The organism is Echinicola marina (assembly GCF_020463795.1).
Classification (GTDB): Bacteria; Bacteroidota; Bacteroidia; order Cytophagales; family Cyclobacteriaceae; genus Echinicola; species Echinicola marina.
This window is the reverse complement of sequence record NZ_CP080025.1, coordinates 4,474,357-4,532,027: the sequence shown is the minus strand read 5'-3', so window position 1 is coordinate 4,532,027 and position 57,671 is coordinate 4,474,357. Positions and strand designations below refer to the sequence as shown.

54 protein-coding genes and 3 tRNA genes (2 of these 57 only partly in view) are annotated in these 57,671 nt (G+C 38.9%); 32 read left to right on the top strand and 25 right to left on the bottom strand.

All coding sequences use genetic code 11. The features are described 5' to 3' along the window. Positions 1-143, top strand: the 3' end of a protein-coding gene (locus KZP23_RS18310) for a tetratricopeptide repeat protein (RefSeq protein ID WP_226333229.1). The gene continues 460 nt to the left of window position 1, outside the view; only the last 143 of its 603 coding nucleotides appear in the window; the start codon falls outside the window, past its left edge; the stop codon is at positions 141-143. An 89-nt stretch (positions 144-232) separates the two neighbouring features. On the opposite strand, the gene KZP23_RS18305 is transcribed toward KZP23_RS18310, so the two are convergent. Further along, on the bottom strand, positions 233-892 hold the full coding sequence (locus KZP23_RS18305) for a molecular chaperone DnaJ (RefSeq protein ID WP_226333228.1): 660 nt from the start codon (positions 890-892) through the stop codon (positions 233-235). Between the two features lie 344 nt (positions 893-1,236). On the opposite strand from KZP23_RS18305, the gene KZP23_RS18300 reads away from it, so the two are divergent. The 7 genes from KZP23_RS18300 to KZP23_RS18270 all read left to right on the top strand — a co-directional run bounded on the left by KZP23_RS18300 (position 1,237) and on the right by KZP23_RS18270 (position 8,106). After that, positions 1,237-1,689 carry a DUF937 domain-containing protein gene (locus tag KZP23_RS18300; RefSeq protein ID WP_226333227.1) on the top strand — a complete coding sequence of 151 codons (453 nt, stop codon included), beginning with the start codon at positions 1,237-1,239 and terminating at the stop codon, positions 1,687-1,689. A gap of 28 nt (positions 1,690-1,717) precedes the next feature. Next, complete coding sequence (locus KZP23_RS18295) at positions 1,718-2,125, top strand: DUF4332 domain-containing protein (protein ID WP_226333226.1); 408 nt, start codon at positions 1,718-1,720, stop codon at positions 2,123-2,125. Positions 2,126-2,215: 90 nt separating this feature from the next. Continuing rightward, positions 2,216-3,757: a helicase HerA-like domain-containing protein gene (locus tag KZP23_RS18290; protein ID WP_226333225.1), complete on the top strand. Its 1,542-nt coding sequence runs from the start codon at positions 2,216-2,218 to the stop codon at positions 3,755-3,757. Between the two features lie 104 nt (positions 3,758-3,861). Beyond that, entirely contained in the window at positions 3,862-5,070 is a 1,209-nt protein-coding gene (locus tag KZP23_RS18285; RefSeq protein WP_226333224.1) for a BaiN/RdsA family NAD(P)/FAD-dependent oxidoreductase, read from the top strand. Between the two features lie 2 nt (positions 5,071-5,072). After that, on the top strand, positions 5,073-5,441 hold the full coding sequence (locus KZP23_RS18280; RefSeq protein WP_226333223.1) for a hypothetical protein: 369 nt from the start codon (positions 5,073-5,075) through the stop codon (positions 5,439-5,441). Between the two features lie 82 nt (positions 5,442-5,523). After that, positions 5,524-6,492: a YheT family hydrolase gene (locus KZP23_RS18275; protein ID WP_226333222.1), complete on the top strand. Its 969-nt coding sequence runs from the start codon at positions 5,524-5,526 to the stop codon at positions 6,490-6,492. A gap of 105 nt (positions 6,493-6,597) precedes the next feature. Next, the gene (locus KZP23_RS18270; protein WP_226333221.1) at positions 6,598-8,106 is read left to right on the top strand and encodes an FMN-binding glutamate synthase family protein; all 1,509 of its coding nucleotides are present in this window, start codon (positions 6,598-6,600) and stop codon (positions 8,104-8,106) included. Positions 8,107-8,214: 108 nt separating this feature from the next. On the opposite strand, the gene lhgO is transcribed toward KZP23_RS18270, so the two are convergent. Further along, a complete protein-coding gene (lhgO, locus tag KZP23_RS18265; RefSeq protein ID WP_226333220.1) occupies positions 8,215-9,417 on the bottom strand; it encodes an L-2-hydroxyglutarate oxidase in 1,203 nt (400 codons plus the stop codon). A gap of 357 nt (positions 9,418-9,774) precedes the next feature. Here lhgO and KZP23_RS18260 point away from each other — a divergent pair, with 357 nt between their 5' ends. Next, positions 9,775-10,632 (top strand): formate/nitrite transporter family protein, encoded by an 858-nt coding sequence (locus KZP23_RS18260; protein WP_226333219.1) that lies wholly within the window; start codon positions 9,775-9,777, stop codon positions 10,630-10,632. Positions 10,633-10,824: 192 nt separating this feature from the next. On the opposite strand, the gene KZP23_RS18255 is transcribed toward KZP23_RS18260, so the two are convergent. The 3 genes from KZP23_RS18255 to KZP23_RS18245 all read right to left on the bottom strand — a co-directional run bounded on the left by KZP23_RS18255 (position 10,825) and on the right by KZP23_RS18245 (position 15,195). Beyond that, the gene (locus KZP23_RS18255) at positions 10,825-12,009 is read right to left on the bottom strand and encodes a class I SAM-dependent rRNA methyltransferase (RefSeq protein WP_226333218.1); all 1,185 of its coding nucleotides are present in this window, start codon (positions 12,007-12,009) and stop codon (positions 10,825-10,827) included. Between the two features lie 85 nt (positions 12,010-12,094). Continuing rightward, positions 12,095-13,714 carry an ABC-F family ATP-binding cassette domain-containing protein gene (locus KZP23_RS18250; protein ID WP_226333217.1) on the bottom strand — a complete coding sequence of 540 codons (1,620 nt, stop codon included), beginning with the start codon at positions 13,712-13,714 and terminating at the stop codon, positions 12,095-12,097. Positions 13,715-13,959: 245 nt separating this feature from the next. Next, positions 13,960-15,195: a Bcr/CflA family multidrug efflux MFS transporter gene (locus tag KZP23_RS18245; protein WP_226333216.1), complete on the bottom strand. Its 1,236-nt coding sequence runs from the start codon at positions 15,193-15,195 to the stop codon at positions 13,960-13,962. Between the two features lie 572 nt (positions 15,196-15,767). Here KZP23_RS18245 and KZP23_RS18240 point away from each other — a divergent pair. Further along, on the top strand, positions 15,768-18,857 hold the full coding sequence (locus KZP23_RS18240; RefSeq protein ID WP_226333215.1) for a PKD domain-containing protein: 3,090 nt from the start codon (positions 15,768-15,770) through the stop codon (positions 18,855-18,857). A gap of 254 nt (positions 18,858-19,111) precedes the next feature. After that, positions 19,112-22,207 (top strand): PKD domain-containing protein, encoded by a 3,096-nt coding sequence (locus tag KZP23_RS18235; RefSeq protein ID WP_226333214.1) that lies wholly within the window; start codon positions 19,112-19,114, stop codon positions 22,205-22,207. Positions 22,208-22,290: 83 nt separating this feature from the next. Here KZP23_RS18235 and ilvA read toward each other — a convergent pair whose 3' ends face one another. The 4 genes from ilvA to KZP23_RS18215 all read right to left on the bottom strand — a co-directional run bounded on the left by ilvA (position 22,291) and on the right by KZP23_RS18215 (position 23,975). Then, positions 22,291-23,544 (bottom strand): threonine ammonia-lyase IlvA, encoded by a 1,254-nt coding sequence (gene ilvA / locus KZP23_RS18230; RefSeq protein WP_226333213.1) that lies wholly within the window; start codon positions 23,542-23,544, stop codon positions 22,291-22,293. Between the two features lie 122 nt (positions 23,545-23,666). After that, a tRNA-Asp gene (locus KZP23_RS18225) sits at positions 23,667-23,740 on the bottom strand. Between the two features lie 49 nt (positions 23,741-23,789). Then, positions 23,790-23,863 (bottom strand) — tRNA-Asp (locus KZP23_RS18220). A gap of 38 nt (positions 23,864-23,901) precedes the next feature. Further along, a tRNA-Asp gene (locus KZP23_RS18215) sits at positions 23,902-23,975 on the bottom strand. A gap of 651 nt (positions 23,976-24,626) precedes the next feature. Between KZP23_RS18215 and KZP23_RS18210 the strand changes: the two genes are divergently transcribed. The 5 genes from KZP23_RS18210 (at position 24,627) to KZP23_RS18190 (ending at position 28,893) form a co-directional block, all read left to right on the top strand. Next, positions 24,627-25,574, top strand: coding sequence for an acetyl-CoA carboxylase carboxyltransferase subunit alpha (locus KZP23_RS18210; RefSeq protein WP_226333212.1), 948 nt, complete (start codon positions 24,627-24,629; stop codon positions 25,572-25,574). 124 nt (positions 25,575-25,698) lie between these two features. After that, positions 25,699-26,541: an MBL fold metallo-hydrolase gene (locus tag KZP23_RS18205; protein ID WP_226333211.1), complete on the top strand. Its 843-nt coding sequence runs from the start codon at positions 25,699-25,701 to the stop codon at positions 26,539-26,541. After that, positions 26,531-27,334 (top strand): patatin-like phospholipase family protein, encoded by an 804-nt coding sequence (locus KZP23_RS18200; protein WP_226333210.1) that lies wholly within the window; start codon positions 26,531-26,533, stop codon positions 27,332-27,334. The genes KZP23_RS18205 and KZP23_RS18200 overlap by 11 nt, the downstream gene beginning before the upstream one ends. Then, the gene (locus KZP23_RS18195) at positions 27,331-27,891 is read left to right on the top strand and encodes a 1-acyl-sn-glycerol-3-phosphate acyltransferase (RefSeq protein WP_226333209.1); all 561 of its coding nucleotides are present in this window, start codon (positions 27,331-27,333) and stop codon (positions 27,889-27,891) included. The genes KZP23_RS18200 and KZP23_RS18195 overlap by 4 nt, the downstream gene beginning before the upstream one ends. Before the next feature lie 81 nt (positions 27,892-27,972). After that, on the top strand, positions 27,973-28,893 hold the full coding sequence (locus KZP23_RS18190) for a YihY/virulence factor BrkB family protein (RefSeq protein ID WP_226333208.1): 921 nt from the start codon (positions 27,973-27,975) through the stop codon (positions 28,891-28,893). A 2-nt stretch (positions 28,894-28,895) separates the two neighbouring features. Here the strand turns inward: KZP23_RS18190 and KZP23_RS18185 are convergent, their stop codons facing one another. From KZP23_RS18185 to KZP23_RS18170, 4 genes are all read right to left on the bottom strand, one after another. Further along, a complete protein-coding gene (locus KZP23_RS18185) occupies positions 28,896-29,663 on the bottom strand; it encodes an SDR family NAD(P)-dependent oxidoreductase (RefSeq protein WP_226333207.1) in 768 nt (255 codons plus the stop codon). 225 nt (positions 29,664-29,888) lie between these two features. Next, entirely contained in the window at positions 29,889-30,590 is a 702-nt protein-coding gene (locus KZP23_RS18180; RefSeq protein ID WP_226333206.1) for a TetR/AcrR family transcriptional regulator, read from the bottom strand. 239 nt (positions 30,591-30,829) lie between these two features. After that, on the bottom strand, positions 30,830-32,128 hold the full coding sequence (gene tyrS / locus KZP23_RS18175; protein WP_226333205.1) for a tyrosine--tRNA ligase: 1,299 nt from the start codon (positions 32,126-32,128) through the stop codon (positions 30,830-30,832). Positions 32,129-32,259: 131 nt separating this feature from the next. Further along, positions 32,260-33,171, bottom strand: a complete 912-nt coding sequence (locus KZP23_RS18170; protein WP_226333204.1) for a TolB-like translocation protein — start codon at positions 33,169-33,171, stop codon at positions 32,260-32,262. Positions 33,172-33,410: 239 nt separating this feature from the next. Here KZP23_RS18170 and KZP23_RS18165 point away from each other — a divergent pair, with 239 nt between their 5' ends. Genes KZP23_RS18165 through KZP23_RS18155 form a run of 3 tightly spaced genes read left to right on the top strand, consistent with a single transcriptional unit; the run spans position 33,411 to position 35,047 of the window. After that, positions 33,411-33,716 carry a DUF2752 domain-containing protein gene (locus KZP23_RS18165; protein WP_226333203.1) on the top strand — a complete coding sequence of 102 codons (306 nt, stop codon included), beginning with the start codon at positions 33,411-33,413 and terminating at the stop codon, positions 33,714-33,716. Then, positions 33,709-34,113 (top strand): TM2 domain-containing protein, encoded by a 405-nt coding sequence (locus KZP23_RS18160; protein ID WP_226333202.1) that lies wholly within the window; start codon positions 33,709-33,711, stop codon positions 34,111-34,113. Before KZP23_RS18165 ends, KZP23_RS18160 begins: the two co-directional genes overlap by 8 nt. Continuing rightward, the gene (locus tag KZP23_RS18155; protein ID WP_226333201.1) at positions 34,100-35,047 is read left to right on the top strand and encodes a DUF4097 family beta strand repeat-containing protein; all 948 of its coding nucleotides are present in this window, start codon (positions 34,100-34,102) and stop codon (positions 35,045-35,047) included. Before KZP23_RS18160 ends, KZP23_RS18155 begins: the two co-directional genes overlap by 14 nt. Before the next feature lie 207 nt (positions 35,048-35,254). Here KZP23_RS18155 and KZP23_RS18150 read toward each other — a convergent pair whose 3' ends face one another. Continuing rightward, positions 35,255-36,004: a hypothetical protein gene (locus KZP23_RS18150; RefSeq protein WP_226333200.1), complete on the bottom strand. Its 750-nt coding sequence runs from the start codon at positions 36,002-36,004 to the stop codon at positions 35,255-35,257. Between the two features lie 553 nt (positions 36,005-36,557). Between KZP23_RS18150 and KZP23_RS18145 the strand changes: the two genes are divergently transcribed. Next, positions 36,558-36,830, top strand: a complete 273-nt coding sequence (locus KZP23_RS18145) for a GlsB/YeaQ/YmgE family stress response membrane protein (RefSeq protein ID WP_226333199.1) — start codon at positions 36,558-36,560, stop codon at positions 36,828-36,830. 82 nt (positions 36,831-36,912) lie between these two features. Here the strand turns inward: KZP23_RS18145 and KZP23_RS18140 are convergent, their stop codons facing one another. Further along, positions 36,913-38,403, bottom strand: a complete 1,491-nt coding sequence (locus KZP23_RS18140) for a M28 family peptidase (protein WP_226333198.1) — start codon at positions 38,401-38,403, stop codon at positions 36,913-36,915. Positions 38,404-38,617: 214 nt separating this feature from the next. On the opposite strand from KZP23_RS18140, the gene KZP23_RS18135 reads away from it, so the two are divergent. From KZP23_RS18135 to KZP23_RS18120, 4 genes are all read left to right on the top strand, one after another. Then, positions 38,618-40,849 carry a TonB-dependent receptor gene (locus KZP23_RS18135; RefSeq protein WP_226333197.1) on the top strand — a complete coding sequence of 744 codons (2,232 nt, stop codon included), beginning with the start codon at positions 38,618-38,620 and terminating at the stop codon, positions 40,847-40,849. 7 nt (positions 40,850-40,856) lie between these two features. After that, a complete protein-coding gene (locus KZP23_RS18130) occupies positions 40,857-41,285 on the top strand; it encodes a DUF4625 domain-containing protein (protein WP_226333196.1) in 429 nt (142 codons plus the stop codon). Positions 41,286-41,293: 8 nt separating this feature from the next. Further along, on the top strand, positions 41,294-41,782 hold the full coding sequence (locus tag KZP23_RS18125) for a DUF4625 domain-containing protein (protein ID WP_226333195.1): 489 nt from the start codon (positions 41,294-41,296) through the stop codon (positions 41,780-41,782). Positions 41,783-41,933: 151 nt separating this feature from the next. Continuing rightward, on the top strand, positions 41,934-42,656 hold the full coding sequence (locus KZP23_RS18120; RefSeq protein WP_226333194.1) for a hypothetical protein: 723 nt from the start codon (positions 41,934-41,936) through the stop codon (positions 42,654-42,656). Positions 42,657-42,885: 229 nt separating this feature from the next. Here KZP23_RS18120 and KZP23_RS18115 read toward each other — a convergent pair whose 3' ends face one another. The 3 genes from KZP23_RS18115 to KZP23_RS18105 all read right to left on the bottom strand — a co-directional run bounded on the left by KZP23_RS18115 (position 42,886) and on the right by KZP23_RS18105 (position 45,432). Next, positions 42,886-43,593, bottom strand: a complete 708-nt coding sequence (locus KZP23_RS18115; RefSeq protein ID WP_226333193.1) for a pseudouridine synthase — start codon at positions 43,591-43,593, stop codon at positions 42,886-42,888. A gap of 73 nt (positions 43,594-43,666) precedes the next feature. Beyond that, positions 43,667-44,815: a Gfo/Idh/MocA family protein gene (locus KZP23_RS18110; protein ID WP_215226161.1), complete on the bottom strand. Its 1,149-nt coding sequence runs from the start codon at positions 44,813-44,815 to the stop codon at positions 43,667-43,669. A gap of 266 nt (positions 44,816-45,081) precedes the next feature. After that, complete coding sequence (locus KZP23_RS18105; protein ID WP_226333192.1) at positions 45,082-45,432, bottom strand: hypothetical protein; 351 nt, start codon at positions 45,430-45,432, stop codon at positions 45,082-45,084. A 347-nt stretch (positions 45,433-45,779) separates the two neighbouring features. On the opposite strand from KZP23_RS18105, the gene tnpA reads away from it, so the two are divergent. Next, positions 45,780-46,241, top strand: coding sequence for an IS200/IS605 family transposase (gene tnpA, locus KZP23_RS18100; RefSeq protein WP_226332430.1), 462 nt, complete (start codon positions 45,780-45,782; stop codon positions 46,239-46,241). A 382-nt stretch (positions 46,242-46,623) separates the two neighbouring features. Further along, entirely contained in the window at positions 46,624-47,109 is a 486-nt protein-coding gene (locus KZP23_RS18095) for a hypothetical protein (protein ID WP_226333191.1), read from the top strand. A 23-nt stretch (positions 47,110-47,132) separates the two neighbouring features. Here KZP23_RS18095 and KZP23_RS18090 read toward each other — a convergent pair whose 3' ends face one another. The 5 genes from KZP23_RS18090 to KZP23_RS18070 all read right to left on the bottom strand — a co-directional run bounded on the left by KZP23_RS18090 (position 47,133) and on the right by KZP23_RS18070 (position 50,923). After that, a complete protein-coding gene (locus tag KZP23_RS18090) occupies positions 47,133-47,819 on the bottom strand; it encodes a LytR/AlgR family response regulator transcription factor (RefSeq protein ID WP_226333190.1) in 687 nt (228 codons plus the stop codon). Beyond that, entirely contained in the window at positions 47,816-48,904 is a 1,089-nt protein-coding gene (locus KZP23_RS18085) for a sensor histidine kinase (RefSeq protein WP_226333189.1), read from the bottom strand. The genes KZP23_RS18090 and KZP23_RS18085 overlap by 4 nt, the downstream gene beginning before the upstream one ends. Positions 48,905-48,916: 12 nt before the next feature. Beyond that, positions 48,917-49,597: a pirin family protein gene (locus KZP23_RS18080; protein WP_226333188.1), complete on the bottom strand. Its 681-nt coding sequence runs from the start codon at positions 49,595-49,597 to the stop codon at positions 48,917-48,919. Between the two features lie 30 nt (positions 49,598-49,627). After that, entirely contained in the window at positions 49,628-50,350 is a 723-nt protein-coding gene (locus KZP23_RS18075; RefSeq protein WP_226333187.1) for a dioxygenase family protein, read from the bottom strand. A gap of 234 nt (positions 50,351-50,584) precedes the next feature. Continuing rightward, positions 50,585-50,923 (bottom strand): zinc ribbon domain-containing protein YjdM, encoded by a 339-nt coding sequence (locus KZP23_RS18070; RefSeq protein WP_226333186.1) that lies wholly within the window; start codon positions 50,921-50,923, stop codon positions 50,585-50,587. 166 nt (positions 50,924-51,089) lie between these two features. Between KZP23_RS18070 and KZP23_RS18065 the strand changes: the two genes are divergently transcribed. Both KZP23_RS18065 and KZP23_RS18060 read left to right on the top strand, forming a co-directional pair. Further along, positions 51,090-51,353: a hypothetical protein gene (locus KZP23_RS18065; RefSeq protein WP_226333185.1), complete on the top strand. Its 264-nt coding sequence runs from the start codon at positions 51,090-51,092 to the stop codon at positions 51,351-51,353. Between the two features lie 554 nt (positions 51,354-51,907). Further along, complete coding sequence (locus KZP23_RS18060) at positions 51,908-53,329, top strand: hypothetical protein (RefSeq protein WP_226333184.1); 1,422 nt, start codon at positions 51,908-51,910, stop codon at positions 53,327-53,329. A 153-nt stretch (positions 53,330-53,482) separates the two neighbouring features. On the opposite strand, the gene KZP23_RS18055 is transcribed toward KZP23_RS18060, so the two are convergent. After that, positions 53,483-54,325, bottom strand: a complete 843-nt coding sequence (locus KZP23_RS18055; RefSeq protein ID WP_226333183.1) for a helix-turn-helix domain-containing protein — start codon at positions 54,323-54,325, stop codon at positions 53,483-53,485. Between the two features lie 194 nt (positions 54,326-54,519). On the opposite strand from KZP23_RS18055, the gene hxlB reads away from it, so the two are divergent. The 4 genes from hxlB (at position 54,520) to KZP23_RS18035 (ending at position 57,186) form a co-directional block, all read left to right on the top strand. Continuing rightward, positions 54,520-55,095, top strand: a complete 576-nt coding sequence (gene hxlB, locus KZP23_RS18050; protein ID WP_226333182.1) for a 6-phospho-3-hexuloisomerase — start codon at positions 54,520-54,522, stop codon at positions 55,093-55,095. 52 nt (positions 55,096-55,147) lie between these two features. Next, complete coding sequence (hxlA, locus tag KZP23_RS18045; RefSeq protein ID WP_226333181.1) at positions 55,148-55,774, top strand: 3-hexulose-6-phosphate synthase; 627 nt, start codon at positions 55,148-55,150, stop codon at positions 55,772-55,774. A gap of 291 nt (positions 55,775-56,065) precedes the next feature. Next, positions 56,066-56,662 carry a Crp/Fnr family transcriptional regulator gene (locus tag KZP23_RS18040; protein ID WP_226333180.1) on the top strand — a complete coding sequence of 199 codons (597 nt, stop codon included), beginning with the start codon at positions 56,066-56,068 and terminating at the stop codon, positions 56,660-56,662. A gap of 65 nt (positions 56,663-56,727) precedes the next feature. Continuing rightward, on the top strand, positions 56,728-57,186 hold the full coding sequence (locus KZP23_RS18035; RefSeq protein WP_226333179.1) for a carboxymuconolactone decarboxylase family protein: 459 nt from the start codon (positions 56,728-56,730) through the stop codon (positions 57,184-57,186). Positions 57,187-57,269: 83 nt separating this feature from the next. On the opposite strand, the gene KZP23_RS18030 is transcribed toward KZP23_RS18035, so the two are convergent. Beyond that, a protein-coding gene (locus tag KZP23_RS18030; RefSeq protein ID WP_226333178.1) for a sulfite exporter TauE/SafE family protein crosses the window boundary here: on the bottom strand, positions 57,270-57,671 show its 3' portion. Its footprint extends 354 nt past the window's final position; the window shows 402 of its 756 coding nt (coding positions 355-756); its start codon lies off the right edge, out of view; its stop codon occupies positions 57,270-57,272.

The window sequence follows — 57,671 nt, the reverse complement described above, 5'->3', positions numbered from 1 at the left end:
ACCAATATGGACAGGCTTATTACTACAGAGGTGTTTTGAAGTATGCCACTAAGAAAACCCGCAGTGCATGCGAAGACTTTAGGTTGGCCTCGGGACATAATTATAAGCAGGCTGATGAAGCACTGGAGAAATATTGTAAATGATTCTTTTCAATGGGAATCTAGAAATAAAAGCCGGGAATTTCCCGGCTTTTATGCTTTATACAGTTCTCAGTTACTTGTAGTGAGAGAGTTTAGATATTTTCTTTTGTTTCCTGATGGTTACAAATTTCATCTGAATGTATTTTTCCAAAACCATCACAGTTATTGCAATCACTATTTTCCTTTAGTGCTCCTTTACAGAATGGACAAACTAGCCTGCCTTTTCCATCGCATCGTTCACATTTAAAATATTCCGTTTGATCAAAGATGTTTTTCTTTGTGACCAGACCAGTGGCTTTGCATCTACTACATCCAACGATTCCTTTGGCCTTACAATAATGGCAATCCTGTTCTATGACCTTTTTACCTTCACAAGTGGGACAGGTATGATAGCGGTAGCCTTTGACATCACATAGTGAACAATCCCTTATTTCATTTAACGGAGCGACCAGCCTTTTTTGGAGCCCTTTTGCTTCATCATAATGGTCAGCTTTGAAACCATTCAACTGTAAATATTTATTCAAGAAATTGGCGCTATTATCAAATTGTTTAAGAGCGAAAAGGGTTTCTGCAAAGAAATAAGGCATTTCTGATGGTATGGGCACGCCACTTTCGATAATCTCTCTGAAGTAATAATTGGCTTTATCATATTCTTTACCTTGAAGGGCCTGCCTACCCAATTCCATCAGTTTATCTGTTTGGCCCAAATTGGGTTGAACTTGAGCAGTAGACTCAAATGCGGTAAGGTTCATTAAGCTGAAGAATATTGTGAACAGCAGGTATTGCAAATAGCTGTTAATGCATCGTCTCTTGAGGCTATTATAGGTAATAAGCGGCATTGTTTTTAATTATTGGATTGTTTTCTAGTGCCTAAAGAAGCTAAAATTGATTCAAATGTCCATGCACTTTTGGAAATATTTAAGGATAATTAACTTCAATAATATCGTTGTAATGGCAGATAATGTAAAGGATCGGAAAAATTAATTGTATTTTTTAATTCATAGTTAATCATAATATTGTTTAGTATTCATTATATTATGATGTAAATCTTGCTAAGTAATGATTAAAGATGATAAATTAACTAAAGCCCATTAATATGATAGACTCCATTATAAAAGGCCTAGGGCCAGAATTATTGTCTAATCTAACAGACAAGTTCGGTCTTAGTCAGGATCAGGCAAGCACCGCATTGGACACCACAAAGGATTCACTTTCAAAAAGTGTAACAAAAGAGGTAAGTGATGGTAATTTTGATAGTTTGTTGGAATTGGTCAATAAAGGTAGCAGCGCCAGTGGCAATAGTAGCTTCAACCATATAGCATCAAATTTGGCGGCTGATTTTATTTCCAAGTTAGGTGTTTCTGAAGGCATAGCCAAGCAAATTAGCTCCTTCGTCCTACCAATGATCTTGGACAAAATTGCAGACCGAACAGGAGGTAATGCCGGTAAATCCGACTTGATAAAACTTTTTGGAGGCAGTTTGGGCAATATGATCAAAGGAAAAGCAGGAGGGGATATTTTAGGTGGATTAGGAAATTTATTTAAATAAACTTTAATACCAATAACCAATTACAATTATGTCTAAACCAATTACAAGCATTGAAGGAATAGGTCCAGTCAATGAAGAAAAACTCAACAAGGCCGGTATAAAAACAGTGGAAGCCTTACTTGAAAAGGGAGCTTCCAAAAAAGGCAGAAAGGAAATTGCCGAAGTATCAGGGATTGATGAGCACAAAGTTCTTGATTTCGTGAATATGGCAGATTTATTCAGGATAAATGGAGTGGCCAGTCAGTTTGCCGAGTTGTTAAAGGCAACAGGAGTGGATACAGTGAAGGAATTGAGAAATAGAAATGCTGAAAATCTTCATAAGGCCTTAACCAGCACCAATGAAGAAAAAAAATTGACCAGGGCGGTTCCTGCACTTAGTCAAGTGGAAAAGTTCATTGAGGAAGCCAAAGCATTGGACCCCTTGGTTACCTATTAGATAGAATTAGGCATTTCCAATACCTCAATTATGCTAATTGATTGAGGTATTTTTCATTTTTTCAATATGTATCATCATTCCGAAAAGTCTATGAGCCCAAACCCAAAATTTATAGAAGAAATTCAAAACGGATATAAAACCAAGAAAGATTTTTTTGTCTTGGGAACTGGTATTTTAGCTGATGTTCCCATTACTGAGGCAACAGTTAAAATCCCTTTAAAAACCCTTAATAGACATGGACTGATAGCTGGAGCCACAGGCACTGGCAAAACTAAAACCCTGCAGGTAATGGCAGAGCAACTATCTCTGAAGGGAATCCCAAGTGTACTGATGGATTTAAAGGGTGATATTTCGGGGCTTGCCCAGGCAGGAACTTTAAATGAACATATTAGCTGGAGAAGCGAAGCAATTGGTGTTGATTTCAAGCCTGAAGGTTTGCCCTGTGAGTTTTTGACCATAAGTCAGGAGAAAGGTACCAGAATGAAGGCCACGGTTACGGAATTTGGACCGGTACTGATGTCTCAGATTTTAGAGCTTAACAGTACCCAGCAAGGCATTATGGCATTGGTATTTAGGTATTGTGACCTGCAGCATTTACCCCTGCTTGATCTTGAAGATCTAAGAAAAGTACTACAATACATCATCAATGAAGGTAAGGAAGAAATCAAGCAAGAGTATGGAGCTGTATCGACGAGCTCAGTAAATACCATTTTGCGAAAAATCATCGAATTGGAACAGCAAGGTGCAGGTGAATTCTTTGGGGAGACCTCATTTGATGTAGAAGATTTTGTGAGGACAGAAAATGGAAAGGGGATCATCTCCATTATCCGTTTGACCGATATTCAAAACAGGCCAAAACTGTTTTCGACTTTTATGCTCAGTTTATTATCTGAAATCTATGAAAGTTTTCCCGAACAAGGAGATCAGGATAAGCCAAAACTATGCCTTTTCATAGATGAAGCCCATTTGGTCTTTGACAATGCTTCAAAAGACTTGATTGATAAAATTGAAGCGATTGTAAAATTGATCCGATCGAAGGGAGTGGGTGTTTATTTTTGTACACAAAGTCCCACCGATATTCCAGAAAGTGTTTTGGGGCAACTGGGTCTAAAAATACAGCATTCCTTACGGGCTTTTACTGCCAAGGATAGAAAGTCGATCAGTAAAACAGCTGAAAATTACCCCATTTCTGAGTTTTATGATACCAAGGAAGTTTTGACCATGATGGGGATAGGTGAAGCTTTAGTAACGGCATTAAGTGAAAAGGGGATGCCTACTCCATTGGTGAGGACTTTGATGCGGGCACCTATTTCCAGAATGGATGTATTGACCCATGAAGAAATTCAGGAAATCGTGCAAGCATCCAAAATCGCTAGTAAATACAATGAGGAAATCGATAGGGAAAGTGCCATGGAAATGCTGGAAAAGAAGATTTTAAAGGCAGATTTGGCCGTTCAGAACATGGAGCGAGAAGCAGCATCAGAGAAAGGTAATTCCCGAAGCAGGCACCAGAAAGAAGAAAATATTTTTGAAGAGATCAGTAAAAACACCATGGTGAGGCAGATTGGCAGGACCATTTTTAGGGAATTAGCAAGGAGCATTTTGGGGACATTGTCTGGTAAAAGACGATGATATACTATCGGTAATTTGATAGATCAGCAAACAATAGTGTTTGCTTAGTGGAGTCTATTCATCAATTTTTTTCATTTTTGCCCTTATAAATTGTTTCAATAGATATGATTAAAATAGGTATTATAGGTGGCGGTGCAGCAGGTTTTTTTGCAGCGATACACGCAGCAGAAAATGGGGCAGAAGTGATCATTTATGAAAAGACATCCAAAACTCTATCGAAGGTAAAAGTTTCGGGGGGGGGCCGATGTAATGTAACACATGCTGCTTTTCAAACTTCCCATTTATTGAAAAACTATCCGCGTGGGGTTAATTTCTTGAAGAAGGCATTCCGGGAGTTTCAAGTAAGAGATACTGTTGAGTGGTTTGAATCAAAGGGAGTGAAGCTGAAAACCGAAGAAGACGGAAGGATGTTTCCGGTCAGTAATGATTCCCAAACGATTGTCGATGTGCTTAGAAGTGAAGCGGATAAAAAAGGAGTGAGGATTGAACTAAAGTCAGCGGTAAAAAAAATTGAGCCTAAAGATGATGGTTTTTTACTTTTTGTTGGACAAAAGGCTGAGAAAGTAGATAGAGTGATCATTACCTCGGGAGGAAGCCCAAAGCAGGAAGGCTATACCATGTACCAAGATCTGGGGCATGATATAGCAGCTCCTATTCCTTCACTGTTTACTTTTAACACGCCTGGAGAAAGTTTGAAAAACTTACCGGGAATAACCGTTCCCAATGCCCATGTAAGATTAGAGGGAACAAAACTTTCCTATGAAGGGCCTTTATTGATTACCCATTGGGGAGTGAGCGGACCGGCAGTATTGAAGCTTTCGGCCTTTGGGGCACAATGGTTACATGATCATAATTATAATGCCAATGCTCATATCAGGTGGGTGTCGGAATTAAAAGAAGAGGAAATTAGAAATACACTACTCAAGTATAAGTCCAATCATCCTAAAAGAAAAGTAGGCGGATATCCGCTTTTTGAGTTGCCAAAAAGGCTTTGGGAGCATTTGATAGAAAAATCTGGTATGAATAGTGATTTAGTATGGATGAATGTAAGTAAAAAGCAAATAAATAGTTTGGAACAACATATTTTTTGCTATATATTGCATGTAAATGGTAAAATAACTTTTAAAGAAGAGTTTGTTACCGCAGGAGGAGTCAGTTTAAAAGAAGTCAATCCAAAAACCATGGAAAGTCGTATCTTAAAAGGTGTATATTTTGCCGGAGAGGTATTAGACATTGATGGAATAACGGGAGGGTTTAACTTTCAGGCTGCGTGGACGACAGGATATATAGCAGGAAAATCTTCAACAACTTAGCTATGAGAAATATAAATTTACTTATGGTAGAAAGTAGTAATATCAATTTTGATAAGGTCCATGAAATGTCTGAGGGCGATATAGCATTCGAAAAGGAATTATTGCATGCTATTTCTAATTCAGTGAAGGAGTTAAAGGAAAAGTATCTTCTAGGTTTAAATAATAAAGACCCTGAGATTTTGCATCAAGCTCGTCATAAGGTTAAACCTACGATTACAATTTTCGAATTACGTAAACTTAGTTATGTATTGGAAAATGGTAGAAACCTGATCAAAGCAAAAGGTTTGAATGCTGATTTGGATAACCATTATCACCTCTTTGAGGAAGCTGTCGATGATTTATTGGCAGATATTAACTCCACCATAAATTAATATGGATTAAAACCATTGAGACTTTTTTAAGGGCTTAATGCATGTTATATTTTGACCTTGTTAACAATGTTCAGAATATAACATGCCAATAATTAGTTCCAGTTACCCCGGACCTCCTGTACTTTATTTAAACGGTCATTTTGAAACCATTCTTCCTAGTGTTTTTCGTAATATAGATGGGGTAGTCTATTATAGGGAAAGAATAGATACTCCAGACGGTGATTTTTTGGACCTGGATTGGAGTAGGAAGGGAAGTCGTCAATTATTGATTATTTCTCATGGTCTGGAAGGCAACTCTTCCAGACATTATGTACAGGCTTTGGTGAAACTGTTTAATCAAAAAGGCTTGGATGTTTTGGCTTGGAATAATCGTTCATGCAGTGGTGAAATGAACTTACAGCCAATTCTTTATCATCATGGATCTACTTATGATCTCAAGTCCGTGGTAGATCATGTCATTAAAAAATATGATTATATTGAAATATACCTTACAGGTATCAGTATGGGGGGAGCCCAAACCCTTAAGTATTTGGGAGAGGAAGCTACATCACTTCCTGTTCAAATTAAGAAGGCTGCAGTTTATAGTACGCCATGTAACCTGTCGGATAGTGCAGCGACCCTTCATTTTCCAAGCAATTTTTTCTATAAGGAAAAATTCCTTTCCAAACTTAAGGTAAAGATGGCAGAAAAAGCCAAACAGTTTCCAGGTTTGATTGATTTGGAATTGCTGGAAAAAGTTAAAGAATTCAAGGCCTTTGATGATTATTTTACTGCTAGAATGCATGGCTTTAAGGATGGCAAAGATTTTTATGAATCAGTGAGTCCTGATAACTGTCTCCACCGGATTGAAATTCCAATATTGATTGTTAATGCCTTGAATGATCCTCTATTGCAGAAGAGGTGTTATCCGGTGAACTTGGCCCAGCAAAAGCCCAATCTATATCTTGAAATGCCCAAAAGAGGCGGTCATACAGGATTTGCCCTGAAAAACCAGGAATTCAGTTGGGTGGAACAAAGGATGTATGCATTTTTGATGGAAGATGAAAAATGATATATGATTTTAAGTACAATAAAAATGAAATACCAAAATCTAGCTGGTAGTTTTTTCCTTTCAGCTTAAGAGGTATATTTAATGTATAAACAATATTAGTAGAATATGAGGTATTTATTTTATAATATAACAATTGTTCTTGTCATCATTTTTTCCATTTTAACCTACTATTATCAACAATGGATCTGGGCGTTTCTTATTCTGATTCCGATGGCGCTCATAGGGATATATAATAGGTTTCAGAAGAAGCATACTATTCTTCGCAATTTCCCAATACTGGGGTATTTCAGGTATTTGTTTGAGATGATCTCTCCAGAGATCCAGCAATATTTTATTGAGAGAACTACAGATGGTAAACCTTTCAGTAGAAATCATAGGGCACTGGTTTACCGTAGGGCAAAAAATGTCAATGATACACATCCTTTTGGGACACAGTTGGATATTTCTGGGGAAAATTATGAGGCGATACGTCACTCCATTTATGCCACGCCCCCAGTGACAGAGATTCCTAGGGTAATTGTTGGCGGAAAGGATTGTAAACAGCCTTACAGCGCTTCTATTTTGAATATTTCAGCCATGAGCTTTGGCTCTCTGAGCAAAAATGCGGTGATGGCACTTAACAGAGGGGCTAAAAAAGGTAAATTTTACCATAACTCTGGTGAAGGTGGTATTTCTCCTTATCATTTAAAGGAAGGCGGTGATTTGGTTTGGCAAATCGGGACTGGATATTTTGGTTGTAGAAATGAATATGGAGAATTTGATCCAGAAAAATTCAAGGAAACGGCTGCCCATGAGCAGATCAAAATGATTGAAATCAAAATATCACAGGGTGCTAAGCCAGGACATGGTGGTGTTTTGCCGGGAGAAAAAAACACGCCTGAAATTGCCAAAATAAGAGGTGTGAAGGCACATACAACCGTAGTTTCTCCTCCTAGTCACAAGAAATTTTCGAATCCTGAGGGCTTGGTTGATTTTATTAAGGAGTTAAGAGAATTGAGTGGTGGTAAACCCATTGGATTTAAGCTATGTATTGGTAGGACAGAGGAGTTTATTGATTTGTGTGCAGTGATGAAGAAATCGGGGGTTGCACCTGATTTTATTACGGTGGATGGTGCTGAAGGAGGTACCGGGGCCGCACCCTTAGAATTTTCCGATTCGGTTGGCATTCCCCTTGAGCCAGCTTTGATTTTTGTGACGAGAACCTTGGAAAAGTATGGGTTAAGAAAAGAAGTAAAAGTCATTGCCAGTGGGAAAGTGTTGACGGCTTTTTCGATATTGAGAATGCGGGCCTTGGGAGCAGATATGTGTAATTCTGCGAGAGCTTTTATGTTCAGCGTAGGCTGTATTCAGGCCCTAAGATGTAATACCAATGATTGCCCGACTGGAGTAGCAACACAAAATAATATGCTGGTTAAAGGTTTGGTAGTGGAAGATAAGGCAGAAAGAGCTTATAATTTTCATAGAAATACCATGCATGCTGTCTTAGAGCTTTTGGGAGCCTGTGGAGTGAAACACACCGATGAGATAGATATAAGCATGTTTGTGAAGGGGGATGAAATGGTAGCACTGAGCAATAAATACTTTCCTGATTCGGTGTTGAATAGAGTGGATTGATCCTAGTTGTTAAGTTGAAAATGGGTTTGTAGGCTTGTCTGGTCTAGTTCTTTTTAGTAATATGGTAAAGTAGGATGAATAAAAAAGGAGGCTTTAAAGCCTCCTTTTTTATTCAAATCTTTTTAGAGCAAGGTTAGAGACTGTTCCACCAATGCTCAGGGAACTAGTGGCAGCGGGACTCGGAGCATTTAGTACATTGATGGCATGGGCATTTTCAGTGATTGCAAAATCATCCAGCAGTCCGCCAGTTCTGTCGCATGCTTGGGCCCTTACACCTGCGCCACCATCCACTAAGTCATCTTCTTTGATATCTGGAATCAGTTCTTGTAAGGCAGAAGTAAAAGCTGCTTTGGAGAAAGATCTATAATACTCTCCAATACCAGTTTTCCAATATTTCTTGGCTACTTTTTGAAGACCGGGCCAAGTGATAGATTCCCTGAACTCACTAAAGTTAAAATCTGTTCTTTTATAGCCTTCTCTTTTGAATGCCATCACGGCATTCGGTCCAGCTTCCACGCCGCCTTTCATCATCCTGGTAAAGTGAACTCCCAGAAAAGGGAAGTTAGGATCAGGAACTGGATAGATCAGGTTTTTAACCAAGTATTCTCTTTCCTTTTTTATCTTATAATATTCTCCTCTGAATGGAATGATTTTGACATCTAGATCCATTTCACCATTCATATCAGCCACTTTATCAGAATATAGACCAGCGCAATTAATGATTAGTTTTGAAGTGAAATTACTATTTGAAGTAATGATTTCAGATAAATTATCTTTATTATTTATTTTCAGTGCTTTATGATTTAGTAAAATCTCTCCTCCAATAGCTTTGAATTTTTCTCCATAGGCTAAGGCTACTTTTTTATAATCCACAATTCCCGTCTGGGGAACATGTAAAGCAGCAACTCCCGCACAATAGGGTTCATAATGCTTTAATTCATCCAGTGAGATTTGACGGGTACCTTCCAAGCCATTTTGCAGGCCTCTCTGGAGTAGGTTTTGTAATAATGGAATTTGTTCATCTTTGGTAGCTACAACAACTTTTCCAGTAAGTTCAAAGGGGATGTTTTCTTCTTCACAGAAATTGATCAACTCATGGTAACCATTGATGCAGTTGGTAGCTTTTAAAGATCCTGGTTTATAATAAAGTCCAGAGTGGATAACTCCGGAATTATTGCCAGTTTGGTGTTTGGCCAGTTCATCTTCTTTTTCAAGGATAGCCACCTTTAAAGCTGGATTTTGTTGTTTTATCTTCAAGCCTGTGGCTAGTCCAACAATACCGCCACCTATAATTATAATATCGTATGTCATAAATTTTGGAGAGTCAGGTGTAAGTAGTTTTACGATTAGTAAGGTACTTACAATAACCTTACAAATATACATTACAATGTGATATTCGTAAAGGGTACATAAGCAAATACAATATTCAGTGGTTTTTCTATACTATTGTTGATAAACATAATGCTTTGGATTTCAAGTTATAAAATTGATTTTTAGGACTATATCTAGAATTATCGGATTTAATAGCATAGTTGAGTTTGATTGGTTTTTTACGCTTATTTTCTCCATATGGAATGTTGACTTATACAATAGATTTATTTTGAGATGTAGCATGAGACGAATTAAAGGTACAGATTTTGTAACTTTGGTCTTTTCAATTGATGAAATATGGCCGACAAAGAAGAAGAAAAGAAACAAAGAAGCATTGACTCTGAGTTAAAGAAATCTTCCTCTGTATCAAAGGATGCTTCCAAATCGCATGGAGAAATCCTAAAACAGCAGATCACAGAAGGACAGGCAACCTATGACCGAAAGCCTATTAGTTTATTGTTAAGCTCTATCACAGCAGGTTTGGAGATTGGCTTTAGTTATTTGCTTATTTGTACAGTTTTCCAGTTTTTTTCAGGTGTTATCAGTGAAGAAAACAGTTATAAACTTATTTCCCTAGTTTATCCTGTAGGCTTTATCATGGTGATCTTGGGACAGTCCATATTATTTACAGAGCAGACCTCCTTACTGACCTTGCCTGTGCTTAATAAAAAGAGAAGCATTACTAGCCTTTTGAAAATATGGGGCCTTGTGATATCGGGGAATATGATTGGAGGTTATCTTATTTCATTTTTATTAATGTGGATAGGTCCAAGATTAGGCATATTTAATTTATCTACGGTAGAAAAGATTGCTTTGCATGTAACTGAGTTTTCCCCACTTGTTATACTTGCCAGTGCTGTTTTGGCAGGTTGGCTAATGGGCTTGCTATCTTGGTTAATAACTTCATCCAGAGATACACTCAGCCGAATAGTAATTATTTTTATTATTACTGCAATGATGTCCTTTACAGGTTTACACCACAGTATCATAGGTAATGTGGAGGTGTTTTCGGGATTGGTGAGTTCGGATAAAATCAATTTGTTGAATTACCTTAATTTTCAATTTTTCGCTTTGCTTGGAAATGCTATAGGCGGAGCAGTATTTGTGGCTTTATTAAAATACCGGGCTTTTGTTTCCAATATCGATATTAAATAAGCTTATTGCCCACTATGATGCCAGTGACCGGAAGTCCTTTGATGAAGAGGATTGAAGACGGAAACTTGAAGACTGAAGTGGCTATTATTTTAGTTTAAACAATCGTTTAGAACTTCTATCAATCTAAACTGATACAATTACGGATATATATATAGTAAAAGCCCCATTAGTTATTTAAAGGGGCTTTAGCTTTTATTCCACGTATAATACCAATCCTTTTAGGTATTCAGTTTCCGTATGGAAAATATTGATTGGGTGATCTGCGGGTTGGGAGAGGTATTGCAGGATCTTCACATTTCTTCCCACCTCAATGGCAGCTGCCGTAAGGGTATGGGCGAATAATGCCTTATCAACTACCTGTGAGCAACTGAAAGTGAAAAGAATCCCACCTGGCTTAATGTGTTTCAATGCCTCTGCGTTGAGGCGCTTATAAGCCTGAACGGCATTATGTCTGGCTTTCATGTTTTTTGCAAAAGCCGGAGGGTCCAGTACGATGACATCATAATCCTGCTGGATTTCCCGAATATATTTGACCACATCAGCCACTTTGGATTCATGCTTTCCGCTCAAATCTGGATTGAGTTTTAAATTCTTTTCGGTCAATTCTATGGCTTTGGCAGAGATATCCACAGAATGCACCTCTTTTGCGCCTGCTTGGAGTGCTGCTATGGAAAAACCTCCTGAATAGCAAAAGGTATTAAGCACCTTTTTTCCTTTGCTATAGCTGCCCAACAAATTACGGTTTTCCCTTTGGTCGATGAAAAAGCCTGTCTTTTGGCCTTTTTCCCAGTCTATCTCATAGTTTGAATTATATTCCTTTACTAGATTGGTTTTGGGGCTGCCAAATAAAAACTGGTTTTCAGCTTTGACCTGATTTTTGGCTAGGGTTTCGGCGCTTTTGTCATAAACAGCATCAAGCCCTTCTCCATAAACCAGCTTTAATGCTTCGGCTATATCCATTCTATGTTGGTACATCCCTACGCTATGGGCCTGTATTACTGCTGTTCCATTATAAAAGTCAATGATCAGACCTGGCAGTAAGTCACCCTCTCCATGGACTAACCTGTAAACATTGGTGTGTTGGCTTTTTGTTAGACCTATTTTTGCTCGCATTTCATAGGCCGATTTTATCTTTTCTACCCAGAAGGCAGCATCAATTATCCTGTCTTCAAAGGAAATGATCCTAACGGTGATAGAGCCAATCTGATAGTGACCTATACCAAGAAACTCTTGTTTGTTACTATAAACACTTACAAGCTGGCCATTTTCAAGATTATCGGCTGTTTTAGCAATTGCACCGGAAAATACCCAATGGTGTTTTCTTTTTAAAGATATCTCCTTGCCTTTTTTTAATATGATACTAGGATAGTTGTTCATTTGATCTGAAGCTAAAAAATCCCTTCCTGTTTAAACCATATGGTCAATACAAAAAGGGATTTGTGATCTTTATCTTATAAGGACATTAGCCTTTTTGGTACATTTTTTCCCTCAATTCCTTGATTTCTGGATTGGCCAAATAATCATCATATGGCATACGCCTGTCAATGGTACCATTAGGCGTGAATTCCACAATTCTATTGGCAGTTGACGAAACAAATGCGTGGTCATAAGAAGATAATAAAACCGTACCGTTGAATTCAATAATAGCATTGTTAAATGCGGTGATTGACTCAAGGTCTAGGTGATTGGTAGGTTCATCCATTACCAAAAGGTTAGGATTTTGGAGCATCATTTTAGAAACCATACACCTTACTTTTTCACCTCCAGAAAGCACAGAAGCAGATTTTAGGGTCTCTTCACCTGTAAACAACATCCTTCCCAAGAAAGTCCTTACATAGGCTTCTTCTTGGTTAGAAGAGTACTGTCTCAGCCAATCAATCAAGTTGGAATCCGTTTTGAAGTAGCTTGAATTATCATTTGGAAGATAAGCCTTATTAATAGTCACACCCCATTTGAATTCGCCTTTCTGAACGGGGATTTCTTCCATAATGGTCTGGAAGAATTTATTTACGGCTTGTTTGGTGCGAGATATGAAAGCGATTTTATCTCCTTTGTCTACCATTAGATTCACATCCTTAAAGTAGGTGGTACCATCATCTTGAAGGGATAATTCCTCTGTCATGAAGATTTGGTCACCCGCTTCCCTTTCAGGCTTAAAGATAATTCCAGGATATTTTCTGGTGGATGGCTGGATTTCATCTACATTCAGTTTTTCCAACATTTTCTTCCTGGCAGTGGCTTGCTTTGATTTAGCCACATTGGCAGAGAACCGCTCGATGAACTGCTGAAGTTCCTTACGTTTTTCTTCTACTTTCTTATTTTGATCAGATTTTTGCTTGGCAGCCAACTGGCTAGATTCATACCAGAAGGTATAGTTACCTGAGTAAATCTTGATTTTAGAGAAGTCAATATCCACGATATGAGTAGAAACCGCATCCAAGAAGTGACGGTCGTGGGATACTACGATAACCAAATTCTTAAAGTTGACCAGAAATTCTTCTAACCAGTTGATGGTTTCAGCATCTAGATCGTTGGTAGGTTCATCAAGAATAAGGATATCAGGATTGCCAAAAAGGGCTTGGGCCAAAAGTACCCTTACTTTTTGGTTACCTGCCAAATCCTTCATCAAGGCGTAATGAAGATCTTCTGTGATCCCCAATCCAGATAACATGGCAGCAGCATCTGATTCAGCATTCCATCCATCCATTTCAGCAAATTCAGCTTCTAATTCTGAAGCTCTCAGTCCATCCTCTTCAGAGAAATCAGGCTTCATATAGATAGCATCTTTCTCTTCCATTATGGCGTAAAGCTTTTTATGCCCCATGATCACTGTTTTGAGCACCTCTACTTCATCAAATTCAAAGTGGTTCTGCTTCAATACAGCCATTCTTTGGCCAGGAGTTATATTAACACTACCAGTGGTGCTATCTTGTTCTCCAGATAGAATCTTCAGAAAAGTAGACTTACCGGCACCATTGGCTCCAATAACACCGTAACAGTTTCCTGGGGTGAATTTTAGACTTACTTCATCAAAAAGGGTTCGTTTACCGAACTTTAAGGAAAGATTATCAACTGAAATCATGAATTATTTCGCTTCTATTTTTACAAGTGCCAAAGATACAAATTTTATTGGGTCATGGAACCAAAATGTCAGCGAAAAGAAAGTCCAAGGGCCTTTCTTTTTGACAATAAATAAACCTGATACCAGAAGGAAGCTCTAAGAGATGGAATATTAAGTTTTCAAGAAAGAGAAAATAAAAAAATCCCGATAGTTATCAATAAGCTATCGGGATTAATCAACAAAATACGGCTGGTAATCAGTATAATTTATAGGGCCATGGAGTGCTGTTTTTCTTCTGTTTCTTTTCTTTTTTGGGCATTTTTCTTAAAGCTGCTGTCCAATATCAATGTCAGTAAACCACCCACAGCACAGAAGCTCATCATAATTACCATGGGATTGGCTGTTCCATTGTGAAATATGCTTACAGCCGCTGAAACCAAGCCACCCATGGCCATCCTAGCGCTTCCCATTAAGGCAGCAGCACTTCCAGCATTTCTGGTAAAGGGAGCCAAAGTAAGCGCAGCAGCATTTGGGTTGCTCAATCCGTGACCTGTAAGGAATATAAACATCAGGCCAATTAAGGAAAAGACATTTAGCCAGTCATTCCAAACTCCAATGATCATTATAAATCCGATGATGGTCTGATAGGTCAAGGCTACCTTGATGACTTGCTCACTACTGAATCTTTTCAGTAGGATATGGTTCAATTGAGTGGAGCCAATCATTGCAGTGGCTAATAATGCAAAGATCCATCCATATTGCTGCTCGGTAACATGGTAGATGTTCATAAAAACATCTGCAGAACCGGATATATATGCAAATGGAGCAGCTCCAGCTACACCTCCAATCAGCATATAGACTAAGAATTGACGGTTTTTGCTGACCTCGATATACTTTTTTACTACTTGCTTTGGCCTTAATGATACATCAGTATCTGGCTTTGATCCATCCGGTAGAAAGAAATAAGAGGCTATAATGATGATTGTAGTAATTGCAGCTAAAATTAAGAAGACCACATGCCATGAAAAATGGGCAGTAACATACCCTCCCAATGTAGGGGCAATCATAGGGGAAACCGCTATAACCAACATCAGCAAAGCCATTGCCTGGGCTATTTTATTGACAGGAAATATATCTCTGACCAAAGCTTGGGCAGCTACCATTCCAGCACATCCACCAATGGCCTGAAAGAAGCGCATCAATATCAGGTTTTCTACGCTTGTTGTAAATGCACAAGCAACAGAAGCCAATACATATATTATCAATCCAATGTATAGGGGTTTTTTCCGTCCAAATCTATCCAATAGAGGTCCGTAAAACAACTGTCCAATTGCAATACCTATCAGATAACTTGTTAGAGATAGTTGAACATTGGCAATACTGGTTCCTAAATTTTCCGCAATTGCAGGAAATCCAGGCAAGTACATATCAATGGAAAAAGGACTAATCGTACTTAAAGCACCCAAAATCAAAATAACTACAAAATACTGTTTCTTACTCATCTCAAAACCTCTTTATTGATTCAGCCAAAATAAACCCAATGATTCTTAACAGGAATTACTTATGCTTGGTTCATAATTTTCTAATTGTTTCATTGGTTTATAGTCAATAAAAGGGCTGTAAAGATATGATTCTATTAAGTAATTAATAGTTTACTGAAATTTCTGATAGGTGGTCTTTTGGTTATAGCAGATGAAAATTGGTAAAAGCCCGAAGGATATAGAATAATTGATGGTCGGAAGAAAATCAGTTAATTTTTTTAAAATAATTTCCAGTAAAATTAAATTATGTATCTCCGCAATTGCACCAGTAAAAGTTAAAAGCGAATCGAAATGTTCGTTTTAATTAAAATATCAACTCCTTCGGTCTTCAGTCTTCAAACTCCCGACCACTTAAGCAAAGGATTTAAGGTTACTGGCATCATTGCGGATAATCAGAAATTAAATAATTTGCAATTACCAATAATGTTTAGAATTTTACCAATCAATAAATAGTTTATTACTACAGACCTTTAATAGTATTGTTTAAAATGAAGTCCTTATCATTATTTTTTTTATTCACTTTTACTTTTTGCATGATATGCATTAAGACTGCCACAGCACAATTAACAACAGTAGGAGAGGCATTTTGGGTGGGGTTTATGGAAAACTTTACTGAAGAATCATACGGTAATTCAGTTTTGATAATTACAGCAAATGAGGCTGCAAAGGGCACCATTGATTTAAGCAATTTTCGTCCTAATTGGACGGAGAGTTTTGATTTACAGGCTGGGCAAAGTTATACATTGCGTATATCCACCTATCAGGAAGACCTGATGCACCGTTCCTCAGGTATTGTTGAAGATAAGGGAGTGTTTGTTTCTTCAGAGGGTAAGGTTTCTGTATATGCCTTTAATGAAAGATATAGAAGTGCAGATGGAACGGTGGTTCTTCCATTGTCCACTTTGGGCAAAGATTATTTGGTGACTTCACATTTTGAGGTTTCGCCTGGAAGCGATAATCCTTTGGTAGAGCTCAATGCCAAAAATGAAAGTTTATTGCTGGTTGTAGGTGTTGAAGATAATACCAGAGTTGAAATAACTCCATCGGTCAATACCGATGATGGGAAACCAGCAAATGTGCCATTTGAATTGGTGCTCAATGAAGGGCAGAGTATCCAGCTCAGAGCCAGGGACGACCTTAGTGGTTCCAGGGTGAGGGTATTGGGAGATGATATCAATGATTGTAAAAATATAGCTGTTTTTGGAGGGAATAAATGGACAGGTGTTGGGCAATGCGGTGAGGCAAATGATCATTTGTTTCAGCAAATTTATCCCATCAGCACATGGGGAACACAGTTTATACATGTGCCCTTTAGAGGGAGAACTTCTGGAGAAATGGTCAAAGTACTAGCTGCTTCCGATGGTACTGAGGTCAATCTTAATGGACAATATTATACCACTTTGGCAGCAGGAGAATATACTGCTTTGGATTTTGGGATGGATGAGGTTGTCCAAATTGAAACGAGCCAACCCGCTGATGTTTCCGTTTTTGCTAAAAGCCAAATGTGCAATGACCAGAGCCAAGCATTGTCCACCTATGGTGATCCCTTTATGATCAGCCTGAGTCCCAATCAGCAGCTGCTAAAGGATGTTACTTTTGAGGCATTGGATATTATTTCGATAGAACAGAATTATGTAAACATCATCGCTTTCACCGATGGGGCCGGTCAAACCACTTTGGATGGGCAGAATATTGGCGACCAATTTAAACCGGTTCCTGGCAATACTGATTTTTCCTATGCCAGGATCGAGATTAGTAGCGGCTCACATCGTTTACAAAATAGCAATGGTTTTATAGGGTATGTATATGGCTTTGGCTATCTGGAATCATATGGTTATTCTGTAGGTGCAAATTTGGAAAACCTTAATTTTGAGGTGGATTCTAAATATGAATTTGACGTTTTCGGAGAGAAAGTAGCATGTTTGGATCAAGGGGCCTTGTGGTCAATAGTCCCCCAAAATCCGATCTTTACGTATTTTCAATGGGATTTTGGAGATGGTTCGGAAAAAAAGGAAGGAAATGAAGTGAACCACATTTTTAAAGAACCAGGAACTTATACCATATCGATCCTAGCCGCAGTAAGCCAGTCTTCCTGTGACCAACAGGAAGAAGTAGTTTTTGAAGTTGAGGTATTGGAAACAAATGGTGAAATAACAGGCCCTGAAACTTCCTGTCCATTTGAAGAAATGGATTATGCATTAACCAATGAACTTGGTATTGAAAACTTTACTTGGAAAGTAGAAGGTGGGGAAATTATCCATCAGGAAGATAAAGAGGTAAGCATTAGATGGGGAGAAAATAATGAGGATGCAGCACTGATTGTTCAGCCATTTACTATAGAGGGCTGTCCTGGAGAGCCTATAGTTCTCAAGGTAAATATTAGCAATGATATCCGTCCGGAGATCCCTATAGGAGCTGAGGAAGTCTGTTTTGATCCGGATATTCATTATGAATATATGGCTAATAATGTAATAAGTGGAAGGACGGTGGACTGGTATGTGTCGGGAGGGGAAATTATTTCCGTGAAGAATGACACACTGGTAGAAGTGAGTTGGAATCAGGCTGGAATAACAGGTGAGCTATGGTTTGAGGAATCAAATGGGGGAGAATGTAGTGGAATATCGGATATCCTTGCTGTAAATGTAAAGGAAGAGATTAAATTTGATGTTACTGTGCAAAATGGTTTGTGTTTCGACGATCAAAGCGCTTTTATTGCACTGGAACCTAGGGAAGGAGTTGCCCCATTTTCATTTTCTTGGGACCACGATCCTTCTTTAACCACCTCAAAGGCTGAAGGCCTGCCTGCAGGTATATATGGTGTTACAGTTAAAGATGCCAATGGCTGCCAAAAAAGAATGGATAATATAGAGGTTGTATACCCAGAACTTTTACAAGCAGATATAGTATCGTTAAGTGGAACCAGTTGTTTTGGTCGTGCAGATGGACTTGCTGAATTGGAAATTAGGGGAGGAACGAAACCCTATACCATAGATTATGATAATTATATGCTGTCACAAGGAAAAATGTCTTTGGCAGGCTTATCCGGTGGCCATCATGAATTTATAATTGTAGATCAAAATGGCTGTTCAATCCCCATTAGTCTTGAAATTTTCAGCCCTGAACCTTTGGAAGTTGGAATAGAGGTATTGAGAAGAAGTTGTCCTGGTGAAGCGGACGGAGAACTGATTGCGGTTCCGAGTGGTGGCCTTGAGCCATTCGCTTATACTTGGGATTATGAAAATCAATCAACTGCTCATTTGATTAATGCTCCCAAGGGGAGCTATTCCGTTACGGTCACAGACCAAAACAACTGTATTAGTTTTGGAAGTGCCCAACTCGATGAAATGGCCCCGACGGTCAGGATGCCAAATGGCTTTAGACCAAGTGATAACAGTGGGGTGCCATATTTTGAACCGGTTTCTAACTGTCCACTTGTATTTAAAATTATCATTTATAACAGGTGGGGCGAGTTGATTTATATGGGAAATCAGGCTTGGGATGGAACAGTTGCTGGTGAGAGAGCCCTTCCAGATACCTATAATTATGTACTAGAGTATACCTATCGTTTGGAAGATAAACAGATTAATAAAAATATTAAGGGAACATTCCAGGTTATTGATTAATAAAAACAGTAAAGCTTACTGGCTATTTTTTCTTCAGGTTAAATGATCCACCTTTTGATCAATTATGATCATCCTAAAATTAAATTGGGGTCATATTGGTAGAATTTATAAGAAATAATGATATAATTAGCCTTCCAAACAATTGATATAGGCTCTAATTCACCTATTTTCATGAAATGTTTTTATAATAAATCAGGATTACTAAGTCCAAAATGAGGTATACCAAATACATTCTGTCAATCGCATTCGTATTAATGATTTTTAGTACCCATACGGTCTATGGTCAGTTAACCACTGTGGGGAAGGAGTTTTGGTTTGGCTTTATGGAAAACAATACCAATGGGCAAGATGGAACTGCCGTAATTGTGATATCGGCCAATGAAGCAGCCCAAGGAACGATAGACCTCAGTAATTTCAATCCAGGATTAAGTTATAACTTTAATTTACAGGCGGGTCAAAATTATACCTTAAGAGTTCCAGAACCTCAACAGGACCTCTTAAATAGAAATTCTGGCAGGGTAGAAAACAAGGGTATTTATATCACCTCAAGTGGTAAAATTTCTGTGCATGCATTTAATGAAAGGCTAAGAAGCGCTGACGGGACAGTTGTACTTCCGGTGACCACACTTGGCAAGGAATATTATATTACTTCTCATTTTGAAACCACTCCCAATGGTGGTAATGGAAACCTGAATAACAATAACGAGAGTTTGTTTATGGTGGTGGCCGTTGAAGATAATACGACCGTGGAAATCACACCTAGTGAGCGAACCATAGATGGTAAAGCGGCCGATACGCCATTTCAGGTGGTTTTGAATACTGGTCAAACTTATCAATTAAAAGCAAGGGCTGATTTGACAGGTAGTCGGGTGAGGGTGATAGGTACCAATGCAGATGATTGTAAAAATGTGGCGGTTTTTGGTGGAAATAAATGGACAGGTGTAGGAAAGTGTGGAAATGCCAATGACCATTTGTTCCAGCAGATGTATCCTATAAATACTTGGGGAACAGAGTTTATCCATATCCCATTAAAGGACCGTTCATCTGGTGAATTGGTCAAAATAATTGCTGCCGAGGATGGAACTCAAATCACCATGAATGGCACAAATGTAGGCAATTTGGATCAAGGGGAATTTAAAAATTTTGAACTAGGATCTCAGGACATCAGGTTTATAAAAAGCGATAAGCCTATTTGTGTAACCACTTTTTCCAAGAGTCAAAACTGTAATTTATCCTCAGCGCTATATGAAAATTTAGGGGATCCTTTTATGATCACCTATAGTCCCAATGAGCAAATGCTGACTAGCGTCACTTTTGAGGCGATGAGTGTACAGCAGATTCAATATAATTATGTAAATATTATAGTGGCCAGCTCAGCTGTAGACCAAACACGCTTGGACGGAAGGGATATTTCGGGTGAATTTAGCCCTGTTCCTTTCAATCCAGATTATGAATTTGCGAGAATCAATATTTATAGCGGAACCCACAAATTGAGTAATCCTGAAGGATTTATTGCTTATGTGTATGGCTTTGGGGAAATTGAGTCTTATGGTTATTCAGTAGGGGCAAGTTTGGAGAATCTCAATTTTTTGGTAGAACCTGAATATGAGTTTGAGGTGGTGGGGAATAAGGTAGCCTGTTTAAATGCAAGCTCATTATGGGGGATAGCACCTGAAAACCCCATTTTCACTTATTTTACATGGGATTTTGGGGATGGGTCAGTAATAAAAGAAGGGCAGGAGGTGAATCATATTTTTGAAACCCCAGGTGAATATACCGTGACTGTAACCGCTTCAGTTAGTGAAAATTCATGTGAGCAACAAGAAGATATCACTTTTGAGGTAAATGTGTTAGAAAGCTCTGGGGAGATTGTGGGAGCTACGATGGTATGTCCAGATGTAGATGAAATCACCTATCAGCTGGTCAATACTGAAAATATTGCTCGTGTGGATTGGGAAGTATCTGGTGGCGAACTATTGGAATCCGATTCAGAATCCGTGACGGTATTATGGGGAGAGGCCAATGATATGGCATATATTGCAGCACAGCCCTATACAGAAAGTGGCTGCCCGGGAGAGCTGATCTTATTAGAAGTGAAAATTGACCAAAGTATTGAACCAGAAGCACCTATAGGTCCAGTGGAAATCTGTTATGATGCTAGCGAGGTATACATTTATGAGGTTTCCCAAGAAGCACCTGAGAGGAGCTATCAGTGGTTTATTACAGGAGGTGAAATTATTTCAGTTTCAGATGTTGAACGGGTGGAAGTGAGATGGACTGATCCTGGTATTCAAGGGGAATTATGGTATCAGGAAATCAGCTTACTGGATGCCATGTGTGCAGGAGTTTCTGAAAAATTACAGGTAGAAGTTTATCCAGAAATTATCAGTCAATATACTAAACAAGATATTAGATGTTTTGGTGGAAATGAAGGGGAAATCGTGGTCAATACCAGTGGTGGTAATGGTCCATATATTTACCAGTGGAGTCATGATGATGCTTTGTCTACCAATTCAGCCCAGGGATTAGAAGCAGGAGTATACTCGGTGATGGTGAAGGACAGTAAGGGATGTGAAGTTGTACATGAGAATATTGAAATTACACAGCCCGAGCAACTTCAAGGTGAGGTTGTCCAAATAGTAGGTACAAGTTGCTATGGAAAAGAAGATGGAACGCTTAGGATTCAAGTAAGTGGTGGTGTAGCGCCCTATCTCATTGACAATGAATCCGCAATTTTTCAATCAAATGAGTTTTATTTAACAGGGCTAGCAGGAGGAGCGCAGTCATTTACCATTACTGATGCCAATAACTGTCAAGTAGAGCTTCCAATTGAAATACCTAGTCCTGAGCCTGTTTTGGTTGATATGGAGGTAGTAAGGAAAAGCTGTCCGGGAGAATCCACAGGGATTTTGTTGGCAGTACCCAGTGGTGGAAATGGGCCTTTTAGCTTTACATGGGATTATGACCAAAGCACAGAGGCCCAAATTGAGGGATTGCCGAAAGGGGATTACAGTGTGTCAGTTTTGGACCGAAATGGCTGTGTCAGCTTGGGTACCGCTGAAATGCCTGAAGCAGCTCCTATTGTAAGGATGCCAACAGGCTTTGACCCGACAGATGATGGGGAGAAGAGTTTGTTCCGACCTGTTTCCAACTGTAATTTAAATTATGAACTTTCTGTTTATAATAGATGGGGTGAGTTGATTTTCACAGGGACTACGCCTTGGAATGGTAAGGTAGGTGACAATTATGCTACCACAGGTACTTATACTTATTTGATAGAATACGCTTATGTGTTGGAAGGGAATTCCATAACAGAACAGCAAAGAGGGGTGTTTACTGTAGTCTATTAGATTGATTAGCTTGCATATAACAAATAACAAAACAGCTCTGAAAATAGGTTTCGGGGCTGTTTTTGTAAAAGCCTTGGCTTGGATTACATTAGTAAATTCAATAGATCCAGATTGTCATTTAGGTAGTTGTATTTGAAGCGGTTTTCATCTAACCGTTCAAAAATACCACCCAAATCATTGGGGTTTTTAAGTTCTATTCCTACCACTGCCGGACCATTTTCTCTATTGTTCTTTTTCGTAAACTGGAAATAGGCAATATCGTCATTGGGACCTAATATTTGGGTGACAAAATCCTTCAGTGCCCCTGGTCTTTGTGGAAATTGAATCATAAAATAATGTTTCAAGCCTTCATAGAGCAGTGACCTTTCTTTGATCTCTGCAGTCCTCATGATATCATTATTTCCACCACTTACTACACAGACTACATTTTTACCTTTTATCTTTTTCTTGTCATATAAGGAAAGAGCGGCCAAGGTCATGGCGCCAGCCGGCTCTACCACTATGCCTTCATTATTATAAAGGTTCAAAATGGTTGTACAGATTCTCCCTTCTGGAACTAAAAGCATCTCATCCAGATTTTTCTGACAGATCTCAAAGGTAAGGTTCCCTACTTTCTTTACAGCCGCTCCGTCCACGAAACCATCTATTTCTTCCAAAGCGGTGTTTTTGTGGTTTTTAATGGAGGTCAACATGGAGGGAGCGCCCTCTGGTTCTGTACCAATAATCAGGGTAGAAGGGCTTGTCCTTTCGAAATAAGTAGAAACTCCAGCTGTTAATCCTCCCCCTCCGATAGGCAAGAATAAATAGTCTATTGGAAATTTTGCCTCTTCCAGAATTTCTTTGCCTACTGTACCTTGACCTTCAATAACTTTGGGATCATCAAAAGGATGCACAAATACAGCTCCTTTTTCATCACAATAATCGGAGGCAGTTTTATAGGCGTCGTCATAAGTGTCACCCGCCAGTATGATTTCCACCTTATCCTTTCCGAATAATTTCATTCGGTTGATTTTTTGGGCAGGAGTCGTGGAGGGAATGAAAATAGTGCCTTTTATATCGAGGTTCTTACAGGCAAAAGCCACACCCTGAGCATGGTTGCCCGCACTGGCACAGACCACTCCACGAGCTTTTTCTTCATCGCTTAAACTTGCGATTTTATGATAAGCCCCTCTAAGTTTATAAGATCTGACTACTTGGAGATCTTCTCTTTTTAAGTAAACATTACAGCCATACTCTTCACTCAATTGGTAATTGTATTGAAGAGGAGTAGGGGTGACCACATTGGCCAAAACATGACTCGCTTGAACGATACCTTCAAAAGAAACAGAATCACTCATGGTTTTATTTACAGATAACTAATAGTCCATATAAATATACGCTGCATCCACTGATTTCTTTAAGATAATTCATCAGTAAATAGCTTTAAAAACAAAAAAGCCTTGCTTAGCAAGGCTTTTTGCGGAATGGACGGGACTCGAACCCGCGACCTCCTGCGTGACAGGCAGGCATTCTAACCAACTGAACTACCACTCCTTTGATAAAATCAGTTAACACTATTATTTATTCTCTTTTGTAAAACTAGCGGAATGGACGGGACTCGAACCCGCGACCTCCTGCGTGACAGGCAGGCATTCTAACCAACTGAACTACCACTCCTTGATAATAGGTTAACTTCTTTCAATAAAATTTTTAAGCGGAATGGACGGGACTCGAACCCGCGACCTCCTGCGTGACAGGCAGGCATTCTAACCAACTGAACTACCACTCCGTTAATAATATTTATCACTCCTCGTTTGAAGTGATGCAAAGGTAGTAGTATTGTTCTTTAAAGCAAAACCCCATTGTAAAAAAATATTTGTGCCATACCCTAATCCCCCTCTTTTTCAGCTAAATAATTTTTCACTCATTAACCATTATTACGCAGGTGTGGCAAATTTATCTGCTAATATTTGGTGAAAAACCAATTTCAATAAGTTTATCTATTACTGATATTTATCCAGTAAGACTTTATTTTGTCTGTTGTATTGTATCTGCAAAACAAGATCAGTTATTAACTTTGAAAGTCAATTTTTAGAATGGATGAAACCCTCATGTTTTTTAGCAGTGGTCCGTAGTAAGTTTTGGGCTGGTTATTGGGTTTAAAAAAATGCTGTGGAAAACTTTATTTTAACTTTTATCGAGACCTATTAGCAACTTATTTAATTGGAATGGGTTATTTTCATAGTTGGATCAAATTGCAAAAACCAAAATAATTATGCGTTTAATGACTGATTTCCTAATTGATTGATAAATAGTATTTTAGGGAGTTTGTGCAAAATGAAACATTTGCTGATCTTTGGCTAGAGGACAAAAGACTGTAGGCCAAAGATTTTTCTTCGGGATAATCTTTTTATCTTTGTTTTGGTTAAAATAATTAAACATGGTCCTAGAATTTGAAAAGCCAATTGCTGATTTAGAGCTTAAACTTCAGGAAATGAAGGATTTGGCTAAAGGCAAAGAGATCGATTTGTCAGCCGATATTCAGTCTTTGGAAGAAAAAATAAAAACTTTGAAGAAAGAAACATTCCAAAATTTAACCAGATGGCAAAGGGTTCAACTGTCAAGACATGCGGACAGACCATATGCCTTGGATTACATTTATGAGATCACCAATGACTTTATAGAGCTTCATGGTGATAGAAATGTAAAGGATGATAAAGCCATGATTGGTGGCCTTGGAGATATCGACGGACGTACGGTAATGTTTATTGGTCAGCAGAAAGGCCGTAATACCAAGCAAAGGCAAGAAAGGAATTTTGGCATGGCCAATCCAGAAGGCTATCGTAAGGCGCTTCGTCTGATGAAAATGGCTGAAAAATTTGGTAAACCAATTGTTACTTTGATAGATACTCCCGGTGCATTCCCTGGCTTGGAAGCTGAAGAGAGAGGCCAAGGTGAAGCTATAGCAAGAAACATCAAGGAGATGTTTATGTTGAAGGTTCCCGTGATTTGTATCATTATCGGAGAGGGAGCATCAGGTGGTGCCTTGGGAATTGCGATAGGAGATAAGGTGATGATGTTGGAGAATACTTGGTATTCCGTGATCTCTCCTGAATCATGTTCATCCATTCTTTGGAGAAGCTGGGATTATAAAGAGCAAGCTGCAGAAGCATTAAAGCTCACCGCTTCTGATATGCAAAACAACAAACTAATTGACGGAATTATTCCAGAACCTTTGGGTGGGGCACATAAAGATATGAAGGCCATGGCCGCCACTATTAAAACGAGTATTCAGGAAGCTTTGAAGGAGTTGGATAAAATGAAGCCTGAGAAAAGAATTGAATCCAGAATTGATAAGTTTTCGAGTATGGGCGTCGTTAACGAATAGGAGGCGTACTAAAGATATCATTTAAACCTCTGTATTATACAGAGGTTTTTTTATTTTTTCACTTTAAATTATATAGTTTATCTATTTGTATATCAGTTATTTATATTTGTAAAATAATGAGCTTATGAAATTACATGTGATCAATACAGGTTTCTTTAAATTGGATGGAGGGGCTATGTTTGGGGTAGTGCCCAAATCACTTTGGCAAAGAACCAATCCGGCTGATGAAAACAATCTTTGTAATTGGGCTATGCGCTGTCTTTTAGTAGAAGAGGGAGACCGCTTGGTACTGGTAGATAATGGGATTGGTGATAAGCAAAGTGCAAAGTTCTTTTCACATTATTACTTGCATGGTGAGGATAGTTTACATGGTTCTTTGGCAAAAGCTGGATTTACAAGAAATGATATCACTGATAATTTTTTGACGCATCTTCACTTTGACCACTGTGGTGGTGGAGTCCAGTATAAGACAGGTACTGAACAATTGGAAATGGTATTTCCCAATGCTCAATATTGGACCAATAAAGATCATTGGGAATGGGCGACTGTACCCAATGCAAGGGAAAAGGCCTCTTTTCTGAAGGAGAATATATGGCCCATGCAAGAAAGCGGGCAACTGGGCTTTTTGGATTTGGAAATGCCTACTTTGTTTTCTGGCTTTGAGTTTTTTACTGCGGATGGACATACGGACAAACAGATGATTCCGAAGATCCAGTACAAAGGAAAAACCATTATCTTTGCAGCAGATCTGCTTCCATCGGTAGGTCATATTCCTTTGCCATATGTGATGGGGTATGATACCAGGCCGCTAAAGACCTTAGATGAAAAGAAGGCTTTTTTGGAGGAAGCAGCAGAAAAAGAATATATCCTTTTTTTGGAACATGATCCTGTCCATGAATGCTGTACAGTGAAAATGACTGAAAAAGGAGTGAGGCTAGACCAAACATTTTCATTGAGTGAACTCTAAAATTAGGATTGCTATAGCTTTATCTGGAGGTGGTGTAAGAGGTATTTCTCATTTAGGCGTGATCAAGGCCTTGGAAGAATCCGGAATTTACCCCGATTTGGTATCTGGTACCAGTGCAGGTGCTATTGTGGGTGCCATGTATTGCTATGGTTATGCTCCTGATGAGATTTTCGAGATCATTATCAATACCAATTATTTTAAATTTGTAAGGCCAGCAATAAGCCGCAAAGGCATTCTGAAAATGGAAGTCTTGGAAGAGTTATATAGGGTGCATATGCCCAACAATAATTTTTCCGACCTGAAAAAGCCTCTGAGCATAGCCGCAACAAACCTCAAAAAGAGTAGGGTGGAGTATTTTACCGAAGGGGATTTTATCAGGCCTTTAATGGCTTCTACTTGTATACCAGGCATATTCGAACCTATTGAAATTGAGGGAGATTTTTATATTGATGGAGGAGTTTTGAACAATATGCCTGTAGAGCCTTTGATAGATAAGAGTGACTGGCTCATCGGGGTAAACTGTAACCACTTACCTGATGTGGCCAATGTGAGCAATATAAAGAGTTTGATCGAAAGAACAGTGATCATGTCGATGAACTATAATGTGTACAATAGAAGGGCCAAATGTGATTATTTTATAGAGGCAGAAGGTCTGGCCCAATATGGGGTTTTTGACCTGAAAAAGGCGAAAGAACTATTCAAGGCAGGTTATGAAGCTGCCAAAAATTATATTATTAACCATCCAAGCCTGGCTGATTTGGGCCAGGTGGAAAAAACTATTTCTAACAAATGATGAAACAACTGGCCCGTTTTGTATTCTGGATTACTGGTTGGAAAGTGGCTGGAGCTTGGCCCAAGGATCTTAAAAAAGCAGTGATGATTGCTATTCCCCATACCAGCAATTGGGATTTGCTTTATGCACGAGCAGCCTTTTATATTATGGATGTACCTGTGAGATTTACTATCAAGAAAGAAGTGATGGTTGGTCCTTTGGGCTGGTTTATTGGGGCCTTGGGAGGGATATCCATCGATAGAAAAAAGGTAGCGGGTAAAAGAAAACAAACCTATACCGAAGCCATGGTAGATATGCTGAATAAAGCGGATGAATTGGTGATAATGGTAACTCCCGAAGGTACAAGAAGTTATGCCAAGCGCTGGAAATCTGGCTTTTATCACGTGGCCATGGGGGCAAATGTTCCTGTGGTGATTGGTTTTTTGGACTATAAAAAGAAGCAAGCAGGTATCGGCCCTGTTATTTATCCAAATGGCAATATGGATGAGCAGATTGAAGAAATGAAGGCATATGGCCGTACAGTTACGGGCAAATATCCAGATCAAGGCATAAGATAGGGATTATCTGATCGATATTATTTTCATATTAATACCGGTACAGCTTTTGTGCCGGTTTTTTTCTGTTTATATTTTTAGTCTATGATCCAGAAAATAAAAAAGTTGACGGTTTTCAGAATCTTAAAGGATAGTGTACAGACCTTTACCAAAAGCGATTCTATGACTTATGCCGCCAGCACAGCTTTTTATACCATTTTTTCCATGCCGGCAGTATTGATTATTTTGATCAATATTGGGGCGACCTTTTATAATGAGGGGACTGTAAGGGAAGAATTATTGACCCAAATATCCAAATTAAGCGGGGCAGAGAGTGCTGCGACCATCGATGATATTATTTATAATGCCACCTTGGACAATGATGGCTTTTTTGCCAAGTCAATAGCCATTGCGGTATTGGCATTTAGTGCTACTACGGTTTTTGTAAGTCTACAAAATAGTATCAACCATATTTGGCATATCAAGCCAAAGCCAGAAAAGGGCTTACTTAAATTTATCATCAACCGCTTGCTGAGTTTTTCGATGGTGGCCTCCATAGGCTTCATTCTTTTGGTTTCCTTGGTGGTGGATGCTTTGATTGTAGTTTTTTTTAATCACCTCGCTGAAATTTTACAGGGAGCATCTTTCTATCTCACCACCATTACCAATTTTGTGCTTACTCAGGCTTTAATGGTCGTCATCTTCGGCTTGATGTATAAGATCTTGCCGGATGCTAAGGTCAAATGGCGGTCAGTTTGGATGGGAGCAGTGGTTACCATGGTTTTATTTGCCTTGGGAAAATACCTTATAGGTTTTTATCTGGGAAATAGTGAAATAGGCAGTGCTTATGGCACTGCCGGTTCCTTAGTGGTTATATTGGTGTGGGTATATTATTCGGTGATTATCTTTCTCTTTGGGGCTAGTATAACCTATTATATTGCCGAGAAAACTGGACGGGGTATCAGGCCCATCAAGGAAGCTGTAAAGGTGGAAATTGTCGAAGTGGAAGAAGATCCAGAAACGTAATACTAGCTGGTATAGCCCCCGTCGACGGTGAAAATAGAACCTGTGGTGTATGAAGCTGCAGGGGAAGCTAAAAACAAGGCCAGTGCGCCTATTTCCTCCACCTTGCCCATTCTTTTGATGGCCAATCTTTTCATGATATTGTCCATCACCTGATCATTTGACCAAAGGACCTGGCTGAACTTGGTTTTTACCACTCCTGGGCAAATGGCATTAACCCTTACTTTGTGGTTGCCCCATTCTTTTGCACAAACTTTAGTAAGGGAGTGCAGGGCAGATTTGCTCACACTGTAAATCCCCAATTGCGGTTCTGGAGTGATGGCCCCAATGGAACTGATATTAATGATGGAAGCATTGGACGATTTTCTTAAATGGGGCAGGCAAAGTTTGGAAAGTTCAAAAGGTGCCCTGACATTAACGGCCATGATTTTATCAAAAAGCTCCATGCTCGTTTCATGTACTGGACCACAGAACGGATTTATCCCAGCATTATTGACCAAAATATCTATTTGTCCATAAACCTCTATGGTCTTATTGACCAGTGATTCCAATTCATCCGGGTGACTTACATTGCAAGCAACGCCTATTACATCATAGCCTTTGTCATTGAGTCTGGTGGCTACTTCATCCAAGGCCTGTTGATTGCGGCTGCTGATGACTACTTTGGCACCAGCTGCAGCAAAAAATTCGGCAATGCTGAGTCCTATGCCTTTACTGGCACCGGTAATGACGGCTACTTGGTTATTTAAAGCAAATAATGATGATAAATCCATTGATTATATATTTTTAAGGGCTGTTGAAAAAACAATTTAATTTAAAAAAATCTAATCCAATTGGTCTTAAATTACAGGTTTATTTTAAGAAAAATTCTATTTGTGGATTAGCCTTACAATCAATTAGAAAGGTGTGTAAATGACATTTGTAAATAAATGCAAAAAGCCCACTTCATTGAAGCAGGCCTTTTGATGAGGAATATATCAGATTTAGAAATTCAAAGTTTAAAATAAGGAACCTTGGACAGCCTTTGGTCTTTGGGCTTGTACAGTCCCTTTTAACATATCCTGGATCAACTTAATGAATCCATTTTGCCAGTTTTCTTTACTGATCTTGATTTCTTTATTCTCATAACTGATTGGGCCCCTAAGCCGCTCAAATCCCAAAAGCATGGTCCATACGGTATAAAAGGTGATCTCTGGCTGCAAATCCGGTCTCATGCTCCCATCTCTTACGCCATGGGAAATGATCTGAATGCCGATTTTGGCAGGATCATGTTGGATTTCAAGCAATTCAGTGAAATTGGGGCTTTCCATAATGAGTGGGTCGATTTGCTTCCTTTTTTCAGGATCATTGTATTGGTCCATTATCCCCATAAAATTCAGGATGGCATCCTGATACATTTTATGGTTTTCTGTGAAATCTATAAAGTTGCTTACAAGGATATTAATCATTTCTGATCCCGATTTCCCCTTACTTTTTTGGGCTTCCCTAAAAACATCTTTCAATTCTTCAAAAGCCTTACGGGTCACGGCCATGTACAGGTCTTCCTTATTCTTATAATAAAAGTATATAAGACCTTTGCTCATTTTGGCTTTCTTGGCCACTTCATCCATTTTGGTACTATGGTAACCTTTTTCGGCAAAAAGTCCAATGGCTGAATCTAAAATCTCTTTTTCTTTCTTTTGTCTTTCGTACTTTCCCATTGCAAATATGAATAGGCTGATTTTTAAATAAAGTTTAAAGTTATTGAACTTTATTTAAAAACACAGAAAACCTATGAAAATATTTATTGCAATATATATCTAAAAAAGTGTAGGTGAATGTTTTTAACATTCAGATTAATAAGCGGTTATATTTTGTGTTTTTAAGTAAAATTGATTTAAAAAGTATTGAATTTTAAGGAGAGTTATATAGGGGAGATGTAGATATCTCCCCTAAAGACTTATCCATTTATCTTAATAATGAAGTAGTTCTTTTTACCCTTTTGGACCAGTAAGTATTTTCCTTGTAAAAGTTCCAATCCATCCAAGTTCGCTTGTGGATCATTCAGTTTTATCTTATTGATGCTCACACCACCTCCTTGAATCATTTTTCTGGCTTCACCTTTTGATTTAAAGATCACATCCTGACATTTATCACCCAAAAGATCCAAGACACCTTCGGTGCTATCAAATGCCGATTGGCTTATTTCTACCTGGGGAACACCCTCAAATACTTGAAGGAAGGTTCTTTCATCCAAGGATGCCAAGTCTTCAGTAGAAGATTTGCCAAAGAGAATTGAAGAAGCCTTAACGGCCATTTCATAATCTGCTTCAGAATGGACCATGATGGTGATTTGCTTGGCGATTTCCTTTTGGAGTATCCTTAAGTGTGGCGCTTCTAAGTGTTCCTTCTCCAAGCTCTCGATAGTGGCTTTATCCAATGTAGTAAATATACGGATGTATTTTCCAGCATCCTCATCTGAAACATTGAGCCAAAACTGATAGAAAGTATAAGGAGAAGTTTTTTCAGGATCTAGCCAAACGCTTCCTCCCTCGGTTTTCCCAAACTTGGAGCCATCAGCTTTGGTAATTAACGGAACAGTAAGGGCAAAAGCACTGCCGCCATCCATTTTTCTGATCAGTTCAGTTCCGGTGACTATATTTCCCCACTGATCAGATCCCCCTAGCTGCATGGTACAGTTCTTATTTTTCCACAGGTGGTAAAAGTCATAGCCTTGGATCAACTGATAAGAGAATTCAGTAAAGGAAAGTCCATTTCCCTCTTCCAATCTTCTTTTTACACTGTCCTTGGCCATCATATAATTTACAGTGATATGCTTGCCCACATCTCTGATAAAGTCAAGGAAAGAAAACTGGGACATCCAGTCATGGTTATTGACCAGTTCTGCCTTATTTTCCCTCTCTTCTTCAAAATTCAGAAATTTACCCAATTGCTTTTTGATCGAGGAAATATTATGATCAAGGGTTTCTTTGTCTAAAAGATTTCTTTCAGCTGATTTGAAAGAAGGATCACCGATCATACCTGTGGCACCACCGACAAGGGCTATAGGTTTATGTCCGGAACGCTGAAAGTGTAATAGGGTCATTACACCTACCATATGTCCAATGTGCAAAGAATCAGCTGTTGGGTCAAAGCCTAGATAGGCAGAGGTGATGCCTTTATTCAAGTGCTCTTCCAATTCTGGCGTCATGTCCTGGACCATGCCCCTCCAACGCAATTCTTCTATAAAGTTGTTCATATTTATATTTTGCTTCTATTAATCTAAACGAGCTGCAAATATAGGTTTTGCCGCTTTAGAATTAAAGGAAAGCCCGGATATTTGAGTATTCCAATATGTCCAAAATAACTTCTGTGAATTTAGGGGTGATTTTAGTCCAGTCTTTCCATGACCAGTACCAATTTATCTCCCTTTGGGCTGATGGCCAATCTGGAGATGGCACCATAGCCGGGGAGACTAACTTGGGCGATTTTTTCCCAGTCTTGGCTTTTGTTTACGTTTTTGATAAACAAGTCTTGGCCTCGCGCCATAAGCATCATGTTTTTGTCAATCCAAATAAAATCTTCGCTATCAGCCAATGCGGTACCATAATTTTCGCTACTCTTTTCTTCGATGTCAAAGGATTTGATCTCAAAAGTGGATTTTCCATTCAGGACCACACTGGCACTTTTATCGATATAAGTGATTTCGCTCGTGTTGGGTCTTTTCTGGATACTTCTGCCGGTGTTTTCTGCTAAGGACAGTATATTGTCTCGGCTGAGCGGGTAAAGTAATTTATTGGGTTCGCCTAGCACAGACATTGCCGCTATATTGTTGTACCAAGTGTAATAAGCCACTGGTGCGATATCATCGTAAAGTAGTTCTGGCTCCCCAAAATTGATAGGGTAAAGCCAAAGCCTTTGGCTGCTGTCTTCTTCCACCGTAACTGCAGAGATATATTGGCCACAATCAGTAAGTTTTGGTGAGAATTCACTTTTTGTGTCCGTTCGGGTCATATTGGTAAAACTGTCTTTATCGAAACTAAAAAGGATGATATCGCTCACTCCTTCATCTGAAACAGATGAAAAAGCCACTTGCTCATTATTGATAAAATAGGGTTGGTTATCATATCCAGGCCTATCGGTAAGTTTTTGGGCGCTTCCAGGCACAATGCTGAATTTTCCCAGAAACTTTTTTGATCTTAAACTGATAAGATCATATGAGCCTTGGGCCTTGAGAGAGTTGTTGGTCCATGTGGATAATAGGATGATGGTAAAAACAAATGCCTTCTTTAGTCTAAACATATTAAATGACTATTATTTTTGGTAGTTATGCTAAAAATACAAAAGGAATCTAGAATGAAGAATTTCTATGGACTAATCCTTCTTTGCCGAGCTGAATTTTCTTTAATAAGCAGGGGAGAAGTGTCCGTAAACGGTCGATTTTTGTACGTTTATGTAGCAATGGGTTTTTAAAAATCAGGCATATGTCCTTATGAGGCACTTTTTAAGAAATGGCATCCTTTTCGTAACTTAAGTTTTAGATGAAAAGTAAAGTTGATCATTTCAGAAGATTTCCTGTAGAATTACTATTTTGGTGTTCGGCGATTGTGGCGATTTTGACAATTGATCCGTATTCCCAAACACATTTAAGTATTTGTCCACTGGATATTCTTGGGATTGATTGGTGCCCAGGTTGTGGATTAGGAAGGAGCATGAAACTCTTTGCTACAGGTGAATTTTTAGCATCTTTTGAAATGCATCCATTGGGTGGCATAGCTTGGTTAATCATTGCTTTTCGGATAAGTGAATTGGTGAAACTATTTAAAAAAACAAGTAATTATGGCTAATGTATTAAAGCACCTTCCCGAATTGGAAGGAATGGAACTTGGTTATATCCAGGGGATCCTAAAAAACATGGATGATGAGCAAGCTAATCTTTTTGCCCAGGTGTATAGGGCCAGAAGAAAAGACAGCCAAATGGTATTGATTTTGGCATTGCTGGGTTTCTTCGGCTTTGCTGGTCTTCATCGTTTTATTTTGGGGCAAATCGGCCTTGGAATATTGTATTTCTTTACTGTGGGGCTCTGTTTTATTGGGACCATCGTGGACTTGGTGAATTATAAAAGCCTGGCATATGAGTACAATATTAAAGTGGCCCACGAAACCTTGTCTGTAATGAGTAACGGATTGGGACAATCATTTAATCAAGAGAACGTACAAAAGGATAAAAATGAGGAAGCATAAATCGGGTATATTTTCTTTTGCACTGCTTTTATGCGCGGTATGTCTACCGGGGTGTGGATATTCCCAAATGACGGTGGTTTCCGATATTGAGGAATCATTTTCGGGCATAAGGGAGGTGGAGCTGTATGGTGGCCCTTTGGAAATTTCATATGAAGGGAAGGATGGTGTAAGTGATGTTGCCTTGAGTGCCTATTTGGAAACCAATAGGGACAACGGTGTAAAAATCACCTATGAGGTAGAAGGTGACAAGCTCATTGTCAAATGGGATCAAAGTAACAAAACCAATTCTTGGGGAAGCTTTAGGCATGTAGGTTATATCAGTCTGACTGGACCTAAAAACATGCAACTGGAAGTGTCCAGCGGTTCGGGAAAAGCCTTTGTTTCGGATATAGTGTCTGATGAATTAACAGTAACAGCAGGTTCTGGTCATGTTGAGGTAAATGACCTTAAAGTAGGCCAAGTTTACCTGAGTGTTGGTTCAGGACATATAGAAGCGGGAAATATCAAAGGAAATATTGATTGCAAGGTTTCTTCTGGACACGCTGATATAAATGACATTTTGGGAAATATCAATGCTGTGGCGAGTAGTGGCAAACTGAGTATTGAAAATGTTGAGGGAGAGCTAAGTGCAGTGGTGAGCTCTGGTAAGATCGCTATGGATAATATTGCGGCGGTAGGCAGTTTAACCAGTTCGTCCGGTTCCATAAGCGGGGATAATATCGGATTAGGAGCTGCCACTAACCTGAAATGTTCTTCTGGATCTATAAATTTTAGTACTAAAAGCAACCTAAAGGATTATAATTTTGACTTAGTGGCCAGTAGCGGAAGCCTTAGAGTAGGGGATGAAAAGAAAGGAAAAAGCCTGAAGATCGATAACAATTCAAATATGACCGTAAAAGGAGCTGTTAGCTCTGGAAGTATCTCCATTCATTAATATTAATAACTGTTTTCAACATTAAAATCAACCCGAAACATGTAATCAATTGATATGTTTCGGGTTGACTATTCCATCAGTAAGTAATACTCTTCAAAGGATTACCTCAAAAATGACACAGGTTTCACAGGAATAATTAATCAGGACATTCGATCCGGGGATAGGATGTGAGAAATAAGGCAACAGCTGTGAAAACGGAAAATCATATTATTTGGGAAAGATAAGGGATATTACCGCTCTCATTCCAAAGGCTGATTTAATCCCGTTCGGGGCAGCAAGGTTGATGCGTGGGCCAGTTACAAATTGTACTTTTTGCTTTCCTAAACTGGTGACTCCACTGATATTAGGGTTAAACCATAAGACGGTCGAATTGGCTTGCCAGTTTTGGGTCAATTCAAAATTAAAGCCTGCTCCGGCTCCTGAAGGCCAGTTATACGCCACAAAGGGCTGTAAAAATAATTGACTTACATTATTCCTTTCACTGTCACCGGCCACACTCCAGATTTGATTGGCCAGGGCACCGATGGTAATGGCATGAACCTGATATAATGCCACGGCTGTTGGCCCCATTCCAAATTTCTTGCTGCCCAGTAGATCATTTGTAGCTGTAGGGATCGAAAAAACAGGACCGAAGCCCCAAATAATTTCTGATTCTTTTGGACTGACAAAGCCACTTAGTACCATATCACCTATACCTGACTCTTTACTGCCTGTTTCTGTAATATTGTATTGGCTGATTACGGGAATTATTGCCCGGGTAATTAGATTGAAATCTTTGGTCAAACTAACTGGTATCACTGGTTGTATGTTCATATTATAACGGGATCCCTCTAAGGGACCAATACCAAAATCCATATTTTGCTGCAATGGAAGACTGATAAGGCTTGCTATGGGATTGGCAAGTTTCTTTGCAAGTTCCGCAGCTGAGGACTGGGCATCTTCAGTTTGAGCATACACCTTACACCAGGTAAAAGACAGTAATAGGCCTAGGGTCAAGTAGCTTATTCTAATTTTAATAAATAATGATGTTTAAAAGTGAGTGTTTTGTCCAATATTATTTAAACAGGAATAATCATCAGGTTTTTAGTAGTATTGATTATGCTGAATGGAGTTAATATAATTTATTTTAGTTTAAATTTTGTTGTATTAGAAAAAATAATTGAAAGTCTTTCAATAAGCTTGGCAAAAAGCATGGTTGATTTTTTTATATGTATATCCGCAATTGCACCAGTAAAAGTTAAAAGCGAATCGAAATGTTCGTTTTAATTAAAATATCAACTGCTTCGGTCTTCAGTCTTCAAACTCCCGACCACTTAAGCAAAGGATTTAAGGTTACTGGCATCATTGCGGATAATCAGATTTTTTTATTCTTATTCTGTGACAACAAATTTTTTGTTGTCTAATGATCCATGCAAGTGCTTGTGATGAGATAGTTTTCAATATAGTTGTAAGAGAATTCATTTAAATTTAGTATTTTGAATCCTTTATAAACTATTAAACAACAAATAATATGGGGTATATCATATGGTGGATTATTTTCGGCCTGATAGCCGGTCTTTTAGCAAAAGGGATAATGCCTGGAAAAGATCCTGGAGGTTTTATTGTTACAATCTTGATTGGAATAGGAGGAGCCTTTGTAGGAGGTTTTATCGGTCAGGCTTTGGGTTTTGAGAGTGCCGGTGGAACTGGGATGGGCTGGGGCTTGGTTTGGGCGGTTATTGGAGCATTGATCATACTCTATATCTGGAAAAAAATTATTGGTCCAAATGTCTCTAAAAAATAGCCATATCAGAATGTGCAATAAAAAAGGGATTTCCGTCGGAAATCCCTTTTTTATTGCATAGAATTTGAAAACCTATTTATCTCTATTCTTCTGTTGCATATAAAGCTTTTCCGGCCTCTTCATATTTATCACCTTCCATCCATTTTGGTTGCTCAGGAGCATTGGCAATCTTTTCTGCAGTGAGTAAATAGGATTTCCAATATTTCATGGCATAATCCAAATCGAAATTGTCCACTTCATCTGCTGCTTGATGATAGTATTTCATGATTTCAGCATCAAAAGCCGTGAAACCTAAACTGAAAGTGGGAGCAGGGATACCTTTTTTGGCAAAGTTCACATTGTCTGATCTGTCATAAAGGCCCTGTTCAGGTGATGGATCAGCAGTTACCCTCAATCCATAAGCATCTACAGCTTCCTTGATCAAATGGTCAGCAGAAGTTCTTCCAAATCCAATGACTGTTATAATCTCGGTGTCATTATAACCACCATTATCAATATTTAAATTATAGATCACTTTGTCCAAAGGAACCATTGGATTTTCAGAATAATAAGCAGAGCCCAATAGTCCTTTTTCCTCGGCTGTCCAGGCACAAAGTAGGATGGAGCGCTTAGGTGGATTTTCAGCAAAATATTTAGCAGCATTGATGATGGCTACAGTTCCTACAGCATTATCCCTAGCGCCATTATAAATACTGTCTCCTTCTGCGTCTGGCTTACCCACACCTATGTGATCGTAGTGGGCGGAAAGCATGACATACTCATCTTTTAAGTTTGGATCTGTTCCTTCAATCTTCGCAATTACATTTTTGCCTGTTATGGATAGGTTTTTCTTTCCTTTAATGTTGAGATCAATTTCTGAACCAGAGGATTGGTCAATGGATTTAATCAAACTACCATTAAGATCTTTGGCCCAGATATAAGGAATTCCAGCTTCCTTTGGATCACCTTGGGCAATGGTCATTTGCGGTTTGTTCAGATAGTTGGTCAATAGGCTCCATGGAGTAGTGGGTAGATTATACATCTCTATCAAGGCCAGTGCTCCTTTTTCTTCAGCCAGCGCCAGTTTCTTTCTTCCTGCTGCAAACAGCTGTGAGGGGCCCATCTGCTCAGGCCCACCCACCCTGACAACCAAAATTTTACCTTCTATATCTTTACCTTCCAAATCTCCTTCTAATCCATAACCAGCCACGACAGTTTCATATTTCCCTTCAATAGCCTTACCGTCCAAAACTAATAACTCTTGACCTTGGGTCAAGGTTTCATCTCTGTATATAATAGACCCTTCATTAGGAGGACTGGAAATCCTGAAAGGAACTTCTTGAAAATAGTTTTCAGCTCCATCAATAGGCTGAGCATCATATTTCCAGAATTGCTCCGCAATATATCTCGCCGCAATATCTATTTCAGATCGAGCAGCATCCCGGCCTTTTAGTTCATCTGAAGCTAAATACCTGAAATGGGAGATCGCTTCTTTCTCCCTGATGGATTGGTCGATTTTATTTTGCCGCGCATCAGTATAAGTAGGCATAAATGCCAATCCGGCCAAAAATGAATAAAGTAGGTTTTTCTTCATGAGCTTTATTTAAAATTAGATAGCTAAATATAATTGATTTATGGCAGAGTTAGTTCCTGATTGGATACTTAGGTTTTCTTCAAACTATTAGTAAATGAAAATGAGGCTATTAATAAAATTATGATGAATATGGGCTATTTTTTATATGCAACATTGTTTCATTTCTGTTTAATATTGTTACTTTTGCAACCATGTTGCGTTTACAGTTTTGATTATGTTTATAGAAAGCATCTTATTAGTATCCTTGATAAATCCTGTTCCAAGTGGAGAGAATAGCACCAATGTACAGATGGACGCTTATCCAATCTATGCTCAAATTCAGCAGCCAAAAGATTCTACTATCAATAAAGAAACAATTAAGACCTATGAATTGGGCCAAGTGACAGTTTCTGATCATTTAGAGCAAATGATAAAAGAGGAATCCTCCAATATCTCTTTTGTCAGAAAGGATTTTCTCCGGAAAAATAGGGGAAATAGCCTAATGAAGACAATGGAAAGATTGCCAGGAATAAGTACGGTGGGAATAGGCTCAGGTACTTCCAAGCCATTGATAAGAGGATTGGGTTTTAATCAAGTTGTTGTGCTTACGAACGGTATCAAACATGAAGGACAGCAATGGGGGGCCGATCATGGATTGGAATTGGACCAATATAATGTTGATCAAGTGCAGATAATAAAAGGCCCTGCATCTATAAGTTATGGCTCAGATGCAATTGCTGGGGTGATAGATATAAAGGACAAACCTGTTCCAGACAGGGGAAGCCAAGGAGGGAGCCTTATTTTGAATGCCAAATCCAATACAGCTTGGCTTGGGGCTTCGGCTAATGTTTATGGACGAAGGGAAAAATGGTTTTATGATATGCGTCTCAGCTATGCTTCATACGGGGATTTTAAGGTGCCCGCTGATACCGTTTATGTTTATGACTTTGGGGTCGCCTTAGATCAGGGCAAGGTGCGGAATACTGCAGGAAAAGAATTTGATTGGTCCGTTAAGCTGGGATATTTGGAAGGCCCGTTGAAAAACACCCTGACCGCCGGAAGGGTATATATGAAATCAGGTTTTTTTGCCAATGCCCATGGATTAGAGCCGCGCAATGTCAATGAGGAACTACATGATAGCGCTAATAGGGACATACTTTTACCTCATCAGGAAGTGGGACATTTTAAGCTCATTGATCAGTTTTCCTATCGATTTGAAAAGCATCTCATAGAAGCTGATTTCGGCTTTCAGCTCAATGAAAGAAAGGAGTGGAGCCAATATGTCAACCATGGTTTTATGCCGCCTAATTACCCCGATGAATTGAGCTATCCCTCCACATTGGAGCGCTCATTTGACAAAAAAGTCTTTAGTATGCAGCTCAGAGATGAATGGTTTCTTGATCAGCATCAATTACAGTTTGGGCTAAGTGGAGAGTGGCAGATGAATGAAATCGGGGGTTGGGGATTTTTAATACCCGCTTATCAAAAAGTTAGTTTTGGACTTTATGCCTTAGACAAGTTCAAGATTAATGATGAGTGGCAAATACAAGGAGCTTTGCGATATGATCATAGCCGAATAGCCATTGAGGCATATCAGGATTGGTTTCCATCCACTGAAGAGCAGGAGGAGCAGCCTTCCAACTATTTGTACCGCTCTCAAGCCAGCACCAGAACATTCAATAGTCAGGTATGGGCACTGGGCTTTAATTATGCTCCTGGAAAGTTCAGTTTTAAGGGAAATATTGGTACGGGTTTTAGGGTGCCCATAGCCAAGGAATTGGGTGCAAATGGGGTGAATTATCACTATTATCGATATGAGAGAGGGAATGCTGAATTGTCTCCTGAACGATCTTATCAATTGGATTTGGGTGGAACATTAAAAGAAGATCAATGGCTGGTCACTTTCAGTCCATTTTTTAATTACTTCTCCAATTATATTTACCTCAGTCCATCTGCTGAATATGATTATCTATACGGGGCAGGCAATCAGGTGTTTAATTATACCCAGTCAGAAGTAGTCCGTTTTGGCGGCGAACTTTCTGTATTTCACCAAATCAATAAATCCATGAATATAGAGTTATTGGGGGAATATGTTTATAGCGAACAGGTTTCCGGGGATAAAAAGGGCTATACTTTGCCATTCTCACCACCGCCCTCAGTCCTGCTAAATACTACTTACAAACCATTATGGACCTTGGGTCTGGGAAAACCATATTTAGCCGTGGATTACCGGTTAACAGCTAAACAGGAACAGATTGTACCACCAGAGAAAATGACTCCTGGATACCGACTGGTGGATTTGAGGTTTGGGGCTGAACTTAATTTGTTCGATTCGCCCCTTCAATTAGATTTTCAAGTCAGAAACCTTTTCAATACCCGGTATTTGAACCATACCAGTTTCTATAGATTAATCGACCTTCCAGAACAAGGAAGAAGTTTTAATATTTCTTTTCAATTAGATATTTAAAAATAAAATGATGAAACAAAAGTATGTATGCATCCTATTGACTTTATGCTTTGGCTGGGCAATATCGTCCTGCTCTGAAGATGATGTACAGCCAGATTTAGTCGATCCCCAGATTACCAATATGGAGATTGGTTATGATAATCAGAAAGAAGGAATAGTAGGGGAGGATTTTCATTTCAATGCAGATATCGTGGCCGGGGAAAAAATCGAGACCCTAACCGTTCAAATCCAACAAAAACAGGATCAGTCATACACTGAAGAATGGGAATATTTTGTGGAATGGAATGAATATAATGGATTGAAGAACACTAATGTACATAAACATTTTACCATTCCTGAAAATGCTCCAATAGGTGTCTATGATTTTATCTTTACTGTGGTAGATACCAATGGAGTCCAAATAGAAATTAAGGAAGAGTTTTACATTATCAGCTAATGCATAATATGAAGTACATTAATCGTAATGGCATTTTTAGTACTTGCTTGTTTTCCATTTTTGTATTCTTGGTAACCAGTTGCCAATTCAATGAAGATGAGCAAGACTTGATTTTACCTGAGATAGATAATAGTTTTTCAGGGGCCTTTCCAAGCCAATGTGCAGTGATCAAAAGGGGAGAAACATTTGTTTTTAGAGCTGTATTCAAGGATAATGTGGAATTAGGTAGTTACAGTCTGGATGTGCACCACAATTTTGACCATCATTCCCATAGCACTGAAGTGAATGACTGCAATATGGATCCGGTAAAGACGGCAAATAATCCCTATTTATTAATTGAAAGTTTTCCTATTCCTGAAGGCTTACAAAGCTATGAGGCAGTCATGGAAATTACCGTTCCAGAAGATGTCGATCCAGGAGATTATCATTTTATGATCAAAGTTACCGATAAGGAGGGTTGGCAAACCTTGAAGGGAATTAGTATAAAGCTGGATTGAACAGTGTTCAATAATTTGAATTTAAACCAAGCATCTGTTGGGTAAAGCACTCATTAGTTAGGATTGGTATGTCTATTTTAAATATGCAACAGTATTGCATTAAATACATAACACTATAAATCAATTTTAATTTCTTAAAAACAAACTATTTATGACACAGTTTATCAAAAAACCGCTTTTTCCTGTTTTGTTCGCTGTATTGCTGGCTTTTTCATGTACTGAAGATGATGAGCCGGTGATTCCGCAGGAAGGAATTGAAAAAGCCCATTTGGTTTTTACAGCACTTTCGGGGGATGATCATCTAAGTGCCCACGGGGATCACTTCCATGGAATTGATGGGGCTACTGAAGGGGAGTCTGTTTCCGTTGAATTTGATGCAGAGGGAAATGCGATAAGTGGTGGTCACCTTCACTTGGATCCTGAAGTAATCTATAAAATAGAGTTACAGGCTTGGGACTATCAAGGAAATCGTGTTGAAGAGGATTTTATCAACGATAAGGCTACAGCGGACCAATATAAAGCATTCTTAATCGGAAGTGATTTCATATTAAATCCTGATACTGACGATGAATCAGGAGCCATTTTTCAACCAAGAGACATGGAATATGGTGATGGCTCACCTGTAGATGGCAAATACGAAGTGACAGGCATTTTAAGCTATTTCATTGTAGGAGAGTCAAATGAGGGAGGGTCAAGAGCTGTTTCTTATGTGCTTAGGAAGTTTGATGATTTAGCTACCAAGGCTAATGTTGAACGTATTGATTGGAATGCTGATGACTATGAAGAGCGATTTGCAGGAGAAGATGTTCTGAATCTTAAGTTTGAGATTCATGCAGCACATGAAGAAGAAGATGATCACGATCATGATCACTAAGAAAAAAATAATCTGATTATCCGCAATGATGCCAGTAACCTTAAATCCCTTGCTTAAGTGGTCGGGAGTTTGAAGACTGAAGACCGAAGGAGTTGATATTTTAATTAAAACGAACATTTCGATTCGCTTTTAACTTTTACTGGTGGAATTGCGGATATACATAAAAAACAAATATAGATTTGGTTAGTGGAATAAAAAGCCGGCTTTTATTGGGGGCCGGTTTTTTTATTTACGCTATGATATTTTCCCAGCCAAAGGATTGAACAATTTTCATAAAGTAGTCCGGAGGGTTTGCAGTCACCCGAATGACTTCTTTGGTTATGGGGTGGATAAATTCAGTTTGCCAAGCATGCAGAAGCATATGGTGCATTTGAAAATGTTCCCTGAAAAATCTATTTTGTCGATTATCGCCATGCGTATTGTCCCCGATAATATAATTCCTTTCATGGGCCATATGGCGCCGGATTTGATGCATTCTACCGGTGAGAGGGTAGGCTCTTACCAGTGAATAGCGGCTAGTTTCATGTTTGGGGGAACTCGCAAAAGGAATTTCAACTTCTGCCAGTCTGAGGTATTCCGTTTGGGCTTCTTGCAATTCTTTTTTTAACTTCTTTTTTAATGGATGATCTATAAGCGCTTCTTTTTCCTTGGTATAGCCTCTGACAATGGTGAGGTAGTATTTTTTGATTTCATTGTTGGTAAAGAGTTCCTGGAATGGGGCGACTGCCTCAGATGATTTGGCAAACCAAAGTATACCCGAAGTAGGCCGGTCAATACGATGTAGCGGATAGACTTTTATGCCTATTTGATCACGAAGGGTTTGTAAAGCATATACAGGTTCATCATCCATGGCAATATTGGATTTATGTACCATCATACCTGCTGGTTTATTGACAGCAATATAATAATCGTCTTGGTATAGTATTTCCAGTTCCATCCAAAAGGTATTTCAATAAAAAGGCCTTTCCAAAAACAGGAAAGGCCTTTAGCATCTTATATTCCTGCAAATCCTAGATTTTCACCCAAGCCTGCTTTTTATTACTTTCTATGATTCGCTCACAAATCAACAATTCTCTGTATCCATCAGCAAAAGTTGGGAAGCTTGGTGCCTCAGGCTGCTTTCCTTCAGCAACAGCTGCATAAACTTCTTTGAACATTTGCTTAGAGGTATCAGGGAAGCCTTCATTATGTCCTCCAGGGAAACTGATCAAGCCAGCAGCCTCTTGGGTAAATAAGGAAGGATCCTTCATCAATTGTTGGTTCGCAGTTTCACGCTTACCGATCCACATTTCATTGGGCTTCTCAGAGCACCACTCAAAATTGGACTTGGAACCTGCGATCTCAATATTCAATCTGTTCTTTCTACCGGCATTTACTTGACTTACCGTCACAGAACCTTTATTGCCATTGTCAAACCTTAGCATTACAGTTGCATGGTCTTCAGTGTCAATAGGCACTTCTGCATAGTCTGATTCCTGAAGCATTTTACCTGAATAGGTTTCGATGGCTTTCAATGGCTTCAATCGGGTTTTATGTACCGTTGAGAAATCAGCCATTACCTCGGTAACTTTTAGTCCAGTTACATACTCAGTCAAGTCCAATAAATGGGAACCAATATCAGCTATAGCCCTGGAATCACCGGATTTGTCTGGCTCCAATCTCCAGTTATAGTCAGTTTTCAAGAATAACCAGTCCTGCAAGTAAGAACCCATAATACTATAAATATCGCCCAATTCACCATTCTCTCTCATGGTCTTCATTTGGCGCACCATTGGATAATAGCGCAGGTTGAAGTGAACTGCATTTACAAGGCCTTTTTCTTTGGCCAGGGCTACCAATTCTTCAGCTTCCTCGATTTTGGTGGCCAATGGCTTTTCACAAACTACATGTTTTCCAGCTAATAAGGCAGCTTTTGACTGTGAATAGTGCAAGAAGTTAGGAGTACAGATATGAACAACATCAATATCATCTTGCTTCAACATATCATCAAAAAGATAGGCATTTGGAATACCTAGCAAGTTGGCTTTTTCCTTTGCCAATTCAATATTGACTTCACATAATGCGGTAACTTCGATATTGGGAATTCTGCGCAAAGCCTCCAGATGGGCTGGTCCGATAAATCCTGTGCCCACAATGGCCACATTAATTTTCTTGGTCATGTTATAAGGTTTTCTATAGGTTGTATTAAAAGTTGGGCAATAAAGATAGATGTCTGAAATGGAATTTCAAATTAATGGGCTGCATAATGAGTTTTTGGAAAATTGGGCTATTTAAGGTCAATATTTTACTGTTTAATTTACCTCAAAGGTCACAAAGCTTGCACAAAGAACCCCATGTATGCACAAAGAACGAGGAGAGAAGTACGAAGAGGGATTTTTGAAAAGGGACGAGTTAAGTCTATTGTCTTTCGTCTTGTGTCTAACCTCTAAATATCATCCATTCCTCTTTCTGGTATCAGTGGACCAGTGAACACAATTTCATCTTTTTCAGTATCTATTTGATAATCCAATTCAATTTTGTCCTTATCCTGTTCATGAATATTCAGGCAGGCATTATAGAATATCTTCTTAAAAGCTAGAATTATTGTCCCTGTAAGATCTGTATCCATGGACTTTATTTCTTTAAGTGAAATATCTTCAGCAATGGCTCCGTCCAATTTAGCATACAGGGAAATAAAAATGTTCCATTCCTTTTTCTCTTTAAGGATTGTTTCCCTAATCAGATCTTTGGGGCCAGAATGGGTGTTTTTCAGTTTGAATTTCCAGGATTCCTGCATGGTATTATTGTTAAGCGACAGTGTTAAAGTTAAAAAAAAATGCTGATTTAGTCTTTAAGCTCATCTGGTCTTCATGTTTTAATATTCTTTTTAACCATTAAGAGATTAAGGGTCATTAAGGATTGGGGTTGTTTTTTGTGGGGAGGAAAGCTTCATGTTCTTAATTCCTTCATTTCTTCATGGTTTATTATTCTTTTTAACCATTGAGACATTAAGGGGCATTAAGGATTGGGGTTGTTTATGTGGAGAAGAAAGCTTCATGTTCTCAATTCTTTCATTTCTTCAAGGTTTAATCTCTTAGGGTCAAATTCCCCGAGGCTAGCCTCGTTTTACTATCTTGTGACTCGATGTCGCAAGAAAGTAAGTATATCCATAAGAGTCATAATGTATCAGTTTTGCTGTACCATATAGTTTGCTCAGCAAAATATAGACGAGTAGTGTTCAGTAAAGAGGTTGATAAAGTTCTGACATCGACGTGTGAACAGATAGAACTAAGATATGAGATTAAATTTCTGGAAATCGGTACAGATGCTGACCATGTACATTTTCTGATCCAATCGGTTCCAACGTATAGTATAACCAAAATAGTGAGAACGATAAAGAGTTTAGTGTCACGAGAGGTGTTTAAAGAATGCCCAGAGGTGAAAAAACAGCTCTGGGGAGGGGAGTTTTGGGGTAAGGGATATTTTGTCAATACGGTAGGCCAACATGGAACAGAGGAAAAGATCGCTAATTATGTAAAGAGTCAAGGGCTGGAAAAAGGATATAAAAAACTGAAGACCAATTATCAATTAAAAATATTCGATTGACCAATAATGCCTCGTGGGCTTGCCCCGAGGATTATTTACTATTCTTTTTAACCATTGAGGCATTAAGGGTCATTAAGGAGCATTAAGGATTGGGGTTGTTTTTGTGGGGAGGAAAGCTTCATGTTCTTAATACCTTCATTTCTTCATGTTTTAATATTCTTTTTAACCATTAAGGGATTAAGGGTCATTAAGGTCTGGGGTTGTTTTATGTGGAGAAGAAAGCTTCATGTTCTTCATTTCTTCATGTTTTTTGATTTTAAACCATTAAGGCATTAAGGGGGGAAATGTTTAAGTTGGGAAGATGGCTTTATGATTAAAACTTTAAATCAAAAATCAATAGTTTTGTTTATCAACTTGCCGATATATACTATTATTTCCTTTTATGAAACTACCCAGCCTAGCCCAGATAAAAAAAGAACTTTCTCATCTTTCAGAGGAAGAGCTGATATCCTTATTGATGGAAACGGCGAAGTTCACTACAGATAATAAGCAGTTTTTATTTTTTAAGGTTTATGGAAGGGAGAATCCAGGATTTTTTCAGGAAATGGTAGAAGAAGAACTCCAGCAGGCATTTGAGAATGCTAATTTGGACCATGCCCACTTTGCCAAGAAGTCAGCGCAGGCTATCCGTAGGAAGCTGAACAAGTACCTAAAGTTCACCAAAGAAAAGACCATACAGATTGAACTGATAGGATTTTTTTGCCGAGGCCTAATAGAAAATGGCTACCTTGACTTCAAACATCCGGTTATTGGCAACCTTTACCAAATGCAGTTGAACAAGATTCAAAAGCTCATTTCTGGGCTTCATGAGGATTTACAATACGACTACCAGTATTTATTGGAGGAACTGGAAGAGGGGATAAGCTAATAAACTATTTGGCTGATTTGCCTTTATTTCCCCATAGCTTCTTCGACAGCTTGCTTATAGGTAGCTCCAATTGGAATTTCTAAACCTCCAAGGTAGATAACTTTGTTTCTAATACTCTCAATTCGCTTTTTGGGTACAATATAAGAGCGGTGTACGCGTAAAAAACTGGCTGGCAATTCATCCATAATTCCTTTCATGGTCATCCTGGTGATAATAGGTTTTCCTGTAACTAAGTGAATCTTTAAGTAATCTGCCAAGCCTTCAATATATAAAATATCCGATAAGGCTATTTTTACCAAACTGTAATCTGCCCTTAGGTACAGTTCCTCTTTGACATCTCCCTGTTTGTACATAAATCGATAATAATCATGGGCTTTATTAACGGCATTATGAAAACGGTCAAAAGGGTAGGGCTTCAATAAGTAATCCAAGGCACTTAAATTAAACCCCTCTAGGGCATATTGGCTGTGGGCAGTGGTGAAGATGACCATTGTTTCTTGGTCCAGCTGCTTATAAAACTCAATGCCGGACATGCTAGGCATATGGATATCCAGAAAAATAAGGTCAACAGGGTAATTCTGAAGATACCATTGGGCTTCCTTCAATTGGGTAAAAGTCTTTTCCAATTGTATGAAATCTATTTCTTTACAATAGGTCTCAAGTATTTCCAAACCTAGGGGTTCGTCATCTATGGCAATGGCTCTGATCATGATAGGTTTATACTTAGCGCTACCCGATATTGCTGTGGGGTTTCCTTTATAGTGAGCTGATGTTTTTTGGGATATATAAGCTCCAATCTCTCCATGGTATTTTGAATACCTTGCCCACTGGTTTCATGCTCTTCCAAAAGAACCTTTACTTTATTGTTTTCCACCAACATTTCTAGAAGTTTTCCCTCCACTCTAATGTAAATATTGATTTTGGAATCTTCATCAGGGTTCACTCCGTGTTTAAAGGCATTTTCAATGAATGGCATTAATAATAGGGGGGCAATTTTACAACCTTCACCCTTGTTTTCCACCATATAATTCAGTTTTACTTTTTTGTCTAGCCTAAGCTTTTGCAATTCAATATAATCATTGAGGTAAGCCAATTCCTTTTCCAGGGAAACATATTTCCTACCCGTTTCACTTACTACAAAGCGCATCAATCCAGAAAGCTTTAGGATGCTGTTAGCTGTATTCAAGGATTGTTCCCTTATGGCCATTACATAAATGCTATTTAAGGTGTTGAAAAGGAAATGTGGCTGAATCTGACTCTTTAGTGAACCAAGTTCTGCATCATGTTTTGATTTTTCGCTGAGTAATAATCTATCGCTCGTTTTCAGTAATATGGAAAATAGTATCACTGATACAAAGAGCAAAATATTATGGTTTACCATGTAAAGGAAACTGGTAATATCTTGGTTGTGTCCTTTTGGCCCTCCACGGAAATTATTGGGCAAATGATGGTCCTGAATGCTGACATCTGGCATTTTACCTGTAAATTCTGCATGGGAAAAAGGGTTGAAACCTGTCATCAATGAAGGTACAAAGATGATGATCAGCATAGTAATGACCAGGATCAATCCATACCAAACGTAATGTTTTCTAAAATATAGTTTGCTGATGAGGAAATAATAATTGAAATAGAAAAAGATCAGCATCATGCCATTCGAGATAAAGTCCCTAATGGTGGGGCCTGAAAGTAAGTAGTCCTTTTCCCCTGGTGGATGGGGAGATATAATGGCTGGAAGGGCCATAAAAATCAATCCAGCCAATATATGCCAAGCAAGGTGGTTTTTGTTCTTTGCCAAGGGGAATTTGAGTTATAATTCAGTCATTTCTACTACCAATATAATAGCATCATTGGACAAGGCTTCCATCTCCAACAATTTTGTTCTAGAAATTGCCAGGCCATCTCTAGCAGAAAGCAGGCAATTATTCACCTCAAAGGCCCCAGAAAGAACATAAGCAAAGATATTTCTGGATTTCCTTTTTACTTTATATTCATACTCTTTTCGCTCTTCAAATTCCCCTATAAGTATTTTGATCTGTGAGGGGTATTGTTCGTTTTCTTCCCCAGGGATTTTCATTACCACACATTGACTAAGGGTCAACGGTGTGCATTTTAAGAGAAGCAGATTAACAGGTTTTTCATCATCTGGATTAACGATGCTTATTTCTTCGCCAATTTGAACTGGGAATAATAACAACTCTCCAACTTTAATTATTTCAGTTGGTTTGAGTGGATTGGCTATATTACCAGTCAGCGGAATTACAATCAATGAGGCTTCCTCTACACCTTTAAATATATATACCTGCCCGGGGAGTAATAAAGCATCTTCCCAACTTCTAATTTGGCCAAACGGTTGGGACATTTGACTTCCATTTATATCCGGATCCATCACCAAATAGCTTTGTAGGCTACTTGTTTCCAATAATCTCCTGTTCTTGCCTAGATAAATATTAGTGTTAAGGCCTTGATCTATCATTATCATCCTATTCATAATATGACATAAATGAAGATTTACTCCATTTTAAGCTTTTACCACTATAGAGTGTGTTAAGCTGAAGCCCTCTGCGATGCTGCCAGAGATATTAGACATTTCTGTTTGCACCCCATCTGAGAAGACATTGTCTCTTGAATTGGTGGTATAACCGCTCATTCCCTTAGTGTAGCCATTGTCTGAAGAGGCATTTACCTGGTTTACGGCACTGTTCGATCCTTCTGGGAAAGCTATTTGAGTGACCAAAAGTGATTTGCCAGAGGAATTGTAGATATGTACATGAATATGGGTTGCGCGCCCTTGATACCAACCTGGGAAGATGGAGGTGAAAGCTACTTTCCCATTGCTATCCGTTATTTGTCGTCCCCTAAGGAAGTGCTCACCTGTAAAATCAGACTGCTGCATCCCCGTTCCACCATATTCCGAATAATATCCGTCCTTATCACAATGCCAAATATCAACAATGGCATTTTCTAAGGGTTCACAGTTGGCATTGAAATTCAATATGGCAATTTCAATATCCAATACTATACCCGTTCTGTCTGCCCTAATATCAACCCGCTGTAAGGAGGAAGGGTTCTTGGTAGGAAAGGGGCCTGCAGTCTCTGAAGCTGTTGTAGTACAGCTGCCGTCTTCATTCGTTTCTGTATTACCTTCTTCAATAATATTGTCTTCATTCTCAATACAATGGCTTAGGAATGGAAAGGCCAATCCGCCTAAACCTAATTTTTTGATAAATGTTCTTTTCTCCATGATGCAATGAATTATTATGGTAATTGATAAATAGTACAAGCACTAAATTACCTTAAGTATTCTATGATCATTAAGAATTGAGATAAACGAAGGGAATATTGCGATAAATGAAAGTATTAAAAAGTAGATAGTATCAAGTACTTAGTACAAAGTACAAAGTGGGAATTACGCCAACTAATATCTCAAGTAAGTCTCAAATTACTTTTATCTCAATACTCAATACCCAAGACTGAACTAAGCCTTTTTCACAAATTCTGACTTCAGGGCCATGCTGCCAAAACCATCAATTTTACAGTCGATATTATGGTCACCTTCCACCAATCGAATATTTTTTACTTTGGTACCCGCTTTAATAGAGGAAGAGGCTCCCTTTACAGGTAGATTTTTGATCACCACCACTGCGTCTCCATCCTGAAGAATATTGCCATTGGAATCTTTGACCACTAGGCCAGTTTCCTCTTCTACTACTTCCTCAGGATTCCACTCATGTGCACATTCTGGACAAACCATCAAAGCATCCATAGGGTAGGTATATTCGGAGCCACATTTTGGGCATGGTAAAATTTCAGACATTTTGGTATTGTTTTTTATAATAAGGCCCCAAAGATACAAAAATCTTGGATATTACTGGAGAAAAGCAAAAGGAGAGCTGAGGGCAATAGTATAATATACCTCCTCCTTTTACTTGGCACAGCAATTTTAGATCATTACCTTCGAAAAAAATATTGATTATATACCTATGTTCGATAGCTCCGATTATCCCCAATCCCTAAATGAAGCACTTTTTGAATCCTGGTTGGAAGAGGGACGCAGCAAGAAGATCAGCTATAATTACCTCTTGATCATCTGGAATGCCTTTGAAGAGAAATACTTGCCCGTTTATGTAGAAGACCGCAGTGAATTCAATAGCTTTGAGTTTTATCCCAACAATTCCAGAGAGGAAGGATTGATAGCGGTTTATGACTTGTATTCTGGCTCCAGGGTAGCTTTGGATAACAGATAACTGGGCCAGGATATATATCTGCTGTTTCCATCAGTTTGTCGATGAGATTACTGATGAATTTCTATCATTCACTTCATTTTTAGCGATAGTGCCATGCGTCTGATTTTAAAGCATTTTAAGTCCGTAAAACTTGTGTTCCGCGGTGTAAATAAGCTAATGCATATTTTGGATTTAATATAAACTGATGGAAATCACGTATCAACTGAGTCTTATCAGGTATAAAAAATGGAATAAAAATATTATTATGAAATTTTATTCCTTAGATTTACAGGAAGTTAACACGAAGTTATTGGGAATCAGTACAGTAATACTGGTTTCCATAGATAGTATTTTTGGAACTCAGGAATGAGAAAGAGACCAGGCCTTTTTAGCAAGTAGATTTTAAAGTTGTAGTGCGAGTATGGGAAATGGAAACTATTGCTAGCCCCATAGCACAATGGAATTTGATTGTAGATTATAGTATTGATCCTTACCTTATGGATACAGGAATAGGGTAGTGGTGATCAAAGAGTTTGACGATTTAATTCACTTTTTTTACACCAAATACAATAATCATGAAGAATCATTTACCTTATCGTTTAATGGCGGTTTTACTGATGGCGCTCTTTTCTTGTAAGGAAGAAAAAAAAGACCAAGAAGCCGCAAACAATGTTTTGATGCACTTTTCCTATGACAAGGTGGTGCCAGCTGATTTTCCTCAGCTTAATATTCCGGGATTTAATTTCCCTGAAGATTCTACGGTATTAAACCAATGGATTCATGAAATGAATACAGAAAAGATCCATTTGCATGGCTGGGGAATTTGGACGGGAATCACTTCACTGAGTTCTCAGAAAATCCCCGGAGACCCAAGAAATTTGCGCGTATTTGAAACATGGATGACACCGGAAGAAATGATCGATTCCATCAAAAATGAGCCGGTCAAGAGATCCAATCGGGGTAATCTGAATGTCCCCAATCAATTCACCCATTTTGCCTCAAAGCAAAAGACCGTGAATGATAGTATTTTCGAATCTGTTTCCTATAGTCCCGGTGCAGCTAAATTTGCTATCGAAAATAAGATCTTTATGGCCACCACCTTGTACGATATGGCCAAAAAGGAAAGCAGGAAGGAAATTCCTTTTTTCCCAACGGATGCCATCACCATCAAACCGGTCTTTAAACTTTTGCCCACATCGGGCGGAGAGCAGCAGTTTGACATTGCCACTTGGCCAGGAACTATCGATTCCCTGGTGGCTTTTCCTGAACAGGACTGGGAGAGCTATGTAACAGTGGATGTGGAGAACAAGGGGAGTAAAGAAGAAAACATTTATCCCTTGGAAGATTTTATCCATTTCAAACTCAATGATGAGGATGCTTATTTTCTGAATAGGGAATTTTCGGAAAATACAGGCAACCAATTCAATGCAAAACCTGGGGATGTGGCCATATTGGTAGGTATGCATGTGGGAACTAGAGAAATCACCAATTGGACTTGGCAAACTTTCTGGTGGGTACCTGATCCTAACAATCCTACAGCACCTAGCTCAAAGTCCATTGCGGACAGCAGACCTGATCAGCTGAAGGGGGCAGCCCGCCATTATGCCATGGCGGTAGCTTATTATATGGTGAACCCCAATGAACCCTATGAAGGAGAAAATATTACTGGCAGTCCCAATTATGCCTTTAACCCGTATCTCGAGGCAGGTTTTGGTCCAAAAGTATTTGATGATGCGATCAGCTTCGTGGATACTGAAGGGGGAAAAATAGATACTTATGCTGGGGTCAGGACCAACTGTATGAGTTGTCACCGAATGGCCACAGTAAATCCAGAAGGATTGTCCACTTCCTCCAATTCCAAAACACCCTATGTAGGCAATTCCTATGTCAGCCGATCAGATAAAATATTTGATGGACAATTATTGCTTGACTTTGCTTGGTCTATTCAGGGCAATGTAGATACCACTGGCATTAAGGCCTATCTGCAACAAAAATAGAAAGCAGATTTCACATGCTTTGATTTGACCGCCTATTATTGGGTGTAGCATATGCAATATCCAGTAATAGGCTGCTTTTTTACGCTTCCATTTTAAAACCTAAACATTTCATTTTAAGTGCTTTAATCTAATAGCCAGCTTTATAATCGCGGGTTAGTTTATTAGCGTATTGTCGTAGGTGCTGATATGGTTTTTTACGCTTAGCTGGAATTCCTGGGGTGTTTGTCCAGCATGTTGTTTGAAGAAACGGCTAAAGTAAGACCTGTCCTTAAAGCCTAGGTTAAAGGCTATTTCTTTGATGGTATTTTCACTATGGATGATCTGTCTTTTGGCTTCTAACAATACCCTGTCATGGATCAGCTGTGTGCCGGTTTTGTTCAGCTTTTCCCTCAGTATCTGGTTAAGCCTCTTGGTGCTGATTCCCAGTTTATCTGCATAAAATTCAGCTGTGCGCTCTTCAAGGTAATTCATTTCCAATAGAAGCATGAATTCATAAATGCGCTTTTCATTGATATCCTGTAAGGTAAAATGCTGTTCTTTCAATTGGATCAATTGCAGTAAAAATACCTTAAGCAGTGCTTTGATCATGATCAGGTTCAGTACTGGTTGTTGGTATTCTTCATTCATCAGGTTAAAAACAGTATTCAACCTTTTGGAACTTTCTTCATTGACCTGTAGGCAGGAAAATTCTCCTTGGATATTGAACATCCGGAAGACGTCGAGTAAAAACTCCTTTAGGTCTCCTTCCAATAATTCTCGCTTAAAGGAAATCAATAAGCCTTTTTTACCAGCCTTGTTCAATTGATGTACACGATAGGGAGGGATGAGGTAAATCCAATCACCTTGTAAGGTTTGGAAGCTATGCTGTGGAACGTGAAGCGCTTCTTCATCCTTGAGCCAGACAATCTCAAAAAACTCCTTTCTTCCCGGATCATCCAGATAGGAAGGAGGACAGTTATCAAGATTACGAATATAGATTACCTTATCACTCAGCATGGTCTTATTTTATCAGGGTTTTTATGTATTTCCAAATAGTACCACAAAAATAGCGAATATCACCCAAGGTTTTACAGGCTTGGGCTAATTGTACCACATATCTGTCAAATAGTGTACAAAGAGCTCCAAGGCAGCTCCCTAATTTTGTATTTAATATTTAAGCAAAGCAAGCAGCAGATATAAAGAACAATAAAATGGAAGCCGTCATAGAAACCAATGCCATTCAGGAGGCCCTTGATTTGATCATCAAGGAACATGTGGACTTATCCAATAAGCTTCAATTTGAATCCCTAAGTACTATCATCCCCATATTACCAGAAGCGGAAAATATCTTTTTGATCGGTGCGGGGAGAACAGGGTTTATGATCAAGGCAGCGGCCATGAGATTAATGCATTTGGGATTTTCTGTACATGTTGTTGGTGAGACCACTACACCCGCCATAGGAAAGGGAGATGTCTTGATTGCAGCATCAGGTTCAGGGACTACTTCCTCTATTGTAAAGGCTGCAGAAACAGCCCGTAAAAACGATGCAAAAGTGATTTGCTTCACCACCAATGCTGAGTCCCCACTTGCCCAATTGGCCAAATTTACCATCAAGATCCCTGCTGCAGGGAAGCAAGATCATCATGGAAATGTTTCTGCACAGTATGCAGGAAGTCTGTTTGAACAGGCCTTTTTATTGGTCTTTGATGCGCTCATACAGCATTTGTGGAAGCAGGGAGGGAGCACAGCGGAAGAGCTTTGGAAGCGGCATGCCAATATGGAGTAAGCCGATTAGAAAAAATAAGAACAATATTATCATTTAAAACAAGCCAAATATTATGACAAAACTACAAGTAGCCATCGATTTGTTGAAGACAGAAGATGCGATCGCCTTGGCCACCAAAGTGGCTCCCTATATTGATATTATAGAATTGGGAACACCCTTGATCAAAAGTGAAGGCTTAGGAGCCATTACTGCTATGAAAGCGGCCTTTCCAGACAAAAAAGTATTTGCGGATTTTAAAACAGCCGATGCAGGTGCTTTGGAAGCCCAAATGGCATTTGAAGCTGGAGCGGATTATATTACCATTTTAGGAGCTACAGGGGATTCCACCATTGTTGGTGCCGTGGAAGCTGCCAAAAAGTATAATAAAGGTGTTGTAGTGGATACTATCGGTGTAAAAGACCGTGTGCAGCGTGCCAAAGAGGTTATTGCCCTTGGAGCAGAATTTGTAGAGTTGCATGCAGGTTTGGATGAGCAAGCTGAACCGGGTTATTCCATTCAGGTATTGATCGATGAAGCCAGCAGGGCAGGGGTTCCTGTTTCCATTGCCGGTGGCGTAAATATGAACAGTATTGAAGCCGTGAAAAATTCAGGAGCAGTAGTTGCTGTAGCTGGAGCGGCTATTTATGGTGCTGAAGATCCTGCAGCCGCTGCCAAAGCTTTGAAAGAAGCATTAGCTTAAGCTGATACAATACTTAGTCCTCGTTTGCAACGGGGACTTTTTAAATTCTAGCATTTTTAACGCATTTTTCAATAATTAAACAACTGCATTTTAAATGCATTACCAACACTGGGCGTAGCATATGCTACGCCCAGTGTTGGATCAATAGCCGCATTGCAAATACTTGGATTTAGCAACTCGCCTTTTAAACGCGGGTCAGGACGCTTTTCATAATATAAGAGGGGAGAGGTCAGGAATTTTTAGGAATAAAAAGGTATAAAACCTTTGGGATCGTTCTTAAATTTATAATAGATGAATAAGAACAATCCCCATACAACGCATCCTTTATTTCTTCATATAAATCGGTTCACCGATATAAGGGAAGATGATTTTGAAGAAATCCTTGGAGCATTCCAAACCTTAAAAGTGAAGAAAAAGGAGCATTTGATGCTTGCCGATACATTATGTGATAAGCAATTTTTTGTGCTTAATGGTTGCTTGAACATGTACTTTATCGATGCAAACGGCTCCAAGCAAACTCTTCAATTTGCCATAGAAAACTGGTGGATTACAGACTATTTGGCTTTTGGCAATGAGCAGAAAACGGAGTTTTTTATCCAATCGGTTGAACCTGCTACCATTCTCAGTATCGATTTTTCAAGCCAAGAGCAACTCCTAGAAAGGTTTCCAAAATTGGAAAAGTACTTTAGAAAAGTGCTCCAGATAGCCTATGGAGCCTCATTAATGCGGGTAAAGTATCAATTTGAACTGTCAAAGGAGGAGATCTATTTACATTTTACTAGAAACTTTCCTGACTTCGAACAAAGGGTCCCCCAATACCTCATTGCTTCCTATTTGGGATTAACGCCAGAATATGTGAGCGAAATACGGAGGAAACAACTTTCTTAAACCAGTTTAAGGACTTATCACCACCATGCCCCATAGCTTTGTCATAGACAAAAACAAAAAAGACTATGAAAAGCAGAATTCAAATTGAATCAATAGCGCCTGATGCTTATAAAGGTATGTTTAGGCTGGAAAACTATTTGAAAGTGAGTAGTTTAAATGTCCGTCACAAGCATTTGATTTATATAAGGGCTTCTCAACTCAATGGCTGTGCCTTTTGTATAGATATGCATACCAAAGAAGCCTTGCGCGATGGAGAGACACAGCAAAGACTATTTCTACTCAATGCCTGGAAAGAGTCCAATTGCTTTAGTGAGGAGGAAAAACTGATCTTTCAAATGACAGAGGAAGTTACCCTGATCCATCAGAAAGGCCTGACAGATGAAACCTATGAGAAGGCCATTGAGCGGTTTGATGGGAATTATATAGCGCAGATAATTATGGCAATAGTCACCATTAATGCGTGGAATAGGATTTCCGTAAGTACTTCAAAACCTATAATGGAGGAATATAATTTTGAGGTTTAAAAGCCAATACTGGGTATAGTGATTTATTATTACTAGGTGTGTAGTATTTACTACACCTAGTAACCTTTTCTAACCAGCATCGCTTACTTAAACAAAATAACAATAGCTCCCAGGGCTGTTAATACCAAAATCATTTTTCTAAAAAAGGCTTCATCGATCCTTTTAACGATCTTGATTCCTAATATAAATCCGAGAATTATTCCTGGAACCAATTTCAGATCGAGTAGGAGGGTTTCTTCAGTAATGGTGTTCCAGACAAAGAAATGGAAGGGTAATTTGAACACATTGATAATCATAAAAAGCCAGGCAGCGGTTCCTATAAATTGATTTTTGGGTAGTCTCATGGCCAAAAAGTAAATATTGGATATTGGCCCGGCCAAGTTACCGACCATGGTGGTAAAGCCAGCCAAGGTCCCAACACCACTTGCAAACGCCCAGTGAGTCGGTACATCTTTTACCTTTTTTTGATCCCACCAGACGATAAA

Bases quoted from the DNA above. Each gene is read 5' to 3' on its own strand.
- KZP23_RS18260 (WP_226333219.1), top strand. From the start codon at position 9,775: ATGGCCGACAAAGAAGAAGAAAAGAAACAAAGAAGCATTGACTCTGAG.
- KZP23_RS18165 (WP_226333203.1), top strand. From the start codon at position 33,411: ATGAAAAGTAAAGTTGATCATTTCAGAAGATTTCCTGTAGAATTACTA.
- KZP23_RS18285 (WP_226333224.1), top strand. From the start codon at position 3,862: ATGATTAAAATAGGTATTATAGGTGGCGGTGCAGCAGGTTTTTTTGCA.
- KZP23_RS18190 (WP_226333208.1), top strand. From the start codon at position 27,973: ATGATCCAGAAAATAAAAAAGTTGACGGTTTTCAGAATCTTAAAGGAT.
- KZP23_RS18240 (WP_226333215.1), top strand. From the start codon at position 15,768: ATGATATGCATTAAGACTGCCACAGCACAATTAACAACAGTAGGAGAG.
- KZP23_RS18210 (WP_226333212.1), top strand. From the start codon at position 24,627: ATGGTCCTAGAATTTGAAAAGCCAATTGCTGATTTAGAGCTTAAACTT.
- lhgO (WP_226333220.1), bottom strand. From the start codon at position 9,417: ATGACATACGATATTATAATTATAGGTGGCGGTATTGTTGGACTAGCC.
- KZP23_RS18295 (WP_226333226.1), top strand. From the start codon at position 1,718: ATGTCTAAACCAATTACAAGCATTGAAGGAATAGGTCCAGTCAATGAA.
- KZP23_RS18270 (WP_226333221.1), top strand. From the start codon at position 6,598: ATGAGGTATTTATTTTATAATATAACAATTGTTCTTGTCATCATTTTT.
- KZP23_RS18125 (WP_226333195.1), top strand. From the start codon at position 41,294: ATGAAGTACATTAATCGTAATGGCATTTTTAGTACTTGCTTGTTTTCC.
- KZP23_RS18160 (WP_226333202.1), top strand. From the start codon at position 33,709: ATGGCTAATGTATTAAAGCACCTTCCCGAATTGGAAGGAATGGAACTT.
- ilvA (WP_226333213.1), bottom strand. From the start codon at position 23,544: ATGAGTGATTCTGTTTCTTTTGAAGGTATCGTTCAAGCGAGTCATGTT.
- KZP23_RS18130 (WP_226333196.1), top strand. From the start codon at position 40,857: ATGATGAAACAAAAGTATGTATGCATCCTATTGACTTTATGCTTTGGC.
- KZP23_RS18060 (WP_226333184.1), top strand. From the start codon at position 51,908: ATGAAGAATCATTTACCTTATCGTTTAATGGCGGTTTTACTGATGGCG.
- KZP23_RS18065 (WP_226333185.1), top strand. From the start codon at position 51,090: ATGTTCGATAGCTCCGATTATCCCCAATCCCTAAATGAAGCACTTTTT.
- KZP23_RS18115 (WP_226333193.1), bottom strand. From the start codon at position 43,593: ATGGAACTGGAAATACTATACCAAGACGATTATTATATTGCTGTCAAT.
- KZP23_RS18075 (WP_226333187.1), bottom strand. From the start codon at position 50,350: ATGGAGAAAAGAACATTTATCAAAAAATTAGGTTTAGGCGGATTGGCC.
- KZP23_RS18105 (WP_226333192.1), bottom strand. From the start codon at position 45,432: ATGCAGGAATCCTGGAAATTCAAACTGAAAAACACCCATTCTGGCCCC.
- hxlB (WP_226333182.1), top strand. From the start codon at position 54,520: ATGGAAGCCGTCATAGAAACCAATGCCATTCAGGAGGCCCTTGATTTG.
- KZP23_RS18070 (WP_226333186.1), bottom strand. From the start codon at position 50,923: ATGTCTGAAATTTTACCATGCCCAAAATGTGGCTCCGAATATACCTAC.
- KZP23_RS18135 (WP_226333197.1), top strand. From the start codon at position 38,618: ATGTTTATAGAAAGCATCTTATTAGTATCCTTGATAAATCCTGTTCCA.
- KZP23_RS18055 (WP_226333183.1), bottom strand. From the start codon at position 54,325: ATGCTGAGTGATAAGGTAATCTATATTCGTAATCTTGATAACTGTCCT.
- KZP23_RS18155 (WP_226333201.1), top strand. From the start codon at position 34,100: ATGAGGAAGCATAAATCGGGTATATTTTCTTTTGCACTGCTTTTATGC.
- KZP23_RS18195 (WP_226333209.1), top strand. From the start codon at position 27,331: ATGATGAAACAACTGGCCCGTTTTGTATTCTGGATTACTGGTTGGAAA.
- KZP23_RS18280 (WP_226333223.1), top strand. From the start codon at position 5,073: ATGAGAAATATAAATTTACTTATGGTAGAAAGTAGTAATATCAATTTT.
- KZP23_RS18290 (WP_226333225.1), top strand. From the start codon at position 2,216: ATGAGCCCAAACCCAAAATTTATAGAAGAAATTCAAAACGGATATAAA.
- KZP23_RS18145 (WP_226333199.1), top strand. From the start codon at position 36,558: ATGGGGTATATCATATGGTGGATTATTTTCGGCCTGATAGCCGGTCTT.
- KZP23_RS18180 (WP_226333206.1), bottom strand. From the start codon at position 30,590: ATGGGAAAGTACGAAAGACAAAAGAAAGAAAAAGAGATTTTAGATTCA.
- KZP23_RS18120 (WP_226333194.1), top strand. From the start codon at position 41,934: ATGACACAGTTTATCAAAAAACCGCTTTTTCCTGTTTTGTTCGCTGTA.
- hxlA (WP_226333181.1), top strand. From the start codon at position 55,148: ATGACAAAACTACAAGTAGCCATCGATTTGTTGAAGACAGAAGATGCG.
- KZP23_RS18275 (WP_226333222.1), top strand. From the start codon at position 5,524: ATGCCAATAATTAGTTCCAGTTACCCCGGACCTCCTGTACTTTATTTA.
- KZP23_RS18080 (WP_226333188.1), bottom strand. From the start codon at position 49,597: ATGAATAGGATGATAATGATAGATCAAGGCCTTAACACTAATATTTAT.
- KZP23_RS18170 (WP_226333204.1), bottom strand. From the start codon at position 33,171: ATGTTTAGACTAAAGAAGGCATTTGTTTTTACCATCATCCTATTATCC.
- KZP23_RS18040 (WP_226333180.1), top strand. From the start codon at position 56,066: ATGAATAAGAACAATCCCCATACAACGCATCCTTTATTTCTTCATATA.
- KZP23_RS18205 (WP_226333211.1), top strand. From the start codon at position 25,699: ATGAAATTACATGTGATCAATACAGGTTTCTTTAAATTGGATGGAGGG.
- KZP23_RS18185 (WP_226333207.1), bottom strand. From the start codon at position 29,663: ATGGATTTATCATCATTATTTGCTTTAAATAACCAAGTAGCCGTCATT.
- KZP23_RS18300 (WP_226333227.1), top strand. From the start codon at position 1,237: ATGATAGACTCCATTATAAAAGGCCTAGGGCCAGAATTATTGTCTAAT.
- KZP23_RS18305 (WP_226333228.1), bottom strand. From the start codon at position 892: ATGAACCTTACCGCATTTGAGTCTACTGCTCAAGTTCAACCCAATTTG.
- KZP23_RS18250 (WP_226333217.1), bottom strand. From the start codon at position 13,714: ATGATTTCAGTTGATAATCTTTCCTTAAAGTTCGGTAAACGAACCCTT.
- KZP23_RS18255 (WP_226333218.1), bottom strand. From the start codon at position 12,009: ATGAACAACTATCCTAGTATCATATTAAAAAAAGGCAAGGAGATATCT.
- KZP23_RS18140 (WP_226333198.1), bottom strand. From the start codon at position 38,403: ATGAAGAAAAACCTACTTTATTCATTTTTGGCCGGATTGGCATTTATG.
- KZP23_RS18090 (WP_226333190.1), bottom strand. From the start codon at position 47,819: ATGATCAGAGCCATTGCCATAGATGACGAACCCCTAGGTTTGGAAATA.
- tnpA (WP_226332430.1), top strand. From the start codon at position 45,780: ATGTCGCAAGAAAGTAAGTATATCCATAAGAGTCATAATGTATCAGTT.
- KZP23_RS18245 (WP_226333216.1), bottom strand. From the start codon at position 15,195: ATGAGTAAGAAACAGTATTTTGTAGTTATTTTGATTTTGGGTGCTTTA.
- tyrS (WP_226333205.1), bottom strand. From the start codon at position 32,128: ATGAACAACTTTATAGAAGAATTGCGTTGGAGGGGCATGGTCCAGGAC.
- KZP23_RS18235 (WP_226333214.1), top strand. From the start codon at position 19,112: ATGATTTTTAGTACCCATACGGTCTATGGTCAGTTAACCACTGTGGGG.
- KZP23_RS18035 (WP_226333179.1), top strand. From the start codon at position 56,728: ATGAAAAGCAGAATTCAAATTGAATCAATAGCGCCTGATGCTTATAAA.
- KZP23_RS18095 (WP_226333191.1), top strand. From the start codon at position 46,624: ATGAAACTACCCAGCCTAGCCCAGATAAAAAAAGAACTTTCTCATCTT.
- KZP23_RS18110 (WP_215226161.1), bottom strand. From the start codon at position 44,815: ATGACCAAGAAAATTAATGTGGCCATTGTGGGCACAGGATTTATCGGA.